This window comes from Lactiplantibacillus songbeiensis (assembly GCF_005405125.1).
GTDB classification, from domain to species: Bacteria; Bacillota; Bacilli; order Lactobacillales; family Lactobacillaceae; genus Lactiplantibacillus; species Lactiplantibacillus songbeiensis.
Map to the genome: position 1 here is coordinate 1 of NZ_BJDL01000001.1, position 57,671 is coordinate 57,671.

Consider the following 57,671-nt stretch of genomic DNA (forward strand, 5'->3'; position numbering starts at 1 on the left):
GCAAATGTTTGCTACCAATTCAAGAATTGATAGACCCTACACATTTGATTCGTCGAAACTTTGTTCAGTTTTCAAAGGTCTAAGTTCGTTCGTTGATTTCCTCAACGCAACTTAATTATCATAACATCTTAAGCATTTCATGTCAACATCTTTTTTTCAAGAAGTAACAACTCAATTTGTCATGCATTGCCGTTGCGACAACAGAAACAATCTTATCAATAACTGAAGAAGTTGTCAACAACTTTCTTCAATCAATTTTCAATTGGAAGGCACGCGGCTAAACGCTTTGTGCGCCTCAACAACGTATACTAATTTACCAATTATCACGGCCAATTGCAAGCCTTAAATTCAAAAAATAACCAGTCAATATAACCATGTTCAAAATTACATTCAAGCATTGTCCGGATATCAGCTGATAATGCCAATAATTGTCTGATTTTTCAAACAAACAACAAACAATACCAGATGTTCACAATCGTTAATCGCTGTATTGTTCGATAAAAGTAAAAATTCATTTTTCCAAAAAACTTTTTTAACTTGTTAGAAAAGTTCATCATTTCAAAGAAAAATGCCTTAAAGTAATCAAAAAAACGGCTTAAAGCTGATAATGCCAGCTTTAAACCGTTTTTTGTTACTTATCCTCTTCTGGACGCATCGTCGGGAACAACAAAACGTCGCGAATCGAATCAGCATCAGTCATTAACATAACCAGCCGATCAATCCCAATACCTAACCCACCAGTTGGCGGCATCCCATATTCCAAAGCTTCCACGAAGTCTTCATCAATATGTTCAGCTTCATCGTTACCAGCAGTCCGTTCAGCCGCTTGAGCCTCGAAACGTTGCCGTTGGTCGATTGGATCATTCAATTCACTAAAGGCATTGGCATACTCATTACCCAAAATGAATAATTCAAACCGATCTGTAAATCGAGGATCTTCAGCGTTCTTCTTAGCCAATGGCGAAATTTCCACTGGATGACCATAAATGAAAGTTGGTTCATTTAAAGTAGCTTCTACAAATTCTTCAAAGAAGGCATTAATAATATGACCAACCTTCCAATAAGATTCATACTTCACATGATGTTCATCAGCTAATTTCCGAGCATCATCTAAAGACATTGGCTGCCAGAAATCAATCCCAGTCTGGGCTTTGATTGCATCAACCATGTGTACCCGCTTGAATGGCTTATTTAAATCAACCGTCTGACCATGATAGGTAATAATCCCATCATCGGTCACAGCCTTAGCAGCAGCTTTGAAAATGCCTTCTGTTTCATCCATAACATCATGGAAGTCAAAATAAGCGACATAACTTTCAAGCATTGTAAATTCAGGGTTATGTTCCCGGTCCATCCCTTCATTCCGGAAGACCCGACCAATTTCATAAACCTTTTCCATGCCACCGACGATCAATCGCTTTAAATGTAATTCCAAAGCAATCCGCAAATACAAATCAATATTCAGCGCATTGTGATGTGTGATAAATGGGCGGGCAGAAGCACCACCTGCTTGGTTATGCAACATTGGCGTTTCAACTTCAATAAAGTCATTACTATCCAAATGATGACGAATTGCAGAGATAATCTTCGTCCGCTTCAAGAAACGGTCAAAACTGTCCCGGTTTGAGATCAGATCCAAATAACGTTGACGATAAATCTGTTCAACATTTTGTAAACCATGGAACTTATCTGGTAATGGCCGTAAAGCCTTCGATAAGAAAGTAACACCGGTTGCTTTTAAAGTTAATTCACCAGAATCAGTCTTGAAGACTTCCCCAGTAATCCCTAAAAAGTCGCCAATATCGGAGCGCTTAAAGATATGATAAACATCTTCACCGACAACGTCTTTACGAACGTATAACTGCATTTTGCCAGAACGGTCCCAAAGGTCAGCGAAACTAACCTTCCCTTTACCCCGTTTAGCTAGCATCCGTCCCGCAATTGTTGCGGTTGCCTTTTTTTCATTCAGCTCGTCTTTATCTTCATCACCATATTTAGCTTGCAAATCTGAAGCCAAATCAGTCCGTTCAAAACGGTGACCAAAGGGATCTACGCCTTCGTCACGTAACTCTTGCATTTTATCACGACGAACCTTAAGTTGGTCGTTCATCGTCTGTTCTTGTCGTGCCACTAGTGTTCCTCCATTTCTGTCTGGGACTAATTAGCAGTCATCCTGCGACTCACCAATCTTGCCAGTCTCAAACCAGCCAGTCCCATCAACTTCACTATACCTTTCAATTTTGACAATCAGTTAGCAAAAAAGCAAGCGAATTATTCACTTAACCGCTTTCGTTGCCAAATAAGTCGCCAATTGATCACTAAAGCGGTCTATGATCGTATCCATCGCCGCCAACGTGTCCGCTGACATTAACGCCACCTTGGGGCGAGTTGACCGTGGGATGCCTTTTAAATAGTACGAAACTTGTTGTCGGAACTCAAAACACCCCACTGTTTCACCCTTAACTGCCACTAGCCGATGTAATAACTCCTGCGCCATTTGCAACTTAGCTAGTGGACTAGGTGGCGTCAACAGCTCACCTGTCGCTAGATAATGCGTCGTCTGGCGTAAAATCCAAGGATTGCCCTGAATAGCGCGACCCATCATAACAGCATCGGCCCCCACTGTCGTTAACATGCGTTTGGCATCTGCTGGGGTCTGTACATCTCCATTACCGATAAACGGAATCGTCAAGGCAGCGGCCACTTGTTTTAGGATGGCCCAGTCGGCTTGTCCTTGGAACTTCTGCTGCCGTGTTCGACCATGCATCGCAACCGCACTAGCGCCTGCTCGTTCAGCTGCCAAGGCATTGTCTACTGCATATAAATGATCCATGTCCCAGCCAGTCCGCATCTTCACCGTCACCGGCTTATGGACAGCATCAGTAACAGCAGCGACCATCTCATAGACTTTCAATGGCTCTAATAGCCATTTAGCGCCCGCTTCAGTGCGAACCACTTTGTTAACTGGACAACCAAGGTTAATATCAATAATATCAGCAGTCGTCTGTTGGTCAACAAATTGTGCCGCTTGCACCAGTGTTTCTTTCGAGCCACCATAGATTTGGATACTCATCGGGTGTTCACGCGGATCAACTGTCATCATCGCTAAGGTCTTTTGATTATGATACATAATCCCTCGATCAGAGATCATCTCACAAACGACCAGACCAGCACCATACCCTTTACAAATGACCCGAAAAGCTGCATTGGTCACTCCGGCCATCGGTGCAACGACGACTCGGTTCCCAATCGTTACCTTGCCAATCTGCCAACTACCCGTTAATGCGGTTGCCACTAATCCTTCCCGTGAGCTTGTGCTAAGACAGCTTTTAAGTCAGCTTCTGAGAAGTGATACTCATTCCCACAAAAATGGCAAACCGCAGTTGCACCATGATCTTCATCAATCATGGCTTGGACATCAGCTTTAGGCAATGCTGCTAATGACCCTGCAAACCGTTTTTTAGAACAGTCACATTCAAACTTAACGGGCATTTTATCTAACACTTTAACATCGCCATCAAATAGCAATGCTAAAATATCTTCTGGTGTTTTGCCATCCCGTAATAGCTTCGAGACTAACGGCATATCTTTTAACTTAGCTTCAAGCGACCCAATCGCTTCATCAGTCGCATTCGGTAGGACTTGCACTAAAAAGCCCCCGGCGACACCAATTGAATTATCTTCATTAACAAAGACCGATAACCCAACAGCCGACGGGATCTGTTCAGACTGAGCCAAGTAATACGTAAAGTCTTCACCCAGTTCACCCGAAACTAACGGGACTTGACCCGTAAACGGATCACCAACACCTTGATCTTTAGTAACCGCTAAAAACCCTTCATGACCTACTGCGGCCCGGACGTCAATCTTATGCTGATCATTTAAAGGTAGATGAACATGGGGATGCTGCAGATAACCTTTAACGGTACCGTTCGCATTACCATCAACAACAATCCCGCCAACCGGACCATTCCCGTTAATTTTCACCGTTAGCTTTTCATCACCCTTAAGGACTGAAGACGCCAACAACAATGTACCCACGAGACTCCGACCCAATGCCGCCGAAGCTGCACTCCAGGTATCATGCCGCTGCTGGGCCTCACTAACCATAGCCGTGGCACTAACCGCATACGCCCGAAACATCTCATTACCGGCAATACTCTTCACTAAATAATCTTCCATTAATAAACTCCTCTACTGATGTTGTCTAAGTTGCACTTAAACAAACTAATTCATATTCTGATTAATGATACAACAGAAAAAGAGCCGAGACAAAGTCTCAGCTCTTTGTTTAATCTTTTGGTTAAGCTTGGCTATCTGAATCATCACCGGAAGTGGCCGCACTATCCGCACTTGCTTCGCTAGTCGCACTCGTCGCCACACTGGTTTCAGCAGAGTCTGCTGAAGTTGCTGTAGACGTTGCTTGCGATTCACTCGGGAAGTTTGGTTCGTCAGCCGCACTACTATCACTAGTCGTTTGACTTTGGGCTTGTTGCTTTTCAGCTTCACGCCGTTCCAACTCCCGCTTAGATTCTTCAAAGGTCGCTGCTTTTTCACTAGGAAATTCGCTGCCAGCCTTAGCAGGCATCTCCCCAGTCTTGAATAGGCTGAGAATCTGCTTTTCATCCAAGGTTTCATACTTCAATAAGGCTTCCGCAATCAACTTATGTTGTTCACGGTGTGATTGGATAATGTCGATCGCCGTTTGATGGGCTTCTTCAGCCAAGCGACGAATTTCATCATCAATCAATTGAGCCGTATGTTGCGAGAAGGCACTAGCGCCCATGCCTTGTTGGTAAGCCGCTTGCTGGTTGGCATTTTCCAATTCAACTGGGCCGAGCTTAGAACTCATCCCATATTGAGTGACCATGGCCCGCGCAATTTGCGTGGCTTGCTCAAAGTCATTGGAAGCACCGGATGATTGGGCATCGAAGATAATTTCTTCGGCGGCCCGGCCACCCATTAAACCAGCCATTTGTTCCTTGGCATCTCGTTTCGACATTAGCATCTGATCTTCCCGTGGAAGCATGATAGCGTAACCGCCAGCGCGACCCCGTGGGACAATCGTTACTTTGTGCACAACTCGAGCATCATTTAAGACTAACCCAACAATCGTATGACCAGCTTCATGGTACGCCACGGTTTCCCGTTCGTGCTTAGAAACAACGCGATCATGCTTAGCTGGACCAGCAATAACTCGGTCTTCAGCTTCATCTAAGTCCGAAGCATCGACTTGTTTCTTATTACGACGAGCAGCAAGTAATGCGGCTTCGTTCAATAAGTTTTCCAAGTCGGCCCCAACGAACCCAGGTGTTTGCTTAGCAATTTCTTTCAAATCAACGTCACTAGCCAATGGCTTATTCTTGGCGTGGACTTTCAAGATGGCTTCACGACCCTTGATATCTGGACGACCAACTAAGATCTTCCGGTCAAAACGACCTGGACGAAGTAAAGCTGGGTCTAAGACATCAGAACGGTTGGTTGCCGCCATGACGATAACACCTTCGTTACCCGTGAACCCATCCATTTCAACCAATAATTGGTTCAAGGTTTGTTCACGTTCATCATGACCGCCGCCCATGCCGTTACCACGTTGCCGACCAACCGCATCAATTTCATCAATAAAGATGATTGATGGGGCATTCTTCTTGGCTTGTTCAAATAGGTCCCGAACACGACTAGCCCCGACCCCGACGAACATTTCGACGAAATCTGAACCAGAGATTGAGAAGAATGGCACGGCTGCTTCACCAGCAACCGCCTTAGCTAGCAACGTCTTACCAGTACCCGGAGGCCCCTCGAGGAGTACTCCCGATGGTATCCGAGCACCTAAGGACACGAACTTGCGTGGATCCTTCAAGAATTCGACAACTTCGACCAATTCTTGCTTTTCTTCCTCTTCACCGGCAACATCTGAGAAACGAACTTTATTTTGCTTACTATCGGCTGGTTTCGCCTTCGTCTTACCAAAGTTCATGACCCGGTTGTTCCCGCCGCCTTGACCAGCTTGTCCCATCATCATATAGAATAGGAATACAAACAAAATCAATGGCGCGACATACATCAATAACGTGACCCAGATTCCGCTAGATTCTTCGGCTTTAGCCGTTAATTTAACGTTGTGTTGGTTGGCTAACTTAGAAACCTGTTCGACCGTGGAGTTGTTTTCAAGCATCGTCGTTGAAAACGAAGTCGTTTTCGACGATGAGCTGCTGGCAATCCCTAACGCATTAGTTGAAGAAACCTTTTGCGCTTTCCGGTATTGACCGGTTACCTTGTAGACGCCACCACTAGGCTGGATGCTAACGTTTTTGACGTTATCCTTGTCTAATTGTTTGACAAATTCGCTATAGCGGATATCTTGCGTTTGTGAGCCGGAGTTATTCCCAAAGAAGAAATAAATGATCCCCATTAAACTCAAAAAGATTAAGATATAAAACAAGCTATTACGAAAGAGTCCATTGCGTCGATTGTTCATATGTGCCTCCTTCATCGAAACTCTTATATACTGCTAAAAGCACGGTACTATACTTCGATAGTCTAAATAATAGCACATTTGACTATCATTGACCAATTATTTATGCTCGTAAATCGCTGGTTTTAAAATCCCAACGTACGGGAGGTTCCGGTAACGTTCGGCATAATCCAAACCATAGCCAACAACAAACTCATTTGGTACTTCAAAACCAATGTAATCTGCCTTGATATCGACTAAGCGACCAGCTGGTTTGTCCAATAAGGTACAGACCTTAACAGAGTTCACGTCACGGCGTTGTAATAGATCAACTAAAAACTTCAACGTCCGGCCGGTATCAATGATATCTTCAATCACTAACACATCGCGCCCGGTCACATCTGCATCTAAGTCCTTGGTTAATTGGACCTCGCCGCTCGAAATCGTCTCGTTACCATAGCTGGATAAGTTAATAAAATCAAGATCGGCATAAACATCCATTTCTCGAATAATATCCGTAGTAAATAAGACGGCACCCTTGAGTACACAAATAATTAATGGGTTCTTACCAGCATATTCCGTCGTTAATTCCTGACCTAGCTTTTGGGCAACTTGATGGATTTGTTCGCGACTGTAGAGTACTCGTTCAATGTCGTTGTTCATCGTTTCAGATGTGCTCCTTTCAACTCCGTATGTTTTAAGGCTAAAAATACTGTTCGCGTGGCGGTGGTGGGCTGTCGGTAACTGAACTTATGGCCAACGACCCATAACACCGTATCGTGGGCATTCACTAATACTTGCACTAACGCCCGCTGTGCAACTGGCACCTTTTGATCAATTAAAATGCGCCGGACCTTTTGATGACCACCGCCCTTTAACTGCACTAGATCATTCGCTTGCCACGGCCGCCACTGTAACGGCCAATCATCATCAGTTAATGGAAATGGTTGACTAGTTGGTAGCGCGGCCTGTTCAAAAACACCCACGACTTGGGTCGCAGTAATTTTCTGCCATTGGTTTAAGTCTACCATATTTTTTTCAACCGGCCTTAACTTTTTAACCCTTTTTTTAAGCGGTTGAATCGCAACCAAGCCAGTCGCTTTTGTCAGTTGCCAATCATGATTCAACGGGAGCCGTCCCGTTGGCAATTGCGAGTTTTGTAACCAATGAGCTACTGGACCTAACTTTAGCTGACTAAACTGCGTATCAGTCCCTTGGGTCAGCCAAGCTTGTAACACTGGCAACTGCCAGCTGCTAGGCAGTTGTTGCCACGCATCAACGGTCAATTGCTTTTTTTGAGTCGTGACAGTCGGCAATAATCCCCTAATCATTTCAGTTTGCGCCATCAATAACTGTTGTAACTGTTGTTCATAGCTGGCCACATGCGCTAAGAAAGCTGGATTAAGCTGCGTTAGTTCCGGAACGACCCGGTGACGTAGTCGATTGCGGGTTAGTTCAACATCTGCATTCGTCGCATCCTCATACCAGGTCACTCCCTGAGCTTGAGCGTACTCACGCAATTGTCCTTTTGACCAAGTCAACAAGGGACGTACCAGCTGACCGGTGTAAAATGGGCGGGCAGCCTGAATGCCAACCAACTGTGCCAAGTCACCTCCACGCGCTAACTTCATCAGATAAGTTTCCGCTTGATCATTAGCATGATGAGCCGTTAATACCGCAGCAGCTTGTGTTGCCGTTATCAACTGACCAAAAAAGGTATAGCGAAACTGACGGGCAGCGGCTTCGATACCCGTCTTCGGGTGCAACCTAACTGGCCAGTCTGTCAGCTTCAACGTTAACTGGTGTTGCTGACAATATTTAGTTAAATAGGCGGCTTCCGTTTGACTCTGGGCACGTAGATGATGATTAACGTGTGCGACGATCAGTTGAGGCCGCTGCTGACTAGGTAACTGCTCGAGCAAGGTTAATAGCGCCATCGAGTCGACTCCTGTAGATACTGCTACGATGACTGTAACCTCGGGATCTAATAGTTGCTGAGCCGCTAGTTGTCGTTTAAATTGTTGAATAGGCGTCATGATTGTTCCCGCTTTCAAATTTGCTGACAATAAAAGCGCCAGACAGTGTCTTGGCGCTTACTTTTTTTACTTTAGTGATTACTCATAGAAATTGGTGTTCATCCCTGAAAAACTAACTACGACGGCCGCCACGACCACCGCGTTTGCCTTCTGTATTCCGCTTCAAAGTCGTTAAGCGATCTTCGCTTTCCTTCAAGAAGCCAGACATCAAGGAGTCAAAATCTTGTTTCTTATTTTCATGTTGTCGTGGTTGGAAACGACCGCCGCCGTTACCGCCCCGACTATGAAAGTTATTAGTACGTTGATGGTTCCCGTTGCCTTGGTGGTCGTTACGATCGAAATGACCGTGATTATTACCTTGGTGATTGCCACCTTGATGGTTATTGCTACTATGATGATTGTCATGTTCGCGATGCTGGTGTTCCCCTTCAGGATGATCCACCGCTTTACGAATTGACAACCCAATCTTACCATCGTTACCAACTGATAACACTTTGACGGTCACGTCATCGCCGACACTCAAAACATCATGAATATCTTTAACGAATCCATCGGAAACTTCACTGATATGCACCAGCCCCGTTTGATTGTTACCTAAGTTCACGAAGGCACCAAAATTGGTGATTCCGGATACTTTACCAGTGACTTTCGTACCTACTTCAATTGCCATAAAAAAAGTTGTTCCTCCTATGAAATAATGGTTTTAGTATAGCATACATTACGCTAGCTTGAATGAAATAATTTAATGCCAATATTAAATGGTCTACCCGTTAAAAGCGGTTCTCAGACCCGTTTTAATTAGCCGTTACGTCCGAAGCATTATCATTTGGTAAGCTATAAACTGTCTCACCGGTTTTCGTATAATCATACTTTGATCGCAAAAGCTTTTGTAAGTAATCCTTATTATTCAGCTGCTTAATCTGCGTCTCAAGCTTCGTATGTTGCGTACGGGCTTGATTCAACTTTACTTGACTGGTGGCAACCTGACGATTAACCCCTTGCAAACTTGCGCGGGTATTGATCAATTGGAAGCCAAAGAACAATAACAACGCCCCAAATACCGCGACAATCGTAATAAACCGGCGCCGCCGCACTTGCAACCGACGCTGTTGATACCCATGCTGATTAGAAGCTACTTGTCGCGAATAGTCATTATCCAACTGCTTGATCTTATTATGAGCACCGTTCGTCATGCTTGCCAGTCCTTTCAAATCGTGTTGCCTAAATTATACCAACTTAAAACCGCCGTGTAAACGACATCATTAGGATTAGACCAATGTTTTCAGTTAATTTTCATTTCCATTAAATTGAACCAAAACAGCCCGCTTAGTTTGCTACCAGCTTGCATGAGACAACTACGCAAAAATGTCTACTTGCCGTGCGACAATCATAGTAAACATTGATTGCCGTCTCCGTTGACCAGCACGTTCGCGGTGGGGCAGACCTGCAGCCAAAGAGCGGTCTGCAGGGCACTTGTTAGCCGAAAATCACGTCTAGCAAGCTGGCCCAATCACTAAGGCCGGAAAAATCACCGGTCTAAGTGATTCGACACGGCGAACATGCTGGTCACTGCGACTCATATTAGTTTTAATAAGATACTTGATGATAGCTAATATTACCACCTGCAAAATTAGTTGTTTAACGCCTTGGAATATCATAAGCGATATTATCAAATATTTTAGGAACTAATCTCCCAGCTAAAAATACTGGGTTTAAGCAATCATTAATTGATACATACTCATCAATTAACGCCGGGCGGGTCAGAATTGGCTCAGTGGTGTCGTTTTACTTAATCGGTGATTTTCCGATTTAGTAAAAGCCCGGCTTATGAGACCGCACTATGGCTCATAAATGCGGCCACCACGTTCCAGCCGATTCTGGCCCAACCAGAGTGGCAAACTTTACCAATCTCGAGATGTTGTAGCTAGTAAGTAGCCTATTGTTCCCGATAGTCCGTCTTGTAGTCTTCGCTAACGATATCGTACATTAGTTCAGCATCGTTTTTCTTAGTAGTTTCTAGTAATTGGGTCACTTTGACCGTCAACGTCTTGTTCCCAAACGCAATAATCAACTCATCGCCTACGCTAACTGTTGATGATGACTTGCCAACTTTACCGTTGATTTGAATCCGCCCTTTATCAGCGATTTCTTTGGCGACGGTGCGCCGTTTAATAATCCGTGAAACTTTCAAAAATTTATCTAAACGCATACTCATTAGTTATGTTCCTTTCCTTTAGCAACAACTTTAATCAGTCGTTTACCATATGGCAGCACTAGCCATTCACGAATCGTGAATAACCGGACCGCCACTGAACCGACAACAAACACGATCACCCCAATTAAAACACCAACTAGGGTAATCAAGCCGGCCATCCCGCGATAATTAGCCATCACGGGCCCGACTAAGGCGCGAATTTCACGACTCGTCAATAAAACAACTAAGCCCATCACACCGCTAACTAACAATAATTTAATCAAATAGCCGCTTTCCAGCAAAACCTGCCGTAAATCTTCCGGCGAACCAAGCCACATCACTGCGAACATGACCGCTAAGCTCAGTACAGTCGCTAAGCTGGCACCATTAATGCCGAAATGAACGACCATTTGATAATTTAACAACATTTTAACCGCCAAACCAGCAATAATGCCAATAATCATCGCCGTATATTGGTCCAAACTCTGTAAGACACTCGTATAAGTGGTAATCAACGCGGCAAACAAAATACTAAAGACATAGACTCGAAGCGCCGTTGTGCCTTCCATCGACCCAAATAACAACCGATTGATCTGTGGCATTAAAGCCACTAAACCGACAGTTGCCGCCATTGATAAGGCTAAGCTGACATGGACCATTGCGCGCGTATGCCGCTTGAATTCAATCAATTGCCGTTTGGCCAACGCATTGGTCAAAGCCGGTAGTAAAGTTGCAGAAAATGACGTTGCCACTACTAATCCCAATTGAACTAGCGGTTGCCCACGGTCATAGACCCCTTTTAACGACTTGGCAAAATCAATCGGCAGGCCTTGCCGCGTCAAGCCCCGCATCACCGAAAATGAATCAATCAGCTGCAATAAAATGACGACGGCTGCAACTAAACATAACGTACCGCCCTCAACTATGAAGCGTTTCGTCAAAGTCCGATAGTCTGGTAATGGCTTGGTCGGTGTTGGTGCAGGGGCTAAGATATGTCGCAATCCAAAGCTGACAAAGATCAACGACGAACAGATCGCTGCAATTGCCGCTGAACTCATCGCCCAAGTGCCCATATGATAATCGTCCCAGCCCCGATGTAATCCGAAGTATGCAGCCATAATAATCACTGCTACCCGCACGGTTTGTTCGATCAACTGAGAAACGGCAGTCGGACCCATCAGGAATTTACCTTGGTAATACCCCCGACCGGTTGCTAACCACGGCATGAATAGAAACATCCAAGCCACCGCATCAATAATCGGAGCTAAACGACCATCGCCCATCCGCACCGCCAGCCAATTAGCCCCCAACTGCAAGCCAATAAACAGCACTAGCGATAGTCCGCTTAAGATATGAAAGGCACGCCGGGCGATCAATGATTGACTCGTCTCATCCGGCTGTTCCGCCACGAGTTTAGAAATAAAGGTTGGAAACCCATTCAAGGCAAAGGTCATCCCTAAACCATAGATGGGATAAATCTGTTGGTAAACATAAAAACCGGTATTACCAACCATATTTTGAAATGGAATCCGGTACACCGCACTCAAAATCTTGGCCACTAATGACGAGATGGAAAGTATTAGGGCGCCCCGGAACATGGTGTTCAGGTGATCTTTTGGCATCACAAATCCCTTCTACCGATTACTTGCTCGGTGTGGCCGCAGGTGTCGGCACCAAAATGGCCCCTAACTGTTGCACAAATAATGTCAGCTGATTAAGCCAAGCATCTTCTTGCATCTGCGGTTGAATCACTAATTTAACCTTCATTTTATCATCATCAATCCCGACTGTCGCTCGTAATTTCGTTTTTGCTAAGGCCTTAAAGATATCTTTAGTATCTAGCTTAGCCGTTCCTTGCTTGGATAACGTCAGATGTAAGTCACTATCAGTGCGTTGGATCTTTTCAATCAAGGCGTCATCGGCTAGCATTTTCAACTTACCAACTGCCAACAAACCAGCAACTTCACTCGGATAGTCACCGAACCGGTCAATCAAGTCAGCTTGGACTTCCAAATACTGATCGTTATTTTCTAATTGCCGAATCCGCTTGTAGATTTCAATCTTTTGGCGTTCATCTTCAATATAAGTGGATGGTAAGTAAGCTTCAATGCCCAACTCAATCGTGGCATCGGTCTTCACTTTAGCTGTCTGACCGCGCTTCTTAGCCACGGCTTCTGATAACATCTGCGTATACAGATCATACCCAACTGAATCAATAAAGCCATGTTGCTGCTTACCAAGCAAATTACCAGCACCCCGGATCGACAAATCACGCATCGCAATCTTAAAACCAGACCCTAATTCAGTAAAGTCTTTAATCGCTTGTAGTCGTTTTTCGCCAACTTCAGTCAACACTTTATTCTGTTGGTAAGTAAAGTACGCGTAGGCAACGCGACTACTCCGTCCGATCCGGCCCCGCAATTGATAAAGTTGTGACAAACCCATATGATCGGCATTTTCAACGAACAAAGTATTCACATTAGGAATATCGACTCCAGTTTCAATAATGGTGGTCGTAACCAACACATCGTATTCACCGCGAATGAAGTCGTATAAGATGCCTTCCAATTGTGATTCCGGCATCTGACCATCAATGTGGGCGACCGCCGCTTCCGGGACTAAAGCTTTAATCTGGGCGACGACTTTATCAATATCGTGGACTCGATTATGCAAGTAAAAGACTTGGCCGTTCCGTTGCATTTCACGTTCAATACCTTCTTTAACGACGCCAAAGTTTTGTTCCATAACGTAAGTCTGAATTGGATAACGGTTAGTTGGTGGTGTTTCAATCACTGACAAATCCCGTACACCGAGCATCGACATGTGCAAGGTCCGTGGAATTGGCGTCGCTGTCAACGTCAAAACATCAACGCTCGACTTCAACTCTTTCAGCCGTTCCTTATGCTTAACGCCGAACCGTTGCTCTTCATCAATAATCAACAGTCCTAGATCAGCAAAGTTCACATCTTTAGATAAGAGACGGTGCGTCCCGACCACAATATCCAATTCACCATCTTTAAGCTGCTTGACAGTTTCCTTCATTTCTTTTCCGGTCCGGAAACGAGATAACATCCCGACATTGACTGGGTAACCTTCAAACCGATTAAGCATCGTCTCATAATGTTGTTGCGCTAAAATCGTCGTCGGCACAAGAAAGGCGACTTGTTTACCGGCTTCAATCGCTTTAAATGCCGCCCGCAACGCGACTTCGGTCTTCCCATAGCCAACATCTCCGACCAACAAACGGTCCATTGGCTTGGGCTTTTCCATATCATGCTTGATTTCGTCAATCGACCGCAACTGATCGGGCGTTTCAGCATATGGAAATTCATTATCGAATTCCGTCTGATAACTATCATCCGGCGCATACGCATAACCAACTTCAGCCTCGCGTTGCGCATATAATTCAACCAACTCATCCGCGATATCTTCAATTTTAGCCGCAACTTTGCGCTTAGCCTTGGTCCATTCAGTACCGCCTAACTTGTTAATCTTCGGTGTCTTGGATTCTGACGAAACGTACTTCTGAACGAGATTTAGCTGGGTCACCGGAATAAAGATCTTCGCATTATTCTGGTAAGCGATTGTAATGTAGTCTTGATGGACACCATCGACTTCCAGCGTCTCCATCCCGATATACTTCCCAATCCCATGATTAACGTGCACGACGTAATCACCAGGCTTTAAGTCGGTATAACTCTTCAGCCGTTCCGCATTGGCTAACGTTTGCCGCCGAGGCCGCTTCTTGGCCACTTTTTTAAACATTTCTTGTTCGGTCACAACAACTAAATGACCATCTGGAAATTCAAAGCCGTTCTGCAAAGAACCTTGGACAATCTGTACCACGCCGGTCTGCAAATTTTCCGCCTTAGTCATGACCGCGTCAATCTCGAAATCATCTAAGGTATTGCTGACCTTGGTCAACCGCTCCGCTTCTGAGACCATCAAGACGACGGTCTGATTAAGCTTATGCCAGCGGTCTAATTCCGTTTTCAGGGCTGGCAATTGACCGAAGAACTCTTGCATCGGTCGTGTCCGAACATTGGTAATCTGAGCTAAACGCACATTACCAATCCCTTTTTGAAAGAGTGAGACTAGTAACTGAGCATGGGCATCGTCCTTCAACAAATCTCGGATATCGTTACCATAGTCAGCCGTTGATAGGACCCGATGATGTGCCAATTGATCGGTGACCCAATTGGCTTCTTCTTGTAACAACTGTTGCTCGCCATCCAAAATCCGCGAATACTCATCAAATAGCACGACCCCATCGGTTGGTAGATAATCCAAAATACTGGTTTTACTACCATATAAGTAGGACCCATACAGCAACAAGTCATTACCGATTAACCCTTTGCGCATATCTGACAACGGTTGCGCCAAGTTATCGGCTAAGGTTTGCCGATCAGCGGGATCTAGCTGCTTACTTTCGGCTGCCATCGCTTTGGTCAATCGTTCTGCCCCGGCCGTCATCATGGCTTGGGTCAAGATAAAGTCCGTAGCCGGCAACACGGTAAACGTCTCTAAGTTGTCAACCGAGCGCTGTGTTTCAGGATCAAAGTACTTCAACGTATCAATTTCAGTGTCGAACAAATCTAATCGTAACGGATAGTCGGCATCCAGAGGATAAATATCCACAATTGAACCGCGGACCGCAAAATCACCAGGCCGCGCAACTAATTTTTCTTTTAAGTAGCCCATATCATGTAACTGGACTTGGATCTGTTCTAAATCAATATCTTGACCAACCGTTAACGTTAATGCCGCTGACTTAAACTGGGCAACTGGTGGTAAGAACCGCCGTGCGCCCGCAACCGATGTGACCACCACAGCTGGCTGATCACTAATTAACGCATTCAGGGCTTCGACTCGTTGTGCCCGATACTCCGGTGAACTGGTCGCAAGTTCGGCCGCCACCATTTCTTCAGCGGGAAACAAAAAGACCTGATCATCGCTTAACAGGCTCGTTAAATCATCGACCAATTGACTGGCATGAAAGCCATTATCCGTCACAATCAGGATTGAATGTGTCAACTGGTTAAAAAGCGCACTCACGTATGCGGTGCGGGCTGAGCCATTTAGACCGGTCACCAATTGCCGACTACCGGGACTAATGCCCGCTAAAATCGTCTGAAAATCCGGGGTCTGTTCAATAATCGCTTCTATATCCATGGCGACTTCCTTCCTACCTAGTTATACTGATTCATCACAGCCGCAAAATCAGTCCCAGCTAACCAGGACTCTACCGCTGCAACTGCTGTAATTTTGGCATCATTAAATAGTGGCAACTGAGCTGGGGTGAATTTACCAAGCACATAATCCACTACACTCATCTTTTGGGGATGCTCAATCCCCACTTTTACCCGTTTAAAATGCTGATCACCCACGTGACTTAAAATACTTTTAATCCCATTATGACCACCTGCTGAACCCTTTTGCTTCAAGCGAACTTTGCCCAATGGTAGATCCAGATCATCATGGACGACCAGTAGCTCAGCCGGATCAATATTGTAGTAAGTCATCAACGGTCCAACGGCACGACCAGAATCATTCATATAAGTTGATGGCTTGACCAATAACACTTTTTCACCGTTAACAAAGGCTGTTGCTACTTCGGCTTCAAACTTACTCGTTTTAAAATCGACATTTAATTTAGCCGCAATCTCATCGACAATCATAAAGCCGACATTGTGCCGCGTCTGGGCATATTTAGCCCCAATATTTCCTAAACCAACGATCATTTTCATCATGAACACTTAACTCCTCTAGGTTGTTGACATGCAAAACAGGCCGAATCAGGCTCACCCTGATTCGGCAGTGCCGAACGAACTTGTTCACCAGTTCACTAAACCAACTGGTCTCATTTTTCAGTGCAATTAGTATACCATACTCCCCGCAACCGAGCATGTGTCAAGCATTGTTTGTTAGTTATGACAATTTGATTAAAGCGATTACATTTAGAACGACTTTCTGTCAATCATCATGCTATAATGGAAGCGTTGGAAACAATAAATTTTCGTTATGAGAGGATGACTTATTTTGTCAAGCATGCCAAACCATCAAAAAGTTGTGTTAGTCGGCGATGGCGCCGTAGGATCTAGTTACGCTTTCGCCATGGCCCAACAAGGAATTGCTGAAGAATTTGTGATTGTCGACGTTATTAAAGATCGGACTAAGGGTGACGCCCTCGATCTTGAAGACGCTCAAGCTTTTACCGCTCCCAAGAAGATTTACTCAGGAGAATATTCTGACTGCAAAGACGCTGATTTAGTTGTGATTACTGCCGGTGCCCCACAAAAGCCCGGTGAATCACGTTTAGACTTAGTGAACAAGAACTTAAATATCTTATCAACGATCGTTAAACCAATCGTTGACGCTGGCTTTAATGGCATCTTTTTAGTTGCCGCTAACCCAGTGGATATCTTGACTTATGCCACTTGGAAATTCTCTGGTTTCCCAAAGGATCGCGTTATCGGTTCTGGGACGTCACTCGATTCATCCCGTTTGCGGGTCGCTTTAGGCAAGCAATTTAACGTCGACCCACGTTCCGTTGATGCTTACATCATGGGTGAACACGGTGATACTGAATTTGCTGCTTACTCAACCGCAACTATCGGGACACGTCCCGTACGTGAAGTTGCTAAGGAACAGGGCTTAACCGATGATGACTTGGCCAAACTAGAAGATGGCGTTCGTAACAAAGCTTACGACATCATCAACTTAAAAGGTGCAACCTTCTACGGTATCGGGACCGCGTTAATGCGGATTTCGAAAGCCATCCTTCGTGATGAAAATGCGATTTTGCCAGTTGGCGCCTACATGGACGGCCAATATGGCTTAAACGATATCTTTATCGGGACCCCAGCTGTGATTGGCGGAACTGGCTTGAAGTCAATCATCGAATCACCATTATCAGATGACGAATTACAAAAGATGCAAGACTCAGCCGCAACCTTGAAGAAAGTTTTAAACGATGGGTTAGCTGAATTAGAAAACAAATAATGATTTAGTATTGGCAGTGTCGTCCTGGTTTGGATGACACTGCTTTTTTTAGTTCTGAATTGCCGCTCCGGGCGGACTGGAGTGATGCTGGAACGTGGTGACCACGTTTGAAAGCCTGGGGGACGGGCTTTGACTAAGGCCGGAAAATCACCAGCCTAAGTCAAACGACACCACTGAGCATCATCCAGCCCGCCTGCGCTATTTAATCTGATGATCGTGATTGGCTATGTAGTCAATGAGCACGTCGTCATACTAGTAGTGGCTAGTTGCTAAAATATTGGAAAGCCATTTCTAATTTTGAAGTCTTTAAATAGTTCGCCGATTAAGAAACCCAATGACCCAACTGAGTCGTAACGCCCCCGTTGCTTAACGCCGGGCGGGCCAGAATTGGCTCAGTGGTGTCATTTATCTTAGTCGTGGGTTTCGACTTAGATAAAGCCCGGCTTGCGAGACCGCTCTTCGGCTCGCAAACGCGGCCACCACGTTCCAGCCAATTCTGGACCAACCAGAGTGGCAAATTTAACTTACTCGATCTAACATTAGCACGTGCTACTAATTGTTAATTAACTTTTTTCTAACAACGCTTCCAGCCCTCACGACAACCGGGTTGAGCTCACTTTTTGTCAAGCGCTTAATTTGCCATTCCTGCCGAAATGTTATAAGGTAAAAATATTAATATGCACACGGAGGCATTTCTTAATGAAACATAAACGGGGGATTGAGATTGCGGGCGGCATTGTCGGCTTATTAGCGGTCGGCTATATCGCCACCAGTCTCACACTTCAACATAATCAAAAATTTCTGATGAATACCCAGATTGCTGGGGTCGATGTCAGTGGTAAGACTGCCAATCAGGTGACTGACCAAGTTAGCCATGCTTTGGAACATCGGACTTACCACGTGGTTGAACATGGCCAAGCCATTTATTCATTCAACAGTAAGTCAGCTGGAATCAGTATTGATACCCAGCATGATCTACAAAAGCTAGCTAAGCACCAAAATTATTGGAGCTGGCCATTAGCACTGATGAATTCAGCCAGTGCCGATGACAGTGTCCGCTTGGGTAAACTCAATGTGTCTAGTTCTAGTATGCAGCAGTTAGTTAATCAAATTATGAAGACTGCGGGCAACACGAACCGGACTAAAACTGAAAATGCCAAGTTAGTTTATAAAAATGGCCAAGTTGACATTCAAAAGGAAGTCCAAGGTACTGAGATTAACACTAAGGCTTTAAAAGTGGTGGTTAAAAAAGCCCTCGCTGATGGGAAGACTAGTATTAATTTAAAGGACGCTTACGTGAAGCCAACGTTAACGAGTACCAGTAAAGCACTCACAACGGCTAAAACCAAAGCACAACCGTATGCCAAAGAAGTTGCCAAATACAACATCAACGGCCATAAATTCCAGATCCCGAATAATACGATCTTAGGTTGGATTCAAGTTGATAAAGCTGGCCAAGTCACTTTAAACCAAAAGTCAGTTTTAGCTTACGTCAACAAATTGAACGATAAGTACCACACTTACCACACCACGCGGACCTTTAAGAGTACGATGCGTGGCACGGTCAAGATTAGTGGTGGGCTGTTCGGTTGGTCGATTAAGACTAAGAAAGAAGCTGCGGCATTAAGCAAGCAAATCTTAGCTGGTAAAGACTTCACCCGTTCACCAATCATCAGTGGGTCTGGTTACCACAACAAGAAGACCGATATTGGTAATACCTATATCGAAGTTGACAAACAAAATCAACACATGTGGGTCTACGTCAATGGTAAAGTCAAGGTTTCGACTGATGTCGTTACTGGTAAACCTGGCGCCCATGCAACAACCACTGGGGTATGGAACCTTTGGAGTAAACAACGTAATGCCACTTTACGTGGGCAAAACGATAACGGCTCTAGTTACACCCAACCCGTTGCCTACTGGATGCCATTTGATGACACCGGTGAAGGAATCCATGATTCACCATGGCAACCACAATACGGTGGGACTTGGTACAAGTCACACGGTTCCCACGGTTGTGTCAACACACCGCCGTCGGTTGTTGGCAAAGTTTACGACGCGGTTTCGGTTGGGACACCGGTCGTCGTCTTCTAATTTAAATTTAATTTAAACAGTCGATCAGCAATTGCTGGTTGGCTGTTTTTTTAGGCTAAAACCGGAGCTGACAGTTAGTCATCACTCCCCCCGTTTACGCTTTTATGGTATTATTTAATTAGAATAAATCTAATAAATCTGGGGGATCAGTCATTATGCTCTTAAAAACTTTAGTTAAACCCAAAGAACGGCTCACTACCGTCACGGCCGATGCCACTTTGGAAGAAGCCTTACAAGTCCTTGAAGACTCTGGCTTCCGGTGTGTCCCAATCTTGGACGAAACTGGGCATATTTTCCGCGGTAATATTTATAAAATGCATATCTATCGTCACAAATCACGCGGTGGCGATATGTCGTTACCTGTCACCTCACTACTCAAAAACGCCACTAAGACGATTCAAGTTGACGCCGCCTTTTACAACGTCTTCTTCTCAATCAAAGATTTGCCTTATATCGCCGTTTTAGATGAACACGGTTACTTCTATGGCATTTTGACCCATACCCGCTTATTGGATATGTTGTCACAGTCTTGGAATGTTAACGTTGGTAGTTATGTCTTAACGGTCGTTTCAATCGGTGAACGTGGTGATTTGGCTGCGATGGCTAAGATCATCACCAAGTACACGTCGATTGCCGGCTGTTTGACTTTGGATGTGCAAAACGGCACCTTGGGTCATCGGACCTTATTCACCTTACCGGAAGACGTGGATACCGAAAAGCTGAAGCGCATCACCGATAACTTGAACCGCAAACAATTCAAAGTAATCGAAGTTGAAGATTTACAAGCTGAATAATGGGTTAAAAAAATGGATTGCCACTTGTTTGATGGCAATCCATTTTTGGTTATTGTAAACGGGCACTAAAATGTAAAATCTTATCCAATCCGTACATAATCGGTGCAGTAATCGTCATAATAATGAATTCAGAGATTGCTGTAGTTAGGTAAGTTGGCCAAAAAGCCGTCCCACCACCGACTAACATCAGCATCCAAGCAATCATGCACATGGAAATCGTAAACAAGAAGATGTTTAACGCCATCCGTTGCCAAACAGTTTTGAGCTTCGGTCCTAACCAAGTCACCAATAACAAGGCAATTAGTGATTGAGCACCGCCAAACAACACATTCAGCAAGCTGGCCCCGGGACCAAAGGCATCAAACAAGATAACGCCGGCCACGATTCCCCAGATATACTTACGATTGAAGACGGCTAAGTGATTCAAGCCTTCCGACACCCGGAATTGAATTGCGCCAGACGCCAAGTTAAACGCCGCCGGGCCGACCGATAAGACAATGTATAATGCCGCCACTAAGGCATTGATGATCCATGGGCGGATTTTTGAACTAGTCATGCTATCTTTCCTCCTAGTTTTTTTACGTGGGATGGTTACGAACCACGAAAATTAACGAGCGGATTCAATCGTAGCACGACTAATCAGTCGTCGCAAGGTGGATTTCAATTTGTCACTCTGGTTGGGGCAGCATCGGCTGGAACGTGGTGGCCACGTTTTTGAGCCACAGAACGGTCTCAAAAGCCGGGCTTTATCTAGGTCGAAAAATCATCGACCAAGATAAACGACACCACTGAGCCAATGCTACCCCGCCCGCCGTTAGCTAGTCGACAACTTTAAATTGAGTATGACTTGCGTAACAGTCTACACCAAAGTTCTTATCTGAGCACTAATTACCAAATAATCTCAAGAAAAACAATTGTAGCGTAGGGCGGGCTGGATGATGCTCAGTGGTGTCGTTTGACTTGGGTCGGGTGACCTTTCCCGGCCCTAGTCAAAGCCCGGCTTGGAAGACCGCTTCTCAGGCTTCCAAACGTGGCCACCACGTTCCAGCATCAGTCCAGACCAACCGTAGCGGCAACAATCAGCTTAAAACAAACTATCTGGAATAAATAGATCGCCTAATGTGGCGGCCATGATGGCTTTAATCGCGGGCAAGCGATTGCCGGCCTCTTCGAAGACGACAGCTTGAGGACTAGTGAAGACTTCATCAGTGATTTCAATGGCATCTAGATCATATTTCTGTCCCAACGCCGCGCCAGTTATGGTTTGATGATCATGAAAGGCCGGCAGACAATGCATGACGATTGTCTCAGGTTGACCCGTTGCAGCCACTAGATCAGCATTGATCTGGAACGGCAATAATTGTTTAATTCGTTCCCCGTAATCGACTTGTTCGCCCATCGAGACCCAAACATCGGTATATAAGGCATCGGCACCGGCGACTGCCACTTGTGGATCTGCGGTAATTAAGATGTCACTACCAGATTGTTGCGCGTAAGTCTGCGCCAAGGCCACCACATCAGCGGCCGGCTGTAGCCCAGTTGGTGCGCCAATATGAATATTGACACCCAGCATCGCACTAGTCACTAACAAGCTATTCGCCATGTTATTCCGTCCGTCCCCCACATAGGTCAATGTTAAGCCTTTCAGATGACCAAAGTGGGCTTTCAAAGTCATGAAATCCGCAATCATTTGTGTTGGATGCCACTCGTCGGTTAAACCATTCCACACCGGAACCCCACTATCCTTAGCCAGCGTTTCGACTGTCGACTGGGCAAAACCCCGAAATTCAATCCCATCAAACATCGAGCCCAACACTTTGGCTGTATCACTGACTGATTCCTTTTTACCAAGTTGAATATCATTTTTACCCAAGAACTCAGGATGAGCGCCGAGATCATTGGCCGCCACGGTAAACGCTGAACGCGTCCGCGTCGACGTCTTTTCAAATAGCAGCGCAATATTTTTCCCTTGTAAATAGGGATGGGGAATATGTTGCGCCTTTAAGGTCTTCAAATGCAAGCCGAAATCAATCAGATAAGTTAACTCGGCGGGCGTAAAATCAATTTCTTTTAAAAAGGACTGGCCATTAAAGTGTGTGTTCATGCGGTTACCTCCGTTTCAAGTGTCATCAAAACTGTCTTAATCTGTGCCAAGCCAGCTAATAAATCGGCGGTCGACATCACTAGTGGTGGCAATAGTCGTAGCGTGTTATCACCAGCCGATAAGGTTAGCAGTTGCTGGTGTTGTAGGGCCGTAATCACTTTAGCAACGGGAACTTGCGGCTCGAGATGAATCCCAATCATCAAGCCTTTACCAGTGACTTGTTTAACACTGGGTAACGGTGCAATCTCATCGGTTAACGTTTGCCAAACAGTTTGTGCTTTTTGTTGGACCGTTTGCAAAAAGGCCGGTGTTAACTGTGCCAACACCGCTTGGGCCGCAGCCATCGCCAAGGCGTTCCCAGCAAAGGTTGAGCCGTGACTGCCTGGACCAAACGCCGTTGCCAACTTGGCCTTGCCAACCATTGCCCCCACTGGCAAACCATTCGCTAACCCCTTAGCCACCGTATAAATATCCGGATCAAGTCCATAACCCTCATACGCCATCCGATAACCGGTCCGACCAATCCCCGACTGAACTTCATCAATAATCAACAACACGCCTTGTTGCTGACAGGCTTGATTGACTGCCTTTAACCAATCAGCTTGGCCAGCAAAGACGCCGCCCTCACCTTGGACCACTTCTAAAATAACCGCAGCTAATTGTGGGGTAATCTGTTGAATGGCGGCGGGATCATTGTAATCAGCAAACTGAACACCCGGAACCAATGGCGCATAGCCGGCTTGAATATTAGGATTACCGGTCATCGACATTGACCCATATGTCCGGCCATGAAAAGAATGATTAAACGCTAAAATAGCCGTTTTGCCAGTATATTTACGAGCTAACTTTAAAGCCGCTTCATTGGCTTCCGTTCCAGAGTTGGCAAAGTAAACCAGCCGCTCATCACCATTAGTCAGCAACGTGGCCACTTGTTCCTGTAAGGTATTCTCATACAAATTCGAGGTATGCCAGATTTTAGTTAATTGCTGACTAACGGCAGTCTGAATGGCCGAGTTTTGATAGCCAAAGTTGCAGACGCCAATTCCGGCCGTAAAATCCAAATAAGTCTGACCTTGATCGTCAGTTAAGTGAACCCCTTGACCACTCTCAATCGCAAAGGGGAACCGTTGATACGTTGGAAACACATGGGTCATTTTCATAGCACTACCTCCGTTTTGATAATGGCGGTCCCGGGCTGGTCAATTGCATTCGTAATGACCGCCTGTTGGACGCCAGCTTGAATGGCTTGAATCGCAGCTTGCACTTTAGGACGCATCCCAGCCGTAATCACAGCTTGGGCCGTTAACCGCTGGGCCTGCTTAGGCGATAAGCTCCGCATGACCATACCGTGATGCATAATTCCCGGCACATCGGTCAATAACACGAGTTTTTCGGCATGGAGTTGTTGAGCTAAAGCGGTAGCCGCCATATCCGCATTGACATTCAGCCATTGTCCCTCAGTCGTCAAGGCTAACGGCGCCAAGACGCCAATCTGATGTGCCAATAAAGCTTGTAACGCCACCTGGTTCACCTGCGTCACTTGACCAACGTAGCCGAGGCGTTGTTGATCTAGTGGCGTTCCTGTTAATAACTGTTGGTCGGCCGCATTTAACCCCAGCGCCGATAAGTGATGCTGATTCAGTTGCGTCAATAACGCTGGCTGGGCGTCTCCCAGTAGGACTAGTTTAGTTAACGCCAAAGTCTGTGCGTCGGTCACCCGTAGCCCATGTACCTTGTGCACCGGTAACTGCAGTTGCGTCGTTAAAGTGGTAATCATCGGCCCACCACCATGTACGATTAATAATTGTTTACCTTGAGCTTGCCACGCTTGTAATTGTTGAAAGAAGCGCTCAGTCAACTGCCGGATCGCTTGACCACCAATCTTGATAATAATCAAATTTTTCATTGCGGGCCTCCGTTTAAGTATGGTAACTGGCATTGATCTTGACGTAGTTATAAGTTAAGTCACAACCCCAAGCTTGACCAGTGGCGTCACCAGCATGCAAGTCGACATCAATCACAACTTGCGATTGCCCCAAGGTCGCTTTCACCGCCGCTTCATCAAATGGTAAGGCCAAGCTGTCGGCGACTAACGGTATCCCATTCATCGCAATGTCCACATGGTCAATATCCAGTTCAGCATCGGTCGCGCCAATCGTACTGATAATCCGCCCCCAGTTCGGGTCTTCACCAAAAATGGCAGCTTTGACTAAGTTAGACCCAACAATCGCCTTGGCCACTTGTTGACCATCCATTCGTGTCGCGGCCTGAGTCACATTACATTCAACGAGCTTCGTCGCCCCTTCGCCATCCGCCGCAATCTGTTTAGCTAGCGAGCTTAAAACCAAATGTAGGGCTTGATTGAAAATGTCGTAATCGGGTGTCCCGGCCGTTAAGCTCGGGTTATCTGCCAGACCATTCGCTAAGGTGACGACCATATCATTGGTAGACGTATCACCATCCACAGTAATCTGGTTAAACGTTGAATCGACGTTATCACTAAGCATGTGCTGCAAGACAGATCCGTCAACTTGGGCATCTGTCGTTACAAAGCCGAGCATCGTTGCCATCTTCGGGTGAATCATCCCTGACCCTTTGGCAAAGCCCGTCAGTGTCACCAAATGACCGCTTAACTCACATTGCACACTGATGGTTTTGGGATGTTGATCAGTCGTCAAGACGGCATAAGTCACGGCATCACTCTTCGTTGGCGTTAATTGTGGTAACCCATTTTTGATGAGATCCATTGGGAGTTGCGCCCCAATCAGTCCCGTCGATGCAACCCCGATTAAGCTGGGATCAACAGCTAATTTATTTGCTAGCCATTGTTGTTCTTGCAAAGCATTCTCCCAGCCTTGTTGACCAGTACAAGAATTGGCAACGGCACTATTGAGCAATAAGCCTTGTAACTGATGGTCTTGATTAATCATTGTTTTGGTTAATTTGGTCGGCGCTGCTTGAAATTGATTGGTGGTATACGTGCCAGCCGCCGCAGCCGGAACTTTGGAGAATAGCCAGCCAAAGTCTTTTTTAGCTTTCCGGAGGCCAATGTGGATGCCGTCGCTATAAAAGCCAGCGGGCCACTGAAAGGCGACCGTTTGAATTTGATTACTTGTTAAAACTTGCATAAGCAGTACTCCTCTCAGTTAGGGAAACGTTGGTAAAGTTGGTAATCCCGTCGTTTGTGGCAGGTTCATTAATTGATTGAAATTTTGAATGGCTTGACCCGCGGCACCCTTCATCAAGTTGTCGATCACACTGACAATCAAGATGGTCTTGGTCACAGGGTTGTAGTTGATTCCAAGCGCGCAGTTGTTCGAGCCCACGACGGTTTTTAAAGTCGGTAACTCACCCGCCGGCAGCACTTGAACAAACGGACTCGTTTGATACGTCTGTTGATATTGCGCGATTAAAGCGGCGGTGGTGGTCGGCTGAGCAACTTTGACATAAATACTGCTCATAATACCACGCGTCACTGGGATTAAAGTGGTAGTGAATTCCAACGCGGGAATCGCTGACCACCAAGCCTGTAATTGCTGCATAATTTCAGGAATATGCTGATGCTGATTCACTTTATAAAGTTGTAAGTTATCATTGACCGTCGTAAATTGACTAGTCGCTGCTAGCTTCTTGCCAGCCCCCGACAACCCGGACTTGGCATCGACCACAATACTTGTTGGATCAATCAAGTGGTTTTGAACCACCGGCGCTAAGCCCAACAAAGTGGCGGTCGCGTAACAGCCGGGATTGGCAACATATGACGTTAAGTGGTGATTGAACTCGGCTAATCCATAACTGGCTTTCGTTAAAGCTGCTGCTTCAGCCGCCGGACGATGATACCAGCGCGTATAGCTGGCGGGATCTTGCAGCCGAAAGTCACCGGATAAATCAATAACGGGAAAGCCAGCCTTTAATAAAGGTAAGGCTAACGTCTGGGTGACCCCAGCCGAAGTAGCGAAAAAGGCAACGTCATTTGCCGCCATCACCTTAGCGGCAACAAATGGTCGGACCATGGCCGTTTCTTTCTGATAAGCCGGAACCACCGTTGCTAACGGCGTCGCTGCCTGATCAACGTGACCATATAAGTTAATCTGGTCAACTGCGGGATGTTGCTTTAATAATCGGTATAACACGGTACCGCTATAACCACTGACGCCAATTAACGCTACTTGCATAAAATCACCTCAAATATTCAAAAATTAGTTTTATTTTGCATATCTATGCGATAAGCATGCTTCACACTATATTCTCATCATTTGATAAATGCAAGTCTTTTTGAAAAAATATGCAATTTTATTTATTAATTTGCATATTTAATCCATTTATGTACTATATATTCATAATTTATGTATTTTTTGCTTGACTTCTAGCGTGAATAATTGTTTACTAGTTGCATTAACCAAAATAGTTTTAATCTGATTTTAAGAAAGGTCGGTAACAACATGCAAAAATACTTAACACTCGCAGATGGCACTCAATGGATTGGAACGGCCTTTGGCGACCGATCCGTTGAAGGCGCTGGTAATTTAGTCTTTAATACTGGAATGCTCGGTTATCAAGAAACGATTACCGACCCTTCCTACTTAAACCAACTAATTGCCTTTACTTATCCGTTGATCGGCAACTATGGCATCGATCCGACTGTCAATCAGGCCGCGACGATTGGCACCCAAGCGGTCATCGTCCATGAACTGGCCGACTTCAGCGATCACTATAGTAGTCGCGAAACTTTAGATAGTTTTCTTTTTACGCACCATGTGCCCGGTATCCAAGGCATCGACACCCGTGAGTTAACCATTCATTTACGTCACACGGGAACTCAACTGGCCATCATTAGCAATCAACCGGTCACGAATTTCCAACTAAAAGCCGCGAGTCTACCGACTAAACAACTGACACCCCAACCCGTACCCGTTCAAACCACCCAGGGGTCACGGCCCCATATCGTGATCCTCGATTTCGGTGAGAAGACCGCAATTACCCAAGAACTCGTTGCGCGGGGCTGCCAAGTCAGTGTCGTGCCAGCGACTAGCTCATTTAACTTAATCCAGGCTTATCATCCAGATGGTATTCTGCTCTCTAATGGCCCTGGCGATCCAGAAGCACAAGCAGCCGTCCTACCCTTGATTCGCCAACTAGCCGCACATTATCCATTGGCCGGTATTTGTCTCGGCCACCAATTAATCGCCTTAGCATATGGTGCCAAGACTTATCAACTAACATTCGGTCATCATGGCTTAAACCACCCGGTCCAAATGCTAGCCACTGGCAACGTCATCATGACCGCTCAGAATCATGACTTTGCAGTCGATCCAGCTTCCGTCGCGAAAACACCGCTCCAAGTGACAGCGGTTGAACTCAATGACGGTAGTGTTGAAGGACTAACGTTGCCAGGTCAGACGGTTATGTCAGTCCAGTTCCATCCCGAAGCCCATCCCGGTCCGACCGAAGCCGGGCAATTCTTCGATCACTTTATTCATACGTTAACTCAGGAGGTCGTTGCCAATGCCTAAAAATCTCACCATTCATCGGGTTGCCGTCATCGGTTCCGGTCCGATTAAAATCGGGCAAGCTGCCGAATTCGACTATGCCGGGACTCAAGCTTGCCTCGCATTAAAGGCAGCCGGTTACCATGTCATCTTGATCAATTCGAATCCCGCAACCATCATGACTGATCATACAACCGCCGATGAAATCTTCATCCAACCGTTAACCCTGGCCAGTGTGACCAAAGTCTTAACTCAAAGTCATCCTGACGCCTTGTTACCCACATTAGGTGGTCAAACCGGGCTAAATCTCGCTATGGCCTTAGACCAAGCCGGTGTGTTGGCAAAGTTACACATCCAACTCTTAGGAACTTCGCTCAAGACGATTAACCAAGCTGAGGACCGGGCGGCGTTTAAAGACCTGATGACTAAGCTCAATCAGCCCGTCCCCGCCAGTACGACTGTTCACCACGTTGCTTCGGCCTTGAGCTTTGCGGCTAATATCGGCTACCCGGTGATCGTACGGCCGGCCTTTACCCTCGGTGGTTCCAGTGGCGGAATCGCGGATAATCCACACGACCTCCGTCAGATTCTACAACGCGGTCTGACCCTATCACCAGTCAACGAATGCTTAATCGAACAAAGTATTGCTGGTTATAAAGAAATTGAGTTCGAAGTCATGCGTGATAACTCCGGTGCTAAGATCATCGTTTGCAGTATGGAGAACTTTGACCCCGTCGGCATCCATACTGGCGACTCGATCGTCTACGCCCCCGTTCAGACACTAACCGATACGGAATATCAGACTTTGCGGCAAGCCGCCTTAACGATCGTCGACGCTTTAGATATCAAAGGCGGCTGTAACGTCCAGCTCGCTCAAGACCCGCATAGTGCGCAGTATCAAGTCATTGAAGTCAACCCGCGGGTCAGCCGGTCATCGGCCTTGGCATCCAAAGCCACCGGTTATCCAATTGCGAAGATTGCCGCTGAAATCGCCATTGGCTTGAACTTAGCGGAGATTAAAAATCCAATTACGCAAACAACCTACGCGGCCTTTGAACCTGCGCTCGATTATGTGGTCGCTAAGCTCCCTCGCTTTGCCTTTGATAAATTTCCAACTGCCGATGCCCACTTAGGCACTCAGATGAAAGCCACCGGTGAAGTTATGGCAATTGGGACCACCATTGAAGAAGCGACCCTAAAAGCGATTGCGTCATTAGAAACTGAGCCGACAGTGCAAACAACACTAGTCCCCAAGCAGCACATCACCACGGCGCAATTATTAGCTGAGCTGACAACGCCGACTGATCAACGTTTATTCTATTTATTTGCCGCCTTACAACAAGGCTGGCCGTTAGCTAAACTGGCTGACTTAACTGGGATTACACCCTTTTTCTTAAGTAAGCTCCAACACATTATTGGCCTCACCCAGCAACTCGCAGCCAATCCAACACCACAACAACTCTTAACGGCTAAAAAATATGGGCTCAGTACGGCCACGATGGCACATTATAGTCAGTTGCCCCTCGCACAAGTCACGGCTTTAACAGCCACGGCGCCACTCGTTTATAAAATGGTGGATACTTGTGCCGGTGAATTTGCCAGTGCCACCCCTTACTTTTACAGTACGGCTTTTGGCACAACTACCGAAAGCCAGCCGCTGGGCCATAGTATTCTGGTATTGGGGGCTGGTCCCATCCGGATTGGACAAGGCATCGAGTTTGACTACACGACCGTGCATTGTGTTAAAGCGATTCAGCAAGCCGGTTATCGGGCAATTGTCGTCAATAATAATCCCGAAACCGTTTCGACTGATTTCTCCAGTTCTGACAAACTTTACTTTGAACCGTTGACATTGGAACGGTTACTACCAATTATTCAGCTTGAACAACCAGTTGGCGTGATTGTCCAATTTGGCGGTCAAACAGCAATTAATCTGGCTAACCAACTGGCTGATGCGGGCGTGACGATTTTAGGGACTAGTGTCAAAGCCACCGATATTACTGAAAATCGGCAAGCGTTCGCCGCGCTACTTGAACAACAACAAGTTGCTCAGGCGACCGGCACCACTGTGACTGATCTAGCCGCTGCAAAAATCGCAGCTTTAAAGATTGGCTATCCCTTACTCGTGCGGCCCAGTTTTGTTTTAGGCGGTCGAGCGATGGCCATCGTGCATGATGCGACCGAATTGACACCCGTGGTCAAAGCTGCGGTTGCCGCTGGACATGGCGCCCCAATCTTAATGGATCATTACTTAGCTGGGATCGAGTGCGAAGTTGACATACTGTCAGACGGACGTCACGTCTGCATCCCCGGGATTATGGAACACGTCGAAGGGTCTGGCGTTCATTCTGGTGATTCAATCGCCATTTACCCACCGCAACGGCTCAGTACCACTAATCAAACCAAAATCATTAACATTGCCACTAAGCTCGGTCAAGCGTTGCATTGCGTGGGTATGATGAATATTCAATTCGTCGTCACCGACGATGTCTACGTCATTGACGTCAATCCACGCGCCAGCCGGACCGTCCCGTTCATGAGTAAAGTGACCCGCTTGCCGCTCGCCCAATTAGCCACCAAGTTAATCTTAGGCGCAACCTTAGCGGGATTGAACCTGCCAACCGGTCAGTATCCTTTAACCGGCCAAGTCGCCGTCAAAGCGCCAGTCTTTTCCTTCAACAAATTACCCCAATTACCAACTCAGCTTAGTCCTGAGATGAAATCAACGGGTGAAACGATGGGACTAGGGGCAACGCTAAGTGATGCTTGGCACGCGGCCCTAGCCGACAGTTACCAGTTGCAGAACTGGCAACCACAAGATGGGCTAATTACCGACGTACCGACTAGTCACGACCCCGCCGTTAAAGCTTGGTTAGCAACGCTATCAGTGCCAGTAACGATTGCCGCCGACTTAGCTCAGCTCCCAACCGATAGTCTGGCCGCAGTATTGGCCTTAGATCATGCCAACGATGCGCCATTAGCCACTTGGGCCCTCAACCATGCTAAACCATTGTTAACGGCGTTAGATACTGCTAAGGCGTTAGTGACAATTAACGGCTTGAACCCGATTGTTACCGATTAACTAAACCCTTTTACTGCTAGCCGGTATCTGCCAGATAGGGTATTTACACGCTTAAGTGCTAGTTGGTTTAAATTGCCACTCTGGTTGGGCCAGAATCGGCTGGAACGTGGTGGCCACGTTTTCGAGCCACAGAGCGGTCTCGAAAGCCGGGGGTTATCTAAGTCGGAAAATTGGACGACTAAACTTTAACAACAAAAAACGCGAGCCAGCTAACATCAAAGTTAGTTGACTCGCGTTTTGACTATCTTCCGTGACAGTCTTTGCATATTATTATGTAAAGGTTTAGTGCCCCAAAACAACCTAGTGCTGCATCGTCCGCCGCGGTCGCCGTTTACTGCGATCCGCTAAGCCGATACTGATTAACAGTGCCCCATCGACTCGCTGCATCGTCTGGTCATCTAAATGGGTGACACGATCTTTTAATCGTTGCTTATCAATCGTTCGAACCTGCTCCAATAACACGACCGAATTTTTTTCAATTCCGGTATGCGCCGCATTAATGTTAATATGCGTTGGCATTTTAGTCTTTTGGATTTTCGCGGTAATCGCCGCGACAATCACCGTGGGACTGTAATGATTACCAACGTTATTCTGCACGATTAAGACCGGCCGCATTCCGCCTTGTTCAGACCCGACGACCGGCGATAAGTCAGCATAAAAGATGTCTCCGCGTTTAATGTCAGCTGCGACCATCGCCTCATCTCCCCTTGTTACTGACGCCCATAGTTGTAATTGACTACTTAACTGTAGCCAACAACATGCCTATTCTTGCTACTTATGATAGCATGAAAGCTCAACTTTTAGCAACCGTTTACTTATTTGACAGCGCTAAAAACCGGGCCAATGTCAACATTACCAACATCGGCCCGGTTAGGATTTTATTTATCGTTCTTATTAGTATTGATTTGCGTAACTAATAACATTTGGTATCAGCCTTATTCGCCGTCAGTATAAACACGTGGCAAGCGCGTTGCTAATCCGCAAGCAATCTCATAATGGATCGTGCCACAATAATCAGCGACATCTTGCAAACTAATCGTCTGCTTGCCATCCGTACCAACTAAAGTCACTTTAGTTCCAGCTGGATAGGCTTTTGGTAGCCGCACCATCATCTGATCCATGCAGACTCGACCAACGATTTCACACACCTGACCGTCGACTAAGACGTGAAAGCCTTGTAGTCGGCGTTCGTAACCATCGGCATACCCGATTGGCACGGTGCCAATCCATTCATCTTGATCGGCAGTATAAGTCGCGCCATAACTGATCGACTTCCCACGAGCTAACTTCTTCACAAAAGCCAGTTCCGCAGTCAAACTCAACGCTGGCTGTAAATGATACGGTGCACTTAGCTCCGTCCCCGAAGGATTTAACCCATATAATGCGACCCCAAAACGAATCACATTGCCATTGCAAGCTTGATGCCATAAACTAGTCGCTGAATTTGAGACATGCACATACCGTGGCAATTCATCAATCACCGCAATCAGTGCTTTCCAATTTGATAATTGGTGCATAAAGTAGGTGTCATCAGCTTGATCAGCGGTGGCAAAATGGGTAAAGATACCTTCAAAGTCAAATGGACTGTTAGCAGCTCGTAAGACTTTAACCGCGTCAGCTAATTCAGCCGGCGTCTGAAAACCAATCCGTCCCATCCCAGTATCCAAGGCAACGTGCACATGTAGTGGCTGGGTCACCTGATTAGCCGCCAAGACAGCTGCCGCTTGAGCTAACCAATCAGTCGAGCCAACCGCAACCGAAATATCATGTTCCGCAATAACGGCCGCAAACTCTGGTTCCACAATACCTAAAACTAGAATTGGTGCTGTAATTCCAGCTTGACGTAAGGCCAACGCTTCATCTAAGATGGCCACACAAAATCCGGTGGCTCCAGCTTGTTTGGCTGCTTGCGCTACTTGAATAATCCCATGACCATAACCATTCGCCTTAACGACGGCCCACAATTCAGTCAGTGGATCTTTGCGCGTCATTTCCTCATTAATATTATGTTTAATTGCCTGCAAGTCAACATGGACTTGTGTGTGGCGGTGTTCCCCAATTACAACCATCACTAATTGCCTCTTTCCAAAATTACTTGCGTCATCACGAATTGATCGGTATGTGAGATTGAAATCCACGCCGGCCCGTCAAACGGTTGGCGGGTGATTTCTGGACGGCCCGCAGCATTATCCAAAATTTCAACATCATGAAACCCAACTTGCGCGCCAATGCCAGTTCCAAAAGCTTTACTATACGATTCCTTCGCGGAAAAGCGCCCCGCTAAGAATTCAACTTGTCGCTTTTGCCCATACTGGTTAAAGACCGCCAGTTCATTTGCCGTCAAGACCTTTTCCGGCAGCTTTAACCCCGCCGTCAGCATCGCTTGAATCCGGGCTAATTCAGTTAAATCAATGCCGGTACCATAAATCACAACCCCATCGCCTTTCAAAATCTGATATTTCCAATTTACCACAGTCGCCAGCAATGTAACAGACCGTTTAACACGCAATCTTTTCACGATGGCATGAAACTAAATTGTCGCTCCGGTTGGTCTGGACTGATGCTGGAACGTGGTGGCCACGTTTGGAAGCCTTAGGAGCGGTCTTCCAAGCCGGGCTTTGACTAAGGCCGGCAAGGTTCACCGACCTAAGTCAAACGACACCACTGAGCATCATCCAGTCCAGCCTACGCTAAATAACTATTACAGTTTAGTTTTATTCGCTGCTAATTCCCATAAATACTTAAAACAACCCAAGCAAAGTCGCAGTGACCAGCTGATTCGCCGTGTCGAATCACTTGAACCGGTGATTTTCCGGTTTTAGTGATTGGGCCAGCTTGTTAGACATGTTCTTCGGCTAACAAGTGCCCTGCAGACCGCTTTTGGGCTGCAGGTCTGCCCCACCGCGAATCGGCTGGTCAACGGAGACGGTCAAAATAATGAGCGCCTATCCCCATCCACCCCACTAGTTTTGCTTTAATTCTAGCATGTCAGCCCACAAAAAAAGCCGAGCCTGCGCTCGACTTTTTACCGAATCTCCGTTACCGGTGATTCCGTTAGTAATGTTAATTAGTTAGCTTTAATCGTTAGTGCGAATCGTGAAGTTCCGCTTGCTACTTTGTTTGCGGCCATCATCATGGTTACGGTTGTTGCTGCGATTGTCTTCGCGGCTACGACCTTTGTAACCATTGCTCTTACGATCATTACCACGACGGCCACTGCCGCCTTTATGATCGCCATTACGATGATCACGGTCACGATTGCTACTGTGTGAGTAGCGACCGTTGCCACCGCCACGGTTACCGCCACCATTACGGCTACGGTTACCACGATAACCACCGCCACGACGATTGCCACCGCCGCCTTTATGGCGAGGTAATGGGCGTTCTGGCGTGATCTTAACAGGGACAGCTGTTGAATCATCCTTGGTTAAGTCGTTTAATAAAGCGGCAACCAAGTCAGTAGCATCGTACTTAGCTAATAATTCAGCTGCTTGTTCAGCAAACTTATTAGTTTCAGTCTTAGCAACTAATGAATCCACATTAGCTTCAGCAGCAGCGATTTGACCAGCAAAGGCTTCAGCTTCAGTAGGTGGCTTCAAAGGCAACATGCGCACCTTAGTCAACTTTTCAATAACCCGTAAGTATTCCATTTCGTTCGGTGTCACAAAGGTTAATGAAACCCCTTTATGCCCGGCACGGCCAGTACGGCCAACACGATGGACGTAACTGTCAGGATCTTGAGGAATATCGTAATTGTAAACATGGGTGACACCAGAAACATCAAGTCCCCGGGCAGCCACATCGGTTGCAACTAAGATATCCAACTTACCAGCTTTGAATTCACGCATAATTTGCGTCCGACGTTGTTGACTCAAATCACCATGAATCCCAGCAGCGTTGTAACCGCGAGCTTCAAGGCCTTTTGATAATTCGTCAACTCGACGCTTCGTCCGACCAAAGACAATCGTTAAATCAGGTGCCTGAACATCGAATAAACGGGTCATGATATCGAACTTTTCGTATTCTTTAGCTTTAACGTAATATTGTTCAACCGTATCAGCGGTCAATTCTTTAGCTTTGATTTTAACATGGTGTGGTTCATGCATGAATTGAACACCAATCCGCTTAATTTCTGGCGGCATGGTGGCTGAAAACAGCATGGTCTGACGTTCGTTAGGCACTTGTTTGATAATCGATTCGATATCTTCCAAGAACCCCATGTTTAACATTTCATCGGCTTCGTCTAAGACCAACATTTTAACGTGGTCTAATTTAACGGTACCGCGACGAATATGGTCTAATAAACGACCAGGTGTCCCAACAATCACTTGTGGGTTTTGCTTCAAGTTTCTGATCTGGCGACGAATGTCAGCGCCACCGTAGACAACTTGCGCCTTAGCACCTTCGTCTTTACCCATACGGAAGATTTCTTCCTGGGTTTGGATTGCTAATTCACGCGTTGGTGAAATAACAAGTGCTTGGATGTTATGGTTCGAAAAATCCAAACGTTGGAGGATTGGTAACGCAAACGCGGCGGTCTTCCCGGTCCCGGTTTGAGCTTGTCCAATCACGTCTTTCCCTTCAAGTACCATTGGAATGGTTTCAGCTTGAATTGGGGTGGCTTCTTCGTAGCCTGCTCGGTTAACTGCTTTAAGTAGGCTATCGGATAAGCCTAGTTCTGTAAACTTCAAATATGTTTCCTCCTAAGGATGACACCATGGGATTACTAGTAGCTAGGAAAAAATCCGTTCCCCGTAGTGCGCTTGCTAGTAAGCCAACGGTCTGACTTGTTTCGTGCTTCAAATAGTACAACTGAATTATCATACACCGGTTAATGTAAATTAGCAAGCGTGTTCACTCTGGCAAGCAACTACTGAATCACCCCTAGCTAAGCGATTAAACCACGCTTAGGACTGGCTGATTAGCATCTAACAGCAGTCACACGCCCCGCAACAAGCCATAAAGCAGCTTGATTTTTCAGAAAAATTAATTTATTTTTCCATATAATCTTTCAAAAACTTGTCAAAATTCTTAACCAATGACAACACGTCTATTTTAACGCGCTTCTACCGTCACGCCTATTAATAACCTCTATGGCTAATTAAGCGGCCCGCCGCCGATTTAATAGCCGAATACCAGTAATGACCGTTGCCACTAGACAGATTATCAATGATACGATAAAGGCAACCCGCATCCCATCAATAAAGATTTCTGGATGAGCCGGTAAATAAGACGTGACTTTATATCCGGCTGATTGACTCATGGCGGAATAAAGGACCGTCGTTGCTACGGAAATCCCGAAGATCATGCCGAGTTCTCGCGCCAATGCATTAATCCCACCAGCAACGCCCAAGTCTTTGACTTCAACTGACCCCATTACAATCGCATTATTGGGTGCTTGAAAGACCCCATTACCGAAACCGACCAAGCCGATGAAGAACATAAAGACCCAGAGTGGCGTCGTTAAGTTAGCAAAGATGTAACCAACCTGGCTAATCGAAATGAGTACTAAGCCGATAAAAGTGAGTAGTTCCGGCCCAATCTTATCAGAAATTGCCCCAGCAATCGGCGCCACGACCACTTGCACAATCGGGAACGCCATCAAAGCATAACCCGCATAATTAGCCGCCAAGCCCCGTGCATTTTCCAAATAAAATGGTGAAATCACGTTAAAGAAGAAGTTCGCCACAAAGATCAAGAAAGCACAGAGAATACTGATTGAGAAGCGGGCATTCTTAAAGAGCTGTAACGCCAAGATGGGATTATCATGATGTAACTCAATGCGCACAAAGATGATAGTGGCAATTAACGCAATCGCAAAACAACCTAAGATGATTGGCTTGGTGAAGCCAATTTCTTGCCCAATAAAGACGCCGGCAAACAAGCTGACCATCATTAGCGCAAACAAACTCGCCCCCGGCTTATCAATCGGCAAATGGCTCATTGTAATATCTTTTGGCAAAATGACTTGGCCTAAAATCATCCCTAAAATACCGATCGGCACGTTGATCCAGAAAATATACCCCCAGCTAAAGTGCGCTAAAATCAGCCCACCAATCCCAGGCCCGGCAATGCTACCTAACGCTACGAATGAGCCAATCATGCCTAACGCCCGCCCACGTTCTTTGAATGGAAAGACTTCAGTAATAATCCCATTGTTGGCGCTCATCGTCATCGCGGCGCCAACCGCTTGAATGCTTCGCGCCGCTAACAACATGAACAGGCCAGAATTAAATCCTGACAATAGTGAGCCAGCCGTAAACAAGGCCGCCCCAATCTTAAAAATACGAATCTTACCATGGGCATCACCTAGCTTGCCGAATAACAATAGCAACGCACAAATAATAATCAAATAAATTGACACAACCCATTCAGCTTGATTCATTGGGATCGTCATCGCCTTACTCATCACGGGTAACGCGATGTTGACGATACTGCCATCTAACGTTGACATAAAGGTAAAGAGACAAACGGCAATTAATATCCACCAACGTCGTTTTTGAATCTGAGGATCAGTTGAAAATGAAGCTACTTTCATGATGTACTTTCCTTCTTTGCTTGAATTAAGGCGTCGACCCAGTTGAGCTGAGCCTGTGCGCGGACCTGTTGTAACTCATTAACTAACAACACATCAGCAATATCCGCCCCAACCATGTGCACATTGTGTTGAAGCCGAGTTTGCTGGTCCGTCAGGCGACTCAACTGACCTTGAGTGAACGCTTTAAAATCTGTTAAAACGGCCAACTGCTGGTCAATCGTTAATAAATGTAAAAAGTTCAATTTGATCTGAAATGTCAGCTGCGTCTGTTTATTCAATGCCACTGGTGCCAATACTAACGTCCAAAAATGTTGCTGACCATTCGTGGTAAGTGTGGCCACTTTTTGGGGCCGCTTGCTCGTGGTCGGCTTAAAACCCAAGGTCAGCTCACCCGCTGCTGCTAACTTATCAAGCAACGGGTAAAGCGCCCCAAAACTAATCGTCAGTTCTTGACCAACAACGCTGACTAAGGCCTTCCGTAACTGATAGCCGGTCATCGGTCGATCCATTAATTGCCCTAAAATAAATAATTCATACATTTTTAACCACCGCCTTTTTTAGCGCATCATTATTATATGTATCTTTTAGATATATTACAAGCGTTTCTATTTTTTAATTTTGAGTGGCTTAGTTGGCGGAAAATGACCACTCTGGTTGGTCCATAATCGGTTTGACCACAACCCCTAAGCTAATAAGTAGTGATTAACTAATTTCAAAATAATACATGATCTAACAATAGTCACAATGACCAAATTAACAGCTGGCCAAACAAAAAAGACACGACTCAGTCAACTGACCAATTCGTGTCTGGCAATACTTTATTAAGCTTCTAATGCCGCTAAAACATTCTCTAAATGAATCCCGTGACTGCCTTTTAACAGCACTTCATCATCCGCAGTAACGGCTTGTTTTAAATCATTAATTAATTGTGGTTGTTCATGCGTTGGATAGTAATGAATTGCGGTTGCTGGATACTTCGCCGCCAGATCCGTTGCTAAGGCCTGCATGTGTTCCCCATTCAAATAAACGCTTTGAATGGTTTCTGGATTCAATTCGCTCGCCAAACTAGCATGCAACTGATCGGCTTGCGCACCCAATTCCAACATATCCCCTAAAACAACAATCCGTTGGCCAGTAACCGGGGTCGCTGCAAAGGCTGCTAAGACACGCTTGGCCGCGGTGGGATTAGAATTGTAAACATCACTCAAAATAGCCTCACCATTATGTCCGGTTAACCATTCGGTCCGATTCTCAGTTGGTACGAACTTAGCTAGCGCTTGTTGTGCCGGCTTTTCCCGGACGTGAAAGGTATCGGCAACTAATAACGCTGCCATGGCATTATTCACATTGTAGGCACCCATCATTGGAATCGTAAATGGTGACTCTGGCCAAAGACTAGCCGTAAAGCTAGTCGTCGCCCGACTCGTTTCAATCGCACTGGCACTCAACGTATTATCAGCATTCAAGCCAAAGGTCCGTTGGCGTTGTGTGACCTCTTTGGCCCGTGTTTGTAACAATGGTTCATCACCATTATAGATAAAGGTCCCATCCGCTTTTAAGCCATGGACGATTTCCATCTTTGCATCGGCAATCTTGTCGCGTGTACCAAAGAATTCAATATGCGCTTCCCCAACCATTGTGATCACGGCCACGTCCGGTTGTACCAAGTTGCTGAGAAAATCCAATTCACCAAAGTGATCCATGCCCATTTCAACTACAACGACTTCCGTGTTAGGTTCCATACTCAATAACGTAATTGGCACCCCAATTTGGTTATTGAAATTAGCATGCGTCTTGGTGACATTGAATTGCGTACTTAACACACTAGCAATCATATCCTTGGTCGTGGTCTTCCCATTACTACCCGTGACCGCAACCACTTTAGGATTGATCTTTTGTAAATAATATTGGCCCAATTGTTGTAACGCTGTCAACGTATCTGGCACCAAAATAACGGGTAACTCGCTTGGTGCACTATCAGTATGATCAGTTGCCCATAAAGTTGCCACCGCCCCATGGTCAATTGCGCTTTGAATATAGTCATGACCATCATTGGCTCCCGTGAGCGGCACAAATAAATCGCCTGCTGTTAAGTGTCGACTATCAAAGGCCACACCCGTCACATTGACGTCTGGCCAGACTTGCGCCGCATTCACAGCTTGAACTGCTTTCGCAATTTCGGTAACTTGCATCTTCATATGATATAACTCTCCATTCACGGTTCTCATTAATTAGTGAACCCGTATTCCTGACTAGTACCGCTTTTTTAAACCGATTAGTGGCAGATTTAGTGTTAACTAAATTTGACTATCGCATTGAAAATTATACCACTTTGACGAGTGGGACTCTACGAACTCTCATAAATTGCCCAGTTCTAACACTAATTATGCGTGAAAGTAAAAGCGCAGTCCCAGCTTAACTAACTGTTCTGCGCTTCTTCATAGCATTATAAATGATCTTCAAAGGCCTTCGCATCGTGAATCGTGAGCCCCCATTGACTGGACACTAGATTGAACGTCAAAGTGGCTACATTATGGGTATGCTGGCCATCATCATTCCGCGCCGGATCAAAAACCTCGATATCGTCATTGGCAATCTCCGTATGCACCGGTACTAATAATTGGCGTTGACGCACCATTGATTGATCAAAGTAAATAAACAAGCCATCCGACATTAAATGCATCAATTGCTTGATAATCGGCTCTGGTACCCGTGGCACACTGATTGTCCGCATAAACATCCGTCGGCCACGGTAAGCCGCCAACGTATGCCGTAAGATTGAGGCATTGAGGACATGGCTAAACGCCGACAAGTAGTAACAATATAACTTGATCCCACCATTACGTTGTTCCAAGAAAACGTAGTGGTTACGCAGCTTATAATTAAAAGGCGAGCGGATCGGTCGATTCATATGACCCAAATATAATAACTCAGCAATTTCGGTAGCTGTCAAAAAGTCTAAATCACCGACTTCATCATAGTCCATCCATTTAACTTGCTCAGTATGGCTTTGCAGTAAAAAACGACGAATATCATTCTCGTCATTAATCACATTCAACCCAGTGTGGGCATTGACCGCGTGCACGTCATCGTCAACCCCGACCAACGAGACCAAGTTACTCGGCAGCCGTTTGATGCCATGCACAAAATCGCTCTGGTCAATCCCATAGGCAAACACTAAATTATCAATTTTTTCTAAATTGGCGTAAATATATCTGCGTTGCAATCGACTCACTCTTTCAACTGTCTATTTATTACTTATATTATAAGCCGTTCCGCTCGAAATAGTTGGCTTGAATCACATCTTTTTTAAACGTTCGATCCGATCAGCCATTGGTGGGTGGGTATCAAATAAATGTGCCCAGGACTTTTTAGCTTTAAATGGATCTGAAATATAGAGCGCCGCGCTACTAGGATCAGCAGCTTGCATCGGCTGACTATCATCAATCTTCTGTAAGGCACTAATTAACCCTAATGGATTCCGGGTCAATTCGACACTCCCAGCATCGGCTAAATACTCCCGATTACGCGATAGCGCTAACTGAACTAAACTAGCTGCTAACGGTGCCAGTATAATCACCACAATGGCTAGGATCATGAGTAATACTTGTACACTACCATTGCCATCACGGTCATTATCCCGCCGGCGTCGACCGCCACCCCACCAAAAGGCGTTCATCCCCCAATTGACAAGTAAGCTAATCGCCGCCGTCAATGCTAAGGCAATCGTTTGTAACCGAATGTCGTAATTACGCACGTGGGTCAGTTCATGACCTAAGACGCCTTCCATCTCTTCACGGTTCAGTCGTGCTTGAATTCCGGTCGTCACCGCAACGGCGGCGTGTTCCGGGTTATTTCCTGTGGCAAATGCATTCGGACTGTCATCTTGAATAATAAAAACGCGTGGCATCGGGACTTTCGCAACCAATGCCATATCTTCAACAATGTGCCATAATTCGGGATCATCGTCTTCACCATGCAGTTCACGGGCATGATTCATGCCCATCACCACATCAGTCGATTGTCCCAACATAATGGCCATATAAATAACGGCCACAATGAGTGCCATCACGAGTCCTGCTACGGTGCTGTCAAAAAAGACATACCCGACCGCCGCCCCAATCACGGCCACTAGCAAGACAAAAGCGGCCATCACGTAAACCGTGTGCCGCTTATTGCGGGCTATCTGCTCAAATAACATGGGCAAAACCTCTAATCTTGATCATCAAATGAGACTTTTGGGGCTTCTTTTTCAGTTTCAGGAACCGCCAAAAAGTCAACCTTTTGAAAATGATGGATGCCAGCGACTAAGTTAGATGGAAATTGTTGTAACTTCATATTGTAACTAGCCGTACTAGAATTGAAAAGTTGACGTGAATACGCAATTTTATTTTCAGTATTCGTCAATTCTTCCATTAACTTGCTAAATTCTTGATTGGCTTTCAAATCTGGATAACTTTCAGCTAACGCAAAAATACTCTTTAAAGAACTGGTTAATTGATCTGAAAGTGCCATCGCCTGTTGATGATCCCCAGCCGGGACTTGGGTCATCTGGTTACGTAATGAGACAACTTGCTCTAATGTCGTCTTTTCATGCTTGGCGTAGCCTTTAACCGTACTGACCAAGTTTGGAATTAAATCATTCCGTCGTTTGAGCTGAACATCAATTTGACTCCATGCTTCTTGCGTATACATCCGCGCTTTGACCAAGCCGTTATAAATAATCGCATAAATGGCGACAATCACGAGGATAATCGCAATAATTATTAAACCTACCATCAAATGAACCCTCCTTGTCTTATAAACCTCATCATTATTGTAACGTGAAACTTGGGTCAACAACATAGGCCGGCCTAAATTTAATATTTGTTATTAAAGTGACTCGAAAATGACTTCTGAATTCCGGTTGGCGCTTGACGGAATTGCCACTTTTTTACGTACGTCCCACGAATCATCAGGCGACCCGCCCCAGTCTTATCACACGTAATCAATGTCACCAGCTTTTTACCCGGGACATCATCGATGACTTGGACATCTGTCGCGGCAATAAAACTACGTTGGGTTGTTTTATATTCATAGATATGCGACATATCTGACAAATAAATCATCTGACCCACTTTACTCTTATAGTAGAGTGGACTAAATAAAGCGCCATGCTTTATCATATGGTGACCGGCCAACGCATAGTTGCCACTCCCCATCGTCTGGTCAGCTTTCAACGTCCCCGCAGCCAAAGCCAACGTTTCGTTACTAACACCATTGCCAATCGGTAAATACAAGTCAATCGATGGAATCGCAATCGATCCAATCACGTGAATCGAACTTTTATTCATCCGGGCTTTAGCCACCGTTTGAAAATCCAACGACTTCACTTTTGAAAAATCAAAATTACCTTTTTTCGTTTGATTCTTTTTGACGGACTTAGCCGTCACAGTCGGCGCATATGAACTCACCAACCAACTTTTTATTTGTTCGTTAAAGATTAACGCTAACGACAGCGCTATCAAAATCACAAACACAATTCGTCCCAGCCATTTTAAACCGGGATGTTGTTTTGATTTCATACTTTTTCGCCTCCCATTGTACTAACCACTCAACCTAAAGCGGTCTACGGTAAATATACCCTAATTTACCGCAATAGAAAAGTCGTGGGTCTTAATTGTACGTCTGGCACCGAGCTAAAATTCCGCAATCATCGATAACTTTACTTTACGAGTGCCAACCGGTATTCATTGCTTTATTAATGCCATTCACGACCAATATAGAACGTGTACTTGGTGCTAGTTGAAGTTGCCGCCTGCCGGTTGGTTCCTAAAACGCTGGAACGCCATGGGTCATTTTGAAACCAAGCCTGGTCTTCAAAACTGACCTTGCCCTAATCAGAGTAGCAACTTTCACTAACTCACAACATAGTTAACCCAAGAAAATAATTATATTTTTCTTATGAAGTTCATAATGCTTGCATAATCGCATTGAATTCTGATATGCTAGTATCAACAAATAAAGAAAGTAGGTTGGACCTATGGATACTATGGTAAAAAATGATCTTCAACACTTGATGCGACAACGCGATGCTGGACCATTCATCGCCATCTATCTGAATACTGACGCCGTCTTAAATGACTTGAACCACCGCCGCTTACAACTCAAACAGTTGGTGGCTGACGCCCAGCAACAATTGGCCCAACACTTTCCGAAAGCTAGCTTCCGACCATTTCAAGCTCAGTTTGACCGGTTAGCTAACGATAACAGCTTTTGGCTACAACATACCGGCCCACAAACCGGCTTGATTGCGAATGCCGAGACGTGTCTGATTTTCGATTTACAGACCCCGACTGATACTCAAGTCATCGTTAATAGTATGCCGGCGATTCGGCCAATCTTAGCCGACCGTCAGCAACAGTTTGACTTTGACTTGCTAGCCTTAAATGAAGATTCGATGGCACTTTACCAGCAACGTGAAGGTGACCTTGTGGCAGTCGACTTACCGCTAGACGCCCCAATGACCTTAAAAGGGACGCTGGGAACCGAAAAACGTGGTGGTGACCTGAACTTTAATTCTAGTCCCGTGCATGGTGTGAACTACCATGGTCACAACGCTAAAGCTGAGGAACGTGCGATTGATCAACGTAATTACTATTTACAGGTTGACCAGTACGTGTTGGCAACCCACTCGCAAGCTTCGCAACGCCCATTAATCTTAATGGGCTTACCGCATAACCAAGCGGTATTCCGCAAACTCAGCAAGAATCCGTATCTCTCACAACATTTGATGATTGATAACTCGCCGAATGGCCTGAGCCTAGCCGAGATTGCCGTTGCAACGACGCCTGTTCAGAACAAATGGCGAACCGAACTGACTGAAATCTTATTAGATCGTTACGACCAAGCCAAGTCACGGCAACGGGCCTTAAATGATCCGTTTGACATGATTCGTCCCGCCTTAGATGGCCGGATTGACACTTTGATTGTAGCCGCTAATGCCCAAGTTGGCGGTACGATCAATCCCGACGGCAGCGTGCAGACTGATCTACAACTACCTGACAACTTAATCGATGACTTAGTGGACGTCGTGATGAGTCGCCAAGGACAAGTTCGGATTATTCCGGCTGACCGGATGCCAGTTGAGACAGCCGCCCTGGCGCTACTTCGCTATTAAATAAAAGAACTGCCAATTGGCAGTTCTTTTTATTTGGCTATTCGATAAGTCATGCTTCCAAATAAGCCTGACTCATAATCTTAAACGCCTCTTGACTGGGTTGCCATTGCTTTTTCATTGCCGGTAATTGCGCATCATAAGCTTGAGCAGCGGCCTCATCAATAGCCATCACTGGACTCATCAGATAGTGCCAGCTTCTTCCAGCCAAAGTGCCTGGCACCAATTCTTTAACCAACATCGCTGCTGGGAACTTGCCATCTGGTAAACTCACCTGAAATTGGTGACAACTCTTAAAGCCACGACCTACGTAATTATTTGGATCACCAAAGATCACAATTGCTGGATATCCCAATGCCTGGACTTTCTCAAACGATGCGGTCAATAATCGCTTGCCGTAGCCTTGCCGCTGAAAAGCTGGCGCCACACTCAATGGTCCAAAAGTGACAATCCGTTTGACTTCACCCGTTGGCGTTGTCAATTGTGCCTTAGTATACATAATATTAGCAATGATTTGCCCATCTAAGACTAAAACATCCGCTAATTCTGGCATAAAATCAGCGTGATGACGCATGGTGTGTACTAAGTAATGTTCCACACAGCCGGGCATATACACGTTGTAAAAAGCCTGACGGGTCAACCTTTCTACGGCCTGGTAGTCTGCGGGTGTTTCCTGCCGAATCGTTAACATTGCAATCCCTCCGTTGTGTCATCATTTAAAACAGCTTACCATGTAAGCGCCATCTTTTAAATGTAAAAAAAAGCCAACCGACAAACGCCAGTTGACTTGAATTGATATCAAATTGATTATTTGAGACCGTATTTCTTGTTGAAACGATCGACCGCACCATCGGCCTTGGTAAACTTTTGCTTACCAGTGTAGAATGGATGTGAATCTGACGTAACTTCAACACGGATCAATGGGTAAGTGTTACCATCTTCCCATTCAACAGTTTCAGCTGACGTAGCAGTTGAACCAGAGATAAACTTGAAACCAGTCGTTGAATCTTGGAAAACAACGTTGTGGTAATCTGGATGGATTCCTTTTTGCATAATATTACGCTCCTTTGCCCTGAATCATTTGCTGAAACAGAGATTATCATAGTTTTAATCAACGCTAAATATCTTATCATGAATCCTAGCCCAGCGTCAAGCCTCGCAACCAGTCAATTATCGCCGTGGTCGCCGGGTTGACTGCCCATTAAACTTTAACCCACTCAAGTCATGTAGAAAAGCTTGGTTGGTATCACTGTGCTTTAAGAATTGTAGCAATTGTTCCGTATATTCCAACGCATTGCCCGTCATTGAACGCCGAATCTGCCAAACTGGCTCTAACGCCGCTCGACTAAGCAACAATTCTTCCTTACGCGTACTGGACTGTTTCAAATCTAACGCCGGGAAGACCCGTCGTTCCGCTAATTCACGAGATAACTGCAATTCAGAGTTCCCAGTTCCTTTAAATTCTTCATAAATCATATCGTCCATGCGGCTACCCGTATCAACTAAGGTCGTCCCTAGGATAGTCAGACTACCGCCTTCTTCGATATTCCGGGCAGAACCAAAGAACCGCTTGGGTTTATAGAACGCGGTGGGGTCTAGCCCACCAGATAACGTCCGTCCACTGGATGGCATCGTCAGGTTATAGGCCCGGGTCAGTCGGGTAATTGAGTCAAGTAAGATAACCACATCCTGCTTGTCTTCAACTAAGCGCCGTGCCCGTTCTAAGACTAATTCAGCGACCCGCACGTGGTTTTGTGGTTGCTGATCAAAGGTTGAACTAACAACTTCCCCTTTGATCGACCGTTCCAAATCAGTGACTTCTTCCGGCCGTTCATCAATCAATAACATAATTAACTTAACATCCGGATAGTTCGTCATAATCCCATTGGCAATATTTTTTAATAACGTCGTTTTACCAGCTTTGGGTGGTGCCACGATCAAGCCCCGTTGACCAAAGCCAATCGGAACAAACGTATCAATCAAACGTGTCGATAACACGGATTTGGTCGTCGTTAAGGTCAATTGTTTTTCCGGGTACAACGGTGTTAACGCCGGGAAATGTGGCCGTTGCTTAGCTTCATTGGGATCTTTACCATTAACAGTTCCGACTCGCATCAAGCCATAATACCGTTCATTAGGTTTGGGTGGCCGGGCTTGTCCTGCCACATAATCACCATTCCGTAATCCGAAACGGTGAATCTGTGATTGTGAGATATAAATATCTTCTTGGGAAGGCCCATAGTTAATTGGTCGCAAAAAGCCGTAGCCCTCTTGCCCAATAATTTCGAGAACACCCTCCATTTGGACAAAGCCGCGCTTTTTATCTTGTTCACGCAGCACGGCTAATGACAATTCTTTTTTATTCATTTGAGAATAATATTGAATTTTATAGTCGCGCGCATACGTATAAATTTCCTTGAGTGTCTTTTGCTCAAGATCGTGCATCGTTAAAATTTTATCCATTATCACTGCTCTTTCTCAGCTGGTGGTCGTTTTGCCGAAACGTGTTCGGTAAGCCTGGGGATTCCGCTTGCTACGCCAAACAACCATCCGGAAAAACACCGGATAATTATTTGGCTAGGCAATGCTCACCCCCACCCGGCTTACCTCACACTCTAATTTCGTCAGCGGCAATCTCCACGTCAGCCCCCAGCGTATGCAACTTATCAATCACGCGGTCATAGCCACGTAAAATGTTGTCAGCGCGTGAGATTTCGGTGGTGCCACTAGCAATTAGACCAGCAATCATTAAGGCCGCGCCAGAACGGATTTCGCCCGCTTCGACATGTGCCCCCTGTAGGTGGGAAGAGTGTCCCACCACGATTAAATTATCTTGAACACGGATATCCGCGCCCATTTTGCGTAATTGTGCAATATGCTGCGTTCGTTGCGGATAGATCGTGTCAATCACGACACTATTGCCGTTAGCCCGTAATAATAACGGCGTAATCGGTTGCTGCAAATCAGTCGCAAAACCAGGATACGTCATCGTTTTTACACGTACTGGATTAAGGTCACTAACCCGTGGAACGTAAATACTGTCTTCGTTAATTTGTAACCCAACACCCATTTCGAGCATCTTGGCCGTAAACGATTCCATATGTTCAGGAATGACATTCTTAAGTAAAATGCCGTCACCAATGGCCGCAGCCAATGAAAGGTACGTTCCAGTCTCAATACGATCTGGGATAATGGTGTGCGTGGCCCGTGCGCGTAGAGAGTCAACGCCTTCAATCCGGATGACATCGGTCCCGGCGCCACGAATCTTCGCACCCATGTTGTTTAAGAAAGTCGCCACATCAATGATTTCAGGTTCTTTGGCGGCGTTTTCAATCGTCGTTGTCCCATGCGCTTTAACGGCGGCTAAAATAATGTTAATTGTCGCCCCAACGGACACCACGTCTAAGAAAATGCGGGCGCCATGCAACCCTTCAGTACCCGTTGAAATGAAGACGGAGTCGTTTTTTTCAACGACATTCGCCCCGAGTGCTTTAAATCCTTTAATGTGTTGATCAATCGGCCGAGGACCAATATTGTCCCCGCCTGGAAAAGTGACGGTTGCCCGGTTAAAACGGCCGAGTAATGCGCCCATGAAATAATAAGATGCACGCAGGCTTTTAATTGCGTGACTTGGTAATTCGGATTCTTCAATATGAGTTGGATCAATCGTTAATACATCGTTTTCAAAAGTGGAATGGACATTCATCGATTCCAAAATAATTTTTAAATTGTGAACGTCTAAGATGTGCGGAACCGTGTCAAATCGGACCGGAGTGTCTGCGAGAATCGCAGCAGGAATCAGTGCGACGGTACTATTTTTTGCGCCACCGATCGTCAATTCCCCAGAAAGTCGTTTTCCGCCATGGATAATCATTTTTTTCATAACATAACTTTCCTCGCTAAATAAGTGTCACACTGTACAATTACAATCAATAACCATAATAAAGAATGTCATCCAAAAAAACAACCAATATCAGGAAACTGTAATCTTTTATCACTAATAAAGTACGAAAATTTAGTTATTTAACCGTTTTCATGATAAAAATTCTCAAATTGATTAATTTTTGGTAACGACGACTGTCTTTTTAGCGCAAAAAAGCGTTAGGACTTTTGGAGCGTCCTAACGCTTTGTGTTTTGAGTTAGTTTTGTTGAAACGTGTTCACTCGGACTGAAGGCTCCGCTTGCTACGCCAAGTCAACTAGCCGGAAGATCACCGGCTAATTGACTTGGCTAGGCAATGCTCGCCTTCACCCGTCCTCGTTCACACTCTTATTTGGTAGTTCCCGTCGCATTCGCCGCATCAATAAACGCTTTGAACAACCCTTCCGGACGATTTGGCCGGGAAAGAAATTCTGGGTGATATTGAGAGGCAACGAAGAACCGGTTCTTTGGTAATTCAATCACTTCAACTAAGCGATTGTCAGGTGACGTCCCTGAGAAGACCATACCCTTAGCCGCCATGGCTTCACGGTACTTGTTGTTGAATTCATAACGATGACGATGCCGTTCCATAACGACTTCTTCGTTATGGTAAGCCGCTGCCGCAACCGTCCCTGGCTTAAGCTTACATGGGTAAGCCCCTAACCGTTGCGTGCCACCCATGTTTTCAACATCTTCTTGATCCGCCATCAAGTCAATCACGTTATCTGGCGTGTCAGGATCAATTTCAGTTGAGTTAGCGTCTTTTAAGTTCAAGACGTTCCGGGCAAATTCAACACTGGCCATTTGCATCCCTAGACAGATACCTAAGAATGGCACATCATTAACCCGCGCATACTTAATCGCCGTAATCTTACCTTCAATCCCACGATCGCCAAAGCCACCAGGAACTAAGATACCGTCAGCATCGCCTAATAAGTCTTTAACATTTTCAGGCGTTACATCTTCTGCTGAAATCTTATTTAATTCGATTTCAGCATCATCGGTATAACCGGCATGTTTCAAGGCTTCGGTCACAGAGATATAGGCATCTTGTAACGCCACATACTTCCCAACCAAGGCAATCTTGATCTTCCGTGATAAGTGTTGAACATGATGTTCAAGATCTTCCCAGTCGCTCATATCGGCCTTGGGTGCCTTAATGTTAAAGTGATCCAAGACGATTTGGTCCATATTTTGCTTTTGCACATTTAATGGAATCGAGTAGATTGTCTTAACATCTAAGGATTCAATGACGGCTTCAGGTTCAACGTCACAGAAGGACGCAATCTTGTTCCGCATTTCCCGGGTAATTGGTTTTTCCGTCCGGACAACTAACATATTTGGTTGAATCCCGTAACTCCGCAATTCTTTAACCGAATGTTGGGTTGGCTTCGTCTTCATTTCACCAGCAGCCTTTAAATAAGGAATCAGGGTGGTGTGAATGTAGAAGACGTTGTCGGAGCCTAAGTCACTCTTCATCTGACGTAAAGCTTCGATAAATGGCAAGGATTCAATATCCCCGACCGTCCCACCGATTTCGGTAATGACGATGTCGGAATCAGTTGTGGTCCCGGCCCGCATGATTTTTTCTTTAATCGCATCGGTAATATGTGGAATGACTTGTACCGTTGCACCTAAATAATCACCACGACGTTCCTTTTGCAGGACTTCTGAATAAATCTTACCAGTCGTTACGTTGGAGTACTTGTTCAAGTTAATGTCGATGAACCGTTCGTAATGTCCTAAGTCCAAGTCGGTTTCGGTCCCGTCATCAGTAACGAAAACTTCACCATGTTGATAAGGACTCATCGTACCAGGATCAACGTTAATATATGGATCAAACTTCTGAATCGTGACTTTTAAGCCCCGGTTTTTAAGTAAGCGTCCAAGTGAAGCTGCGACGATACCTTTACCAATTGACGACACAACGCCACCAGTTACAAAAATATATTTGGTCATGTGATAACTCCTTAAAGATTTATTTCGTGGGGATTGGCTCTAAATAAAGAAAACTCCCTATTCAGTGAATAGGGAGCTTGATTTCGTTTGAATGTCTCCAGTATGACTACCAGAGAGCCCAAATAAGATAATACAAGTTGATTCAACTTTCGTCAAGTCAAATCAGTCAGCTTACTTTTGCTCTTCGTCGTCATCATCATCGAAGTCGTCATCATCGTCATCGTTTAATTCAGATAATTGGCCTTCGATGCCATCTGGTAAAGTTTCATCCGCCGCGTCGTCATCACTATCATCCACACCGGCAAGTTCGTCATACTTACTTGCACTGGAATCATCGTCATCGTCGCTTTCGGAATCGTCTTCATCTTCGTAATTGTCGTCGTCTTCGGGATCATCGTCATCGTAATCAATGACATCATCATCGTCGCCGGCGTCAGCCAAGAAGGCGTTAACCTTCTTACGCTTCTTGCGTTTTGGCCGATCATCGTCTTCATCATCATCGGTATGAATCACAGCTTCATCAATGGATTCAAATGGGTACCATGCACGCAGGCCCCACATATTGTCACCGAGCGAAATGAAACTACCGTCAATATTTAGATCGGTATAAAATTGTGATAAACGCTCCCGAATTTCTTCGTCGCTTTTACCCAAATAAGATTGCACAGCGTTCGCCAAATCGGCAAACGCCATCGCGTCACCATGTTGTGACAAAATTGCATGCGCAACCTCGATTAAAGATAATTCGGACTTTTTCTGTCCATCAAATTGTTTTAGTTCCAAACTGGTGCACGTCCTTTCCGCAGTTTACAGTTCATCATACCAAATCAAGCCGTGAATTGCAATCGCAACTTGTAGTTACCAATTAGTTGTTCACCGGCATATAAGTCATAGTTGATATTGACTTCCCCAGAAAATGGCCGTTCCCGTAGCCGTACTTGTAACAATGGTGTGACTGTATCGACTGGTAAGATCCCCATCGGCGTCCGATAACGGGCTTGTACCCGTTTGCCATTGGAAAAGTGGAGCCGTAATCGGTTCTCCGCACTACGGGTCAACACAACATCGCCATTAGCGGCTAGCTTAATGGTAACAGGAACTGGTTGTCCCTGATCTTTACTTGCTTCTTTGTAACGTAAATAAAATGCATCACCCATCTGAACGAGCTGACCATCAACGTCTAACGCGTAGTTAGCTGCATCGCCATCTTGTACTGCCTGCGTCTCAAGGTGGATTGCCACTGGGACGCCAGTTGTTAAATCATCCATGAATTCTACCTCCAGAATGTGTGGCTGCCAACCCGATTGCCACACACGATTAGTTTCCTAAGTGGCTTGTATCCGTTCATATAGTGGCTTTCAATTTGTCGTTCCGGTCGAACTGGACTTAATGGCAGCCCGAGCCTCCAAACGACTGAATCATCACTATTCAAAATATGAGCCTTACAAACCACACGTCTTCTTATCTGACAATTCAGTCTTAAAAACACTAACTTGTCATTAAAGATAACTCCTTAACAATTATAAGCTATCTGAACGAAAATGACTAAAAATCCACCCAAGTCGGGGAATTCCCCTGCGGACTAGTAAGGTTTCGAGTATAATTAATCAGGAACAGCATGCTTGATGCTAGTTGAAATTGCCGCCTGCCGGTTGTTTCCTAAAACACTGGAACGCCATGGGTTATTTTGAAGCCAAAAATGAGTCTTCAAAACTGACCTTGGCCTAAGTCCGAGCAGACTACTCGCACTAAGGTCAACGACACGGCTGAGCATTTTAGGAACCAACGGCTCGGCTAAATTTGTGGTCGACACAATAGATACATTAATTCACGTTAATTAACGTCGGGCGGGCCAGAATTGGCTCAGTGGTGTCGTTTATCTTAGTCGGTGATTTTCCGACTTAGATAAAGCCCGGCTTTCGAGACCGCTCTTCGGCTCGAAAACGCGGCCACCACGTTCCAGCCGATTCTGGCCCAACCAGAGTGGCAATTTAAACTAACTAGCACCAAGCGTAGGAACCGCACTTGCTGTTAATCACACAAGTATTTTTGAATCGATCAACAACTGGCATCATGCCAATCATCATTCTAATAACCAACTTAACGAGGTGAACGCGTTGTGACTCAACCCACGTTAGCAACTTTAACGCAATATTATCAACCCGAAGAAAAGCTTGATAGTTTTGCAACGATGAACGCCCTGCTCTGGCTTACTGCTGAACAACAACAACCAATCGTGCATTACTGGCAATTGCCACAGACGGTAATCTTAGGCTTGCGCGATCAACAATTACCAGCGCTCGCAGCTGGATTGCAAACTTTAGCACAAGCCGATTATCACGTCTTATTGCGTAATTCTGGCGGACTAGCGGTCGTCGCCGATAGCGGTGTTTTAAACGTTTCTTTATTCTTACCGGCCTACCGCAGTGATTACACGATTGAAGCCGCCTATCAGCTTATGACGACTTATGTTCAGGCAGCTTGGCCAGATTTACCAATTACCGCTGGTGAAATCAAGCATTCCTATTGTCCCGGTGATTATGATCTAAGCATTCATGGGCAAAAAATTGCCGGTATGTCACAACGCCGTACTGAACAAGCGTTGGTCGTGATGCTCTATATCAGTATTAACGGCAATCAAGACCAACGTAGCCAACTGATTCGTCACTTTTATGCTGCTGGATTGGCTGGTCAACAAGATAGCCGCTTTCCAGATATTGACCCGCAAGTGATGACGACCATTTCGGCAGCGCAACAATCAGTGCTTACCATTGACCAAGCCATCGATCGCTTTAACGTCGTTTGGCAACAAAACTATCAGCTTGATCACCACCGCTTAAAAAATTTAATTGAAGAACCTGAGTTTCAAGCTCATTTGACCCATGCCTACCATGACATGCAACGCCGGCAAACCCGACTACATTAATGCTTAACGAACGGAGGAACTTTACTTGTCATATCGCAATCAACTGATCCCCATGGAAAAGGTCTTTCGCGACCCGGTCCATGATTATGTCTATATCCAACACCAAATTATCCTTGATCTGATTAACACGTCTGAATTTCAACGGTTACGCCGCATTAAACAGCTTGGCACGACCTCATTGACCTTTCATGGCGCTGAACATTCCCGGTTCGGTCACTGTCTTGGCGTTTATGAAGTCACGCGCCGAATCTGCGACAACTTCCAACGCAACTATCCAACCAAAACACCTGGTGACGGCGGTTGGGATGACCATGAACGTTTAGTAGCTTTGTGTGCCGCACTCTTACACGATATCGGCCACGGCCCTTATTCCCATACGTTTGAACATATTTTCCACACTGACCATGAAGCCTTGACGGTCCAAATCTTGACCTCACCCGATACTGAAGTCAACCAAGTCTTACGGCAAGTCTCGCCAGAATTTCCAAGTCAGGTCGCAGCCGTTATTCAGAAAACTTATCCTAATCCCCAAGTCGTGCAAATGATTTCTAGTCAGATTGATGCTGACCGGATGGATTATTTATTACGTGATTCTTACTTTACCGGGACCAATTATGGGAACTTTGATTTAACTCGAATCTTACGGGTCATGAAGCCGTATCAAGGCGGCATTACCTTTGCGATGGAAGGCATGCACGCCGTTGAAGACTACATCGTTAGTCGCTTCCAGATGTACATGCAAGTCTACTTCCACCCAGTCTCACGGTCGATGGAAGTTATCTTGGATCACTTATTAGAACGCGCCAATGACTTATATCAAAGCCATGATGTCGACGCAGAAGCCACGCCACATATGCTATTACCATTCTTTAACAACAACTTTACGTTGCAAGATTATTTACGGCTAGATGACGGGGTCTTGAATACTTACTTTAATCACTGGCGCGACAGTAAAGATCCCATCTTAGCTGACTTAGCAACCCGGTTCTTAGATCGACGGCCATTAAAGTCTGCCCGCATCGATGATCAGACCAATGACCTGATTCCAGCTATGCAAGCCTTGATCGAAAAGGCCGGCTTTGACAGCCATTACTATACGGACACTAACGATAGTTACGACTTGCCATACGATGCCTATGATCCAAAGATGAAGAAGCCCCGGACCCAGATTGAACTAATGCAAGAAGATGGCTCACTCGTTGAGCTCTCAACGGTTAGTGATCTAGTCCGCGCGATTACCGGCAAAGTGTCCGGCGATCGGCGCTTCTTCTTCCCAAAGGAAATGCTGAGTCAAAACTCAGAAGTCGATTTATTTGATCCCATCTACCAAGCCTTTCAAGCCCATATTCAAAACGATCGCTTAATCATCTAGGAGGAACTTTATGTCAACCGTTAAACTCATTGCCATCGACATGGATGGTACCTTATTAAACGAACACAGTGAACTCAATCCCGCCACCATTGACGCCGTCCAAGCAGCGCGTGATCAAGGCATTAAAGTCGTCATTTGTACTGGTCGCCCACTCAGCGGCGTCAGCCCATTTCTAAAGCAGTTGCATATTGATGGTGATGACGAATACGCGATTACGTTCAATGGTTCCATGGCCCAAACGATTAGTGGTCGCATTATCACCAGCCATACGTTGACCCATGACGATTACATCGACTTAGAAGCCCTAAGCCGGAAATTAGGCATTCATTGTCACGTGGAAAGTGAAGATCATATCTACACGGCTAACCGGAATATCAGTCCCTATACCGTTGGCGAGAGTGCGCTTGTGAATATGCCAATTCGTTACCGCGCCCCTGGTGATATGCGGATCGATATGCCAGTTGTTAAAGCCATGTTCATTGATCAGCCGGAATTACTAGCAGCCGCCGCTGAAAAAATTCCACAACGCTTTCATGACAAATACGCTATTGTGAAGTCGGCACCGTATTTCTTAGAATTCATGAATCCGAACGCTAGCAAAGGGTCAGCCTTAAAGGATTTAGCCGAACGGTTGAAGCTTACCGCCGATAATGTGATGGCGATTGGGGATCAAGGAAATGATTTAAGCATGCTGAAATACGCAACCAATAGTGTGGCAATGGGCAATGCCATTCCACAAGCGAAAGCCTTAGCCAAGTTTGAAACCAAGACGAATATTGAAGACGGCGTCGCTTTTGCGATTCGCAATTGGGCACTATAATGAAATAGATCAAAATAAAACCACTCAAGCGTCTGTAACTTAACGCTCGAGTAGTTTTATTTTGATTCTAGCTTAATTTTATTCAAATTCACCAGTACTCATGTTTTGCTTTAACACGCTGCCACTAGCTGGATAGTACCGGTAAATATCTGTCAGATTCGTCACATTTTCATCGTTGCTATCATGCATGACTTCAATCTGATAATACTTGCTCGTTTCCTTAGTGACATTGAACTGATCGTTTTTTTCAAAAGTGACTCCGGCCGCGGCCCGAAAGTTGCTTAGCACTTGCTTCGTGGTCATGCTACTCTCACTACCACTGGTGGCACTATCAGCCTGACTAGTGGCCGTGCTGTCGCTGGCATCACTTGTCGCAGTGGTCGCACTACTACTGCTAGTACTGCTGGCATCTACCGACGAGTTACTACTCGTATGGTCACTTTCGGCAACGGCGGAACTATCACGACCCGAACTCGTCGATTGCGACGCCTCATAGTTCATAATAGCAGCCTTCATGGCGGTAGTCTTCTGTTGTAAATCCTTAATAACTGGGTGCGTTGGTGAAATCTTATCTAACTTATCGATATTCGTTTTGGCAGCGGCTAACGCATGTACGCTCATCTCATCACGGGCACTGTTATAGTAACCGTTAGCCAACTTAACTTGTTGATATTGCTTGGTTAAAGCGGCTTTAGCCTGCGTAAACGATGCATCCGTTACGAGTTGATAATTCGCTAACGTATTAAAATACGACTTAGCCTGACTTAATTGATTTTTGTTGAGCGCTGTCGCGGCTTTTTGATAATGCCGTAATCCCGTTAAGAGATTTTTAGCAGCGGTATCCTTCGTATTAGCCGCTGATAAGGTGTTGATAGCAGCTTTAATTTGATGATGCGAAATTTGTTGATCTGCCTTGGTTAAAATCTTAGCTGAGCCACTGGCGGCAGCTGATGAAGTCGAGCTGTCACTAGAACTACTAGTCAACTTCGCACAGCCTGACAATGTGATCAATCCAAATAAGATGATCATCATCAGCCCCCAACGTGGTCGATGCGCTTGATCCACGGCGAATCCCTCCTTTTAACTCAATCCTCATTATACCATGGCAAACTGAGAACCAAAGTCTTTTAAAGATTCCTTAAATTATCTTAACTAACCACGCCACGTACCATAAACTTAAGATGATGACAGCACTCAGATTAGACCAGCGATACATCACGATTAACGCTAAATATTCACGAAACATCGCAAACGGTAAATAATACCAAGGCGTGGTAGCGCCCATCCCATAAACGTTTAATCGTAAGTGCCGCGCTAGAATATTGGCCCGCAACACGTGATAATCACTCGTCACCATCACCGCCCGATAAAACGGCTGCTGCCGAACAATTAAGGCATGTGAAAAACGCAAATTTTCAGCGGTCGACGTCGACCGATTTTCTTCTTTAATCACATCTAACGGAATCCCTAGTGCCACTAAATAATGACGCATCGCGGTACTTTCTGGCATGACCTCATCACTACCTTGACCACCAGAGACAATAATTCGAATCGCATGATGATCTTTTTCACGTTGGGCTCGATAAATCTTGGCTGCCGTTTTCAAACGGTAACTCAACGTTCGCGTTGGTCGGCCATCCGGCATCAACCCAGCCCCTAAGACGATAATATCATCAATTGGTCCAATTCGGCCTAACCGCGTCGTGCCACAAGCCACTAGATAAGCCAA

47 protein-coding genes and 1 riboswitch (1 of these 48 running past the window's edge) are annotated in these 57,671 nt (G+C 45.6%); of the genes, 9 read left to right on the forward strand and 38 right to left on the reverse strand.

Features of this window, described 5'->3' with window-relative positions:
* Positions 1–631: 631 nt before the first annotated feature.
* The 12 genes from lysS to pth form a co-directional block, all read right to left on the reverse strand.
* Complete coding sequence (gene lysS / locus FFM77_RS00005; protein WP_137633696.1) at positions 632–2,131, reverse strand: lysine--tRNA ligase; 1,500 nt, start codon at positions 2,129–2,131, stop codon at positions 632–634.
* A gap of 144 nt (positions 2,132–2,275) precedes the next feature.
* Positions 2,276–3,295, reverse strand: a complete 1,020-nt coding sequence (dusB, locus tag FFM77_RS00010) for a tRNA dihydrouridine synthase DusB (protein WP_223876731.1) — start codon at positions 3,293–3,295, stop codon at positions 2,276–2,278.
* Positions 3,295–4,182 (reverse strand): Hsp33 family molecular chaperone HslO, encoded by an 888-nt coding sequence (hslO, locus tag FFM77_RS00015; RefSeq protein ID WP_137633697.1) that lies wholly within the window; start codon positions 4,180–4,182, stop codon positions 3,295–3,297. Before hslO ends, dusB begins: the two co-directional genes overlap by 1 nt.
* Before the next feature lie 121 nt (positions 4,183–4,303).
* Complete coding sequence (ftsH, locus tag FFM77_RS00020; RefSeq protein WP_137633698.1) at positions 4,304–6,478, reverse strand: ATP-dependent zinc metalloprotease FtsH; 2,175 nt, start codon at positions 6,476–6,478, stop codon at positions 4,304–4,306.
* 96 nt (positions 6,479–6,574) lie between these two features.
* Positions 6,575–7,117 (reverse strand): hypoxanthine phosphoribosyltransferase, encoded by a 543-nt coding sequence (gene hpt / locus FFM77_RS00025; RefSeq protein WP_137633699.1) that lies wholly within the window; start codon positions 7,115–7,117, stop codon positions 6,575–6,577.
* Complete coding sequence (gene tilS / locus FFM77_RS00030; protein ID WP_137633700.1) at positions 7,114–8,490, reverse strand: tRNA lysidine(34) synthetase TilS; 1,377 nt, start codon at positions 8,488–8,490, stop codon at positions 7,114–7,116. Before tilS ends, hpt begins: the two co-directional genes overlap by 4 nt.
* 112 nt (positions 8,491–8,602) lie before the next feature.
* The gene (locus tag FFM77_RS00035) at positions 8,603–9,160 is read right to left on the reverse strand and encodes a S1 domain-containing RNA-binding protein (protein WP_137633701.1); all 558 of its coding nucleotides are present in this window, start codon (positions 9,158–9,160) and stop codon (positions 8,603–8,605) included.
* 124 nt (positions 9,161–9,284) lie between these two features.
* Complete coding sequence (locus tag FFM77_RS00040; protein ID WP_137633702.1) at positions 9,285–9,683, reverse strand: FtsB family cell division protein; 399 nt, start codon at positions 9,681–9,683, stop codon at positions 9,285–9,287.
* A 743-nt stretch (positions 9,684–10,426) separates the two neighbouring features.
* Positions 10,427–10,699 carry an RNA-binding S4 domain-containing protein gene (locus tag FFM77_RS00045; protein ID WP_171001029.1) on the reverse strand — a complete coding sequence of 91 codons (273 nt, stop codon included), beginning with the start codon at positions 10,697–10,699 and terminating at the stop codon, positions 10,427–10,429.
* Positions 10,700–10,704: 5 nt separating this feature from the next.
* The gene (locus tag FFM77_RS00050) at positions 10,705–12,306 is read right to left on the reverse strand and encodes a putative polysaccharide biosynthesis protein (protein ID WP_137633704.1); all 1,602 of its coding nucleotides are present in this window, start codon (positions 12,304–12,306) and stop codon (positions 10,705–10,707) included.
* A gap of 19 nt (positions 12,307–12,325) precedes the next feature.
* Positions 12,326–15,856, reverse strand: a complete 3,531-nt coding sequence (mfd, locus tag FFM77_RS00055) for a transcription-repair coupling factor (RefSeq protein WP_137633705.1) — start codon at positions 15,854–15,856, stop codon at positions 12,326–12,328.
* A gap of 17 nt (positions 15,857–15,873) precedes the next feature.
* Complete coding sequence (pth, locus tag FFM77_RS00060) at positions 15,874–16,431, reverse strand: aminoacyl-tRNA hydrolase (RefSeq protein WP_137633813.1); 558 nt, start codon at positions 16,429–16,431, stop codon at positions 15,874–15,876.
* 292 nt (positions 16,432–16,723) lie between these two features.
* Here pth and FFM77_RS00065 point away from each other — a divergent pair, with 292 nt between their 5' ends.
* The 3 genes from FFM77_RS00065 (at position 16,724) to cbpA (ending at position 20,574) form a co-directional block, all read left to right on the forward strand.
* Positions 16,724–17,686 (forward strand): L-lactate dehydrogenase, encoded by a 963-nt coding sequence (locus FFM77_RS00065; protein ID WP_137633706.1) that lies wholly within the window; start codon positions 16,724–16,726, stop codon positions 17,684–17,686.
* Between the two features lie 699 nt (positions 17,687–18,385).
* Entirely contained in the window at positions 18,386–19,780 is a 1,395-nt protein-coding gene (locus FFM77_RS00070; protein ID WP_137633707.1) for a L,D-transpeptidase family protein, read from the forward strand.
* A 155-nt stretch (positions 19,781–19,935) separates the two neighbouring features.
* Positions 19,936–20,574 carry a cyclic di-AMP binding protein CbpA gene (cbpA, locus tag FFM77_RS00075; protein ID WP_137633708.1) on the forward strand — a complete coding sequence of 213 codons (639 nt, stop codon included), beginning with the start codon at positions 19,936–19,938 and terminating at the stop codon, positions 20,572–20,574.
* A gap of 49 nt (positions 20,575–20,623) precedes the next feature.
* On the opposite strand, the gene FFM77_RS00080 is transcribed toward cbpA, so the two are convergent.
* From FFM77_RS00080 to argC, 6 genes are all read right to left on the reverse strand, one after another.
* Positions 20,624–21,130 (reverse strand): QueT transporter family protein, encoded by a 507-nt coding sequence (locus FFM77_RS00080; RefSeq protein WP_137633709.1) that lies wholly within the window; start codon positions 21,128–21,130, stop codon positions 20,624–20,626.
* Between the two features lie 7 nt (positions 21,131–21,137).
* Positions 21,138–21,182, reverse strand: a riboswitch (PreQ1 riboswitch).
* Positions 21,183–21,658: 476 nt separating this feature from the next.
* Positions 21,659–22,678, reverse strand: a complete 1,020-nt coding sequence (gene argF, locus FFM77_RS00085; RefSeq protein ID WP_137633710.1) for an ornithine carbamoyltransferase — start codon at positions 22,676–22,678, stop codon at positions 21,659–21,661.
* Positions 22,675–23,838 (reverse strand): acetylornithine transaminase, encoded by a 1,164-nt coding sequence (locus tag FFM77_RS00090; protein WP_137633711.1) that lies wholly within the window; start codon positions 23,836–23,838, stop codon positions 22,675–22,677. Before FFM77_RS00090 ends, argF begins: the two co-directional genes overlap by 4 nt.
* Positions 23,835–24,584, reverse strand: a complete 750-nt coding sequence (argB, locus tag FFM77_RS00095; RefSeq protein ID WP_137633712.1) for an acetylglutamate kinase — start codon at positions 24,582–24,584, stop codon at positions 23,835–23,837. The genes FFM77_RS00090 and argB overlap by 4 nt, the downstream gene beginning before the upstream one ends.
* 13 nt (positions 24,585–24,597) lie before the next feature.
* A complete protein-coding gene (gene argJ, locus FFM77_RS00100) occupies positions 24,598–25,806 on the reverse strand; it encodes a bifunctional glutamate N-acetyltransferase/amino-acid acetyltransferase ArgJ (protein WP_137633713.1) in 1,209 nt (402 codons plus the stop codon).
* An 18-nt stretch (positions 25,807–25,824) separates the two neighbouring features.
* A complete protein-coding gene (argC, locus tag FFM77_RS00105) occupies positions 25,825–26,853 on the reverse strand; it encodes an N-acetyl-gamma-glutamyl-phosphate reductase (protein WP_137633714.1) in 1,029 nt (342 codons plus the stop codon).
* Positions 26,854–27,120: 267 nt separating this feature from the next.
* On the opposite strand from argC, the gene FFM77_RS00110 reads away from it, so the two are divergent.
* Together FFM77_RS00110 and carB are read left to right on the forward strand one after the other, a co-directional pair.
* The gene (locus FFM77_RS00110) at positions 27,121–28,191 is read left to right on the forward strand and encodes a carbamoyl phosphate synthase small subunit (RefSeq protein ID WP_137633715.1); all 1,071 of its coding nucleotides are present in this window, start codon (positions 27,121–27,123) and stop codon (positions 28,189–28,191) included.
* Positions 28,184–31,249 (forward strand): carbamoyl-phosphate synthase large subunit, encoded by a 3,066-nt coding sequence (gene carB / locus FFM77_RS00115; protein WP_137633716.1) that lies wholly within the window; start codon positions 28,184–28,186, stop codon positions 31,247–31,249. The genes FFM77_RS00110 and carB overlap by 8 nt, the downstream gene beginning before the upstream one ends.
* 300 nt (positions 31,250–31,549) lie before the next feature.
* Here carB and FFM77_RS00120 read toward each other — a convergent pair whose 3' ends face one another.
* From FFM77_RS00120 to FFM77_RS00170, 11 genes are all read right to left on the reverse strand, one after another.
* Positions 31,550–31,942: a type II toxin-antitoxin system PemK/MazF family toxin gene (locus FFM77_RS00120; RefSeq protein WP_137633717.1), complete on the reverse strand. Its 393-nt coding sequence runs from the start codon at positions 31,940–31,942 to the stop codon at positions 31,550–31,552.
* A gap of 242 nt (positions 31,943–32,184) precedes the next feature.
* Positions 32,185–33,318 (reverse strand): alanine racemase, encoded by a 1,134-nt coding sequence (alr, locus tag FFM77_RS00125; protein WP_137633718.1) that lies wholly within the window; start codon positions 33,316–33,318, stop codon positions 32,185–32,187.
* A 2-nt stretch (positions 33,319–33,320) separates the two neighbouring features.
* Positions 33,321–33,680 carry a holo-ACP synthase gene (gene acpS / locus FFM77_RS00130; protein WP_137633814.1) on the reverse strand — a complete coding sequence of 120 codons (360 nt, stop codon included), beginning with the start codon at positions 33,678–33,680 and terminating at the stop codon, positions 33,321–33,323.
* Positions 33,681–34,326: 646 nt separating this feature from the next.
* A complete protein-coding gene (cshA, locus tag FFM77_RS00135; RefSeq protein WP_137633719.1) occupies positions 34,327–35,940 on the reverse strand; it encodes a degradosome RNA helicase CshA in 1,614 nt (537 codons plus the stop codon).
* Positions 35,941–36,350: 410 nt separating this feature from the next.
* Entirely contained in the window at positions 36,351–37,787 is a 1,437-nt protein-coding gene (locus FFM77_RS00140; protein ID WP_137633720.1) for an MFS transporter, read from the reverse strand.
* Positions 37,784–38,326 (reverse strand): PadR family transcriptional regulator, encoded by a 543-nt coding sequence (locus FFM77_RS00145; RefSeq protein ID WP_137633721.1) that lies wholly within the window; start codon positions 38,324–38,326, stop codon positions 37,784–37,786. Before FFM77_RS00145 ends, FFM77_RS00140 begins: the two co-directional genes overlap by 4 nt.
* Before the next feature lie 282 nt (positions 38,327–38,608).
* Entirely contained in the window at positions 38,609–39,985 is a 1,377-nt protein-coding gene (locus tag FFM77_RS00150) for a UDP-N-acetylmuramoyl-tripeptide--D-alanyl-D-alanine ligase (protein WP_137633722.1), read from the reverse strand.
* 248 nt (positions 39,986–40,233) lie between these two features.
* A complete protein-coding gene (locus FFM77_RS00155) occupies positions 40,234–41,022 on the reverse strand; it encodes a hypothetical protein (protein WP_171001518.1) in 789 nt (262 codons plus the stop codon).
* Positions 41,023–41,085: 63 nt separating this feature from the next.
* A complete protein-coding gene (gene htpX / locus FFM77_RS00160) occupies positions 41,086–41,988 on the reverse strand; it encodes a zinc metalloprotease HtpX (RefSeq protein WP_137633724.1) in 903 nt (300 codons plus the stop codon).
* A gap of 11 nt (positions 41,989–41,999) precedes the next feature.
* Positions 42,000–42,566, reverse strand: a complete 567-nt coding sequence (locus FFM77_RS00165; RefSeq protein ID WP_137633725.1) for a LemA family protein — start codon at positions 42,564–42,566, stop codon at positions 42,000–42,002.
* An 80-nt stretch (positions 42,567–42,646) separates the two neighbouring features.
* Positions 42,647–43,351: a class A sortase gene (locus FFM77_RS00170; RefSeq protein WP_137633726.1), complete on the reverse strand. Its 705-nt coding sequence runs from the start codon at positions 43,349–43,351 to the stop codon at positions 42,647–42,649.
* A 458-nt stretch (positions 43,352–43,809) separates the two neighbouring features.
* Here FFM77_RS00170 and FFM77_RS00175 point away from each other — a divergent pair, with 458 nt between their 5' ends.
* Entirely contained in the window at positions 43,810–44,946 is a 1,137-nt protein-coding gene (locus FFM77_RS00175) for a baeRF6 domain-containing protein (protein ID WP_137633727.1), read from the forward strand.
* Between the two features lie 49 nt (positions 44,947–44,995).
* Here FFM77_RS00175 and FFM77_RS00180 read toward each other — a convergent pair whose 3' ends face one another.
* The 7 genes from FFM77_RS00180 to FFM77_RS00210 form a co-directional block, all read right to left on the reverse strand.
* On the reverse strand, positions 44,996–45,634 hold the full coding sequence (locus FFM77_RS00180) for a GNAT family N-acetyltransferase (RefSeq protein ID WP_137633728.1): 639 nt from the start codon (positions 45,632–45,634) through the stop codon (positions 44,996–44,998).
* 116 nt (positions 45,635–45,750) lie between these two features.
* On the reverse strand, positions 45,751–45,996 hold the full coding sequence (locus tag FFM77_RS00185; RefSeq protein ID WP_137633729.1) for a type B 50S ribosomal protein L31: 246 nt from the start codon (positions 45,994–45,996) through the stop codon (positions 45,751–45,753).
* Positions 45,997–46,113: 117 nt separating this feature from the next.
* Positions 46,114–47,406, reverse strand: a complete 1,293-nt coding sequence (gene rho / locus FFM77_RS00190; RefSeq protein WP_137633730.1) for a transcription termination factor Rho — start codon at positions 47,404–47,406, stop codon at positions 46,114–46,116.
* Between the two features lie 145 nt (positions 47,407–47,551).
* The gene (locus tag FFM77_RS00195) at positions 47,552–48,826 is read right to left on the reverse strand and encodes a UDP-N-acetylglucosamine 1-carboxyvinyltransferase (RefSeq protein ID WP_137633731.1); all 1,275 of its coding nucleotides are present in this window, start codon (positions 48,824–48,826) and stop codon (positions 47,552–47,554) included.
* Between the two features lie 387 nt (positions 48,827–49,213).
* Positions 49,214–50,824, reverse strand: a complete 1,611-nt coding sequence (locus FFM77_RS00200; RefSeq protein ID WP_137633732.1) for a CTP synthase — start codon at positions 50,822–50,824, stop codon at positions 49,214–49,216.
* A gap of 171 nt (positions 50,825–50,995) precedes the next feature.
* Entirely contained in the window at positions 50,996–51,607 is a 612-nt protein-coding gene (gene rpoE, locus FFM77_RS00205) for a DNA-directed RNA polymerase subunit delta (RefSeq protein WP_137633733.1), read from the reverse strand.
* Between the two features lie 44 nt (positions 51,608–51,651).
* Positions 51,652–52,092 (reverse strand): YwiB family protein, encoded by a 441-nt coding sequence (locus FFM77_RS00210; protein WP_137633734.1) that lies wholly within the window; start codon positions 52,090–52,092, stop codon positions 51,652–51,654.
* An 851-nt stretch (positions 52,093–52,943) separates the two neighbouring features.
* Between FFM77_RS00210 and FFM77_RS00215 the strand changes: the two genes are divergently transcribed.
* From FFM77_RS00215 to yidA, 3 genes are read left to right on the forward strand one after another with little or no spacing between them, the layout of a single operon-like run.
* A complete protein-coding gene (locus tag FFM77_RS00215; protein ID WP_223876732.1) occupies positions 52,944–53,750 on the forward strand; it encodes a lipoate--protein ligase family protein in 807 nt (268 codons plus the stop codon).
* Between the two features lie 25 nt (positions 53,751–53,775).
* Complete coding sequence (locus tag FFM77_RS00220; RefSeq protein WP_137633735.1) at positions 53,776–55,122, forward strand: HD domain-containing protein; 1,347 nt, start codon at positions 53,776–53,778, stop codon at positions 55,120–55,122.
* A gap of 10 nt (positions 55,123–55,132) precedes the next feature.
* Entirely contained in the window at positions 55,133–55,942 is an 810-nt protein-coding gene (yidA, locus tag FFM77_RS00225) for a sugar-phosphatase (protein ID WP_137633736.1), read from the forward strand.
* A gap of 78 nt (positions 55,943–56,020) precedes the next feature.
* Here the strand turns inward: yidA and FFM77_RS00230 are convergent, their stop codons facing one another.
* Together FFM77_RS00230 and FFM77_RS00235 are read right to left on the reverse strand one after the other, a co-directional pair.
* Positions 56,021–57,007, reverse strand: a complete 987-nt coding sequence (locus tag FFM77_RS00230) for a hypothetical protein (RefSeq protein WP_137633737.1) — start codon at positions 57,005–57,007, stop codon at positions 56,021–56,023.
* A gap of 73 nt (positions 57,008–57,080) precedes the next feature.
* Positions 57,081–57,671, reverse strand: partial view of a YdcF family protein gene (locus FFM77_RS00235; protein WP_137633738.1) — the 3' portion only. The gene runs 432 nt beyond the window's last position; only the last 591 of its 1,023 coding nucleotides appear in the window; its start codon lies off the right edge, out of view; its stop codon occupies positions 57,081–57,083.

What these genes read in the sequence shown, in the direction of transcription:
- hslO (WP_137633697.1), bottom strand. Translation starts at nt 4,182, where the DNA reads ATGGAAGATTATTTAGTGAAGAGTATTGCCGGTAATGAGATGTTTCGG.
- ftsH (WP_137633698.1), bottom strand. Translation starts at nt 6,478, where the DNA reads ATGAACAATCGACGCAATGGACTCTTTCGTAATAGCTTGTTTTATATC.
- hpt (WP_137633699.1), bottom strand. Translation starts at nt 7,117, where the DNA reads ATGAACAACGACATTGAACGAGTACTCTACAGTCGCGAACAAATCCAT.
- tilS (WP_137633700.1), bottom strand. Translation starts at nt 8,490, where the DNA reads ATGACGCCTATTCAACAATTTAAACGACAACTAGCGGCTCAGCAACTA.
- FFM77_RS00035 (WP_137633701.1), bottom strand. Translation starts at nt 9,160, where the DNA reads ATGGCAATTGAAGTAGGTACGAAAGTCACTGGTAAAGTATCCGGAATC.
- FFM77_RS00040 (WP_137633702.1), bottom strand. Translation starts at nt 9,683, where the DNA reads ATGACGAACGGTGCTCATAATAAGATCAAGCAGTTGGATAATGACTAT.
- FFM77_RS00045 (WP_171001029.1), bottom strand. Translation starts at nt 10,699, where the DNA reads ATGCGTTTAGATAAATTTTTGAAAGTTTCACGGATTATTAAACGGCGC.
- FFM77_RS00050 (WP_137633704.1), bottom strand. Translation starts at nt 12,306, where the DNA reads ATGCCAAAAGATCACCTGAACACCATGTTCCGGGGCGCCCTAATACTT.
- mfd (WP_137633705.1), bottom strand. Translation starts at nt 15,856, where the DNA reads ATGGATATAGAAGCGATTATTGAACAGACCCCGGATTTTCAGACGATT.
- pth (WP_137633813.1), bottom strand. Translation starts at nt 16,431, where the DNA reads ATGAAAATGATCGTTGGTTTAGGAAATATTGGGGCTAAATATGCCCAG.
- FFM77_RS00070 (WP_137633707.1), top strand. Translation starts at nt 18,386, where the DNA reads ATGAAACATAAACGGGGGATTGAGATTGCGGGCGGCATTGTCGGCTTA.
- cbpA (WP_137633708.1), top strand. Translation starts at nt 19,936, where the DNA reads ATGCTCTTAAAAACTTTAGTTAAACCCAAAGAACGGCTCACTACCGTC.
- FFM77_RS00080 (WP_137633709.1), bottom strand. Translation starts at nt 21,130, where the DNA reads ATGACTAGTTCAAAAATCCGCCCATGGATCATCAATGCCTTAGTGGCG.
- argF (WP_137633710.1), bottom strand. Translation starts at nt 22,678, where the DNA reads ATGAACACACACTTTAATGGCCAGTCCTTTTTAAAAGAAATTGATTTT.
- FFM77_RS00090 (WP_137633711.1), bottom strand. Translation starts at nt 23,838, where the DNA reads ATGAAAATGACCCATGTGTTTCCAACGTATCAACGGTTCCCCTTTGCG.
- argB (WP_137633712.1), bottom strand. Translation starts at nt 24,584, where the DNA reads ATGAAAAATTTGATTATTATCAAGATTGGTGGTCAAGCGATCCGGCAG.
- argJ (WP_137633713.1), bottom strand. Translation starts at nt 25,806, where the DNA reads ATGCAAGTTTTAACAAGTAATCAAATTCAAACGGTCGCCTTTCAGTGG.
- argC (WP_137633714.1), bottom strand. Translation starts at nt 26,853, where the DNA reads ATGCAAGTAGCGTTAATTGGCGTCAGTGGTTATAGCGGTACCGTGTTA.
- FFM77_RS00110 (WP_137633715.1), top strand. Translation starts at nt 27,121, where the DNA reads ATGCAAAAATACTTAACACTCGCAGATGGCACTCAATGGATTGGAACG.
- carB (WP_137633716.1), top strand. Translation starts at nt 28,184, where the DNA reads ATGCCTAAAAATCTCACCATTCATCGGGTTGCCGTCATCGGTTCCGGT.
- FFM77_RS00120 (WP_137633717.1), bottom strand. Translation starts at nt 31,942, where the DNA reads ATGGTCGCAGCTGACATTAAACGCGGAGACATCTTTTATGCTGACTTA.
- alr (WP_137633718.1), bottom strand. Translation starts at nt 33,318, where the DNA reads ATGGTTGTAATTGGGGAACACCGCCACACACAAGTCCATGTTGACTTG.
- FFM77_RS00140 (WP_137633720.1), bottom strand. Translation starts at nt 37,787, where the DNA reads ATGAAAGTAGCTTCATTTTCAACTGATCCTCAGATTCAAAAACGACGT.
- FFM77_RS00145 (WP_137633721.1), bottom strand. Translation starts at nt 38,326, where the DNA reads ATGTATGAATTATTTATTTTAGGGCAATTAATGGATCGACCGATGACC.
- FFM77_RS00150 (WP_137633722.1), bottom strand. Translation starts at nt 39,985, where the DNA reads ATGAAGATGCAAGTTACCGAAATTGCGAAAGCAGTTCAAGCTGTGAAT.
- htpX (WP_137633724.1), bottom strand. Translation starts at nt 41,988, where the DNA reads ATGTTATTTGAGCAGATAGCCCGCAATAAGCGGCACACGGTTTACGTG.
- FFM77_RS00165 (WP_137633725.1), bottom strand. Translation starts at nt 42,566, where the DNA reads ATGGTAGGTTTAATAATTATTGCGATTATCCTCGTGATTGTCGCCATT.
- FFM77_RS00170 (WP_137633726.1), bottom strand. Translation starts at nt 43,351, where the DNA reads ATGAAATCAAAACAACATCCCGGTTTAAAATGGCTGGGACGAATTGTG.
- FFM77_RS00175 (WP_137633727.1), top strand. Translation starts at nt 43,810, where the DNA reads ATGGATACTATGGTAAAAAATGATCTTCAACACTTGATGCGACAACGC.
- FFM77_RS00180 (WP_137633728.1), bottom strand. Translation starts at nt 45,634, where the DNA reads ATGTTAACGATTCGGCAGGAAACACCCGCAGACTACCAGGCCGTAGAA.
- FFM77_RS00185 (WP_137633729.1), bottom strand. Translation starts at nt 45,996, where the DNA reads ATGCAAAAAGGAATCCATCCAGATTACCACAACGTTGTTTTCCAAGAT.
- rho (WP_137633730.1), bottom strand. Translation starts at nt 47,406, where the DNA reads ATGGATAAAATTTTAACGATGCACGATCTTGAGCAAAAGACACTCAAG.
- FFM77_RS00195 (WP_137633731.1), bottom strand. Translation starts at nt 48,826, where the DNA reads ATGAAAAAAATGATTATCCATGGCGGAAAACGACTTTCTGGGGAATTG.
- FFM77_RS00200 (WP_137633732.1), bottom strand. Translation starts at nt 50,824, where the DNA reads ATGACCAAATATATTTTTGTAACTGGTGGCGTTGTGTCGTCAATTGGT.
- FFM77_RS00210 (WP_137633734.1), bottom strand. Translation starts at nt 52,092, where the DNA reads ATGGATGATTTAACAACTGGCGTCCCAGTGGCAATCCACCTTGAGACG.
- yidA (WP_137633736.1), top strand. Translation starts at nt 55,133, where the DNA reads ATGTCAACCGTTAAACTCATTGCCATCGACATGGATGGTACCTTATTA.